Here is a 57,671-nt window from a genome sequence, read left to right as displayed (position 1 = left end):
GATGTGGTGGTTCCCCGCCAATCGCGACGTGGCCACCTACAACTTCCCCACGGACGTCGACCGGGTGCGCGCCGAGTTCGCCGACGTGCGTGGTGGCACCCTCTTCCAAATCGCCGACCGGAACGCGATCAGCGGTGAGGACGTCGAATCCGGACGCGCATGGCGGCGGCTGCTGTTCGGCCACATGCACGCCGTCGCGGAGGTACCAAGCCTGGTCTCCTACACCGGTATCGGCTACGAGCCACTGCACCGTCGGTTGTGCTTGAGCTACTACGGTTCCGCGTGCGCGGAGGCGTACCGACGGCTGTGGAAAGCCGACGAGACCGGTGCGGTGCTGGCCGACCAGCTCAGGCTCGACCGGGTGGTCGTGCAGCGCAAGCTGATCGACGATCCGGAACCTCCCCCGGGATGGCAGGTTTCCGAGCGGGCACCAGACGTGGTCGTCCTGCGGAGGCAAGGATCGCTGCCGTGGCGCGAGGGCAGATTGAGCGTCGCACACGGCGTCACCGTGAGCGGGAGCGTTCAGGATGGTCAGCGCGCTGAGACGGTCAGATTCCGCGCCGCACGCAGCAGTGGCGCTGAGCTGGTTTTCGCGCGCCTCGCCTGGCCCGGCTATTCCGCCACTGTGGACGGTGTGCCTACCGCTGTGCGCTCGACGTCCGCGGGGCTGCTGAAAGTCGTGCTACCGCGGGGAGCCGAGGCGGGAACGCTGCGAGTCACCTGGCAGCCGCCATGGTTCGGACTCCAGGCCGTGCTCGCCGCGCTCGGCGCAGCGCTGGCAGTCGTGCTGTCCACGCGGACGCGAAGGGCGGAGCCGTGCTGACCGCGCGGGCAGCGCTCGTTCTTTGCTTGGTGGTGGTAGCGATGTTCGGCTTGCCCGCGGGAGCGCGCGCCGTGCCACCGGTGCGAAGTCACGTGCAGGTCGTCGCCCATCCCGACGACGACATCCTGTTCATGAACCCCGACCTGCGCGCGGCGATCCGTTCGGGCGCCTCGGTCACCACCATCTACCTCACGGCGGGTGAGAGCGATGTGGTCCCGGCCGAGCCCTACGCCGCACGGCGGCAGGCAGGCACGCGGGCGGCGTACGCCTCGATGGCGGGCGTGCCCGACGAATGGAACCGCACCGAGCTCGCGCTGTCGCCGCAGCGGTCGGTCGAGGTGCACTCCCCGAGAGCGCTGCCGTCGGTTCGACTGGTGTGGGTCAACCTGCCGGACGACAACGACCCACGCGCGCAGGGTGGCAAGCACGCGCTGAGTCGGCTGTGGCAGGACGAGCGTGCCGTTGTCCACACGCTGGTGCCGACGGGGTCACCGGTGCGGGGGCCATCGACCTACGACCGCGGTGCACTCATAGCCGTGCTCGCGCAGCTGTACGCGCGGTTCAGACCCACCGTGCTTCGCACCCAGGACCCGCAGCCGGACGCCAGGTACCAGTCGCAGTGGCCGGGCCACAACCATCCGGACCACATCGCCACGGCGCATTTCGCCGGAGCGGCGCTGCGGCGCCACGACCCGGGCGGCATGGCGGTCCACGTCCTGAACTACCGCGACTACAACATCGCGGACGCACCGGCGAACCTTCCGGCGCGCGTCGTGGCCGAGAAGCGCCGGGACTTCGCCGCCTACGCGGCGCACGATCCGGTGGTCAGCATGGGCGATCCCTACGCGACGTGGTTGCGCAGCATGCGTCCGCGCTGGGGCCGGTCGGGCTCGTGGACCGCCATCGACCGTGCGGGGCGACCGGTGTGGGCGCACGTGCGAGGTGGTCGGTTGTTCCTCGGCGAGCGAGAGCTGAGCACTCGAGGATTCGTCCCGGCAGCGGGCTCGCCCGCAATGGCCACCGACGGCTCTGGCCGGCTCGTGCTGGTCGTGCAGGCGGAGACGTCCGGGCGGGTGCTGCTGAGGCGGGAGGACGATTCCGAGCGATGGCAGGACGGATGGGTCGACCTCGGAGCGCCATCGGTGTTCCAGGGAGTGACCCATGTCGGTCCGCCCGCGGTGGTCGTGGCACCGGACGGCGCGATCGTCGTCGCTGTGAAGAACGGCCGGGGTCGGGTGAGCGTCCGTAGCGACCGGTCGATCACGTGGAGCGACATCGGCGGCGCTGAAGTGGCCGACGAAGTCTCGGTGGTCGTGGACAGTTCCGGGATCACCCACGTCTTCGCGTTGGAAGGCACGCGGTTGCTGCACTGGCGCGGCACTCCCGGAGGCCGGTTCGAGGCCGTGGCGACGACACCGCACGGTCAGCGCCCGGCGGGGCGGATTGCCGTCGCACGCGGGTATGTCGCGTTCCGCGAGGCCGATACGGGACGCGTTGTGGTGCTTGCCGAGCACGCGGGCTGGGGTGCCGTGGCTTCGCTGGAGGCGGCCGCGGTGTCCGAACCTTCGTTGGCCACCATCGGAGATCACTTGGTCGTCGCGGTGCGCGGTTCTTCCGGTGGCACAACGGTGTTCACCATCGAGAGCGGGCGGGTGCGCAGCGATGTCCTCGCGGGGCACACCATTGACGGCCCCGCGTTCACGCCGGACGGCAGGTACCTGGTGACCGTGACGGACGAGCCCTGGACGGCGATCCGCCCGCGCCCCTGGGGGAAGAGGCGCGGGCGGAAGGTTCGAGGTTCAGCGGGTGGCCGTGGCACTGACCTCCTGCAGGCTCTTGCCCTCCCTGATCGCCACTTCGGCGTCCTTGGGGATCTTGAGCTGGGTGGTCAGCAGCGCGGCGACCACGTAGAGCCCGGCGAAGATCAGCGTCACCCCGGCGGCCCCGGCCACCGGGAAGAACAGGCTCGCGATGGCCGGCCCGACGAACGTCGCGCCACCGGCACCGAGGTTCAGCAGCGCCATCGCGCCACCCTTGTTGGTCGGTGCCATCGACGGTATGAGCGCCGAGATCGGGACGAAGCCCGCCAGCGTCGCGCCGTACAGCATACCGACCAGAACCGCTGCCCAGTAGTAGTCCGGGCCCAGCCACACCGGGATGAAGTACAAGAGCGCCACGCTGATCGCACATCCGACGCCACCGAAGCTCGCGATCGTCCGGCGCCAGCCGATCTTGTCACCGACCACACCGAAGATCAGGTTGCACACGATGTTGGTGCCGTAGATGATCGCCAGCAGTTGCAGCCACTTGCTCTCGCCGAAGCCCAGGCCGTCGGAGAAGATGCGTGGCAGGAACACCAGCATCCCGAACTCGGGTGCGGTGTTGATGATCCGCACGATGCATCCGACGAACACCCGCGGGTGGGTCCAGATCACCGAGACGCTGCTGCCGAGGCTCTCGCTCAGCGTGACTTCCTGCGGGATCAGCCGGCCGTAGCCGGTGCGCTCCTTGACCCCGAAGAACGCGAACACGCCGCCGAGGCCGATCAGCACCAGCGCCGACCACAGGGTGCCGAGCTGACCGAGGTAGGGCGTGGTCATGCTCGCCCACAGCGAACCCAGCGTCGGCAGACCGCCGGTGAAGGCGAAGTAGAACCAGCCGACGGCCGCGCCCAGGCGCGCGCTCGGAGCGGTGGAGGTGATCCACACCAGGAAACCGAAGGCGAACAGCGGATAGCCGAAGCCGCGGATGCCGTAGAACACCAGCATGAGCACGTAGTTCTGCGTGCCGAGTGCGAAAACCAGGTACAGGACGTCGAAGACGACCCAGATCACGAAACCGACGATCATCACCCGGCGCGGGCCCCACACGTCGGAGAGCGCACCGGAGAACCACGACGCGATCATCACCGCGACGCCGTAGACGGTGATCACGTAGCCCGCGTGCACGTCGCTGCCCGCGCCGTGGTCGGCCATGTACGGCGAGATGAAGCCGGACTCGACGCCGTCGCCGATCATGAACAGGAGCACGCCGATGTAGCCGTAGACCAGTGCTTTCGGCAGGCCCCATCTGTCGAGCAGGGACCCGGATCCCGCAGGAGTGGCTGTGGTCACGCCAAACCTCCACGTTGAGGTGCTGATGCGAGTCACGCGCGCCCGCCACCAGGCCGCCGCCGGAACCGGGGTAGAGGTGGCCACCGGTAACCGGGGAGCCGTCGTCGGGGGACGCCGACCTCGCTAACGTCGCGCACCATACTCATACGGCGAGCTAGATTTATCAATAGAAGTGTTAAACCCCGTCGTCCCGACTGTGGATGTAGGACACCGCGACGTGGAAACGGCCGCTTCAGGCGTAGGCCCCGCGGGGGGGACACCTGGGCCGGGAAGGGCGCGGGGTTTCCGACTGGCGCTGCGGAGCTGATCCAGTCGCGGTGCTTGCCGGGCGTCGGACGCGCGTTGCTCAGTGGACGCCGGTTCTGCGGTGCTCGGTAAGTGTCGGACGTGCGGTGCCGACTGGACGTCGGGAGTGCCGTGCTTGCGGGAACCGGGCGTCCGGCACACAGCGGGTGTGCGGTGTGCACCGGGCGTGCGGCCCGCGCCGGGCGTCGGACAACCCGTTCCTGAGGGACCGCGGGCGCGTCGCTTGTGCAGTGTTCGGGGCATCGGGCTCGCGGCGCTCACTGGGCGTCGGGGGCGGAGCTGTCGCGAGACGCCGCCGGTGGAGAGAGTCAGCCCCGCAGTGCTGCCCCGGTGCTAAGCCCGCGGTGCCGCCGCCTCCGGAGTCGCGGCTCCCGGCTCCCGGCGAGGGCCAGCATCGCGGTACGCGGTCCGGGGCGGGAGCCAACTCGGCTGCGGGGCTGGCGAGCCGGGCTGCCAGCAGTGGTCAGGTCAGGGCGGCCTGGCGTACGTCGGTGTGCTCGCGCATGGCTTCCACCAGCTCCGGGTCGAACTCGCCGGCGAGCAGGACGTGGTCGAAGGCACTGACGGGGGCGAAGCGGTGCAGGGCCGCGCGGCCGACCTTGCTGGCGTCCATCATCAGCACCCGGGTGCTGGCGCTCTCCAGCATCGCGCGCTTGACCAGCACGATCTCTTGCTCCTGGTGGTAGGTCATCTGGGCGTTCATCGCCGAGGTCGACAGGAACACGATGTCCACCGAGAAGCTGCTGACCATCTCCTGGCAGGGCAGCCCGACGTAGGAATCGTGGGTGCGGGAGTACTCGCCGCCCAGGCCGATCAGCCTGATGTCGGGCACCTCGCGCAGCGCCTCCTGCACCTGGCGGTAGTTGCTGACCACGGTCAGCGGGCCGACGTCGGGCAGCAGCCGGGCCAGAGCGAGCGCGGTGGTCGAGTCGTCGATCATGACCGACATCCCCGGCGCCACCATGCGTAGCCCCTCGGCCGCGAGCGCCTCCTTCTCCCGGGTGTGGGTGTGCAGTCTGAAGTCCGAGCTGCTCTCGAACACCGTCGACGGCTGGGCCGAGACCCCGCCGTGGAACTTGCGCAGCAGGCCGCGCGTGACCAGGTCGTCGAGGTCGCGGTGCACCGTCATCAGGCTGACCCCGGTCAGGTTCGACAGCTCCGCGGCGCTGGCGAAACCGTTGGAGACCACGTGGTCGACGATCTTCTGCTGCCGCAGGAGTCGGGGGGACTGCTTCTTCGGTGCGGACGACATGGGGCCATCTTGCCTGTTCCAGCGGTGCGTGGTAATCCTCGGGCCGCAATCCGGGCGAACTATCACATGGGTAGTGACACTTAACTCGTCAAATGTTAATTTGGCGGCACCAGTGGATTGCGGGAGGTTGAGGCATGACGCAGCCCGAGGCGGGCGCGCGCAGCGCGGTCGTGTTCGACATGGACGGCGTTCTCGTCGAGAGCGAACATCTGTGGGAGCGGATGTGGACCGCGTTCGCGGCGGACCGGGGCAAGACCTGGACCGCCGAGCAGACCCGGCAGGTGCAGGGCATGAGCGCTCCGGAGTGGTCGGCCTTCCTGGCCGCCTTCAGCGAGGCCGAGGAGACGGCGGCCCAGACCGAGAAGGCCGTGGTCGACGGCATGATCGCCGCGCTCGACCGCGGCGAGATCGAACTGCTTCCCGGATCGCTGCGGATGGTCACCGAGACCGCCGCCCGGGCGCCGATCGCGCTGGCCTCCTCCGCGCCGCGCAGGCTGATCGACGCCGTCCTCGACCGCCACGGGCTGACCGAGCACTTCAGCGCCACGGTCTCCAGCGCGGAGGTGCCTCGTGGCAAGCCCAGCCCGGACGTCTACCTCGCCGCGGCCGAGAAGCTCGGCCACCCGGCCGAGCAGTGCCTCGCGGTCGAGGACTCCAGCAACGGGTTGCGGGCGGCGGCCGCTGCTGGGATGACGGTGGTGGCCATCCCCAACTCCGACTACCCGCCCGCCGAGGACGCGCTGGCCGCGGCCGGCTACGTGGCCGCCGACCTCGACGACGTGCGCGAGCGGCTGCTCGCCTCGCTGCCCACGCCGGTCCGCGGCTGAAGTCGTCCGCACGCAAAGACGCTGCCGCGTCCACCTGACAAAGGAGTCCCCATGACCAGCGTTCTCGCCGCGGGCGACCACTTCGTCGCTCCCGAGGTGTTCGTCGAGGCCCTGCGCGACCGCGCGGGCGAACACGAGCTGGAGTTCAGCACGCTGAAGCTGCCGTGGCCGGTGGAGCCGTTCGGGCCCGTCGGCAACGTCAAGGAAGCCAGCGGCACCGAGGAGCAGCTGCTGGAGTCGCTGTCCGGCGTGCAGATCGCCGCCACCCAGATGGCGCCGTTCACCGCCGACGTGCTGGCCAAGAGCCCCGACCTGCGGTTCGTCGGCGTCTGCCGGGGCGGCCCGGTCAATGTGGACCTGCAGGCCGCCACCGAGGCAGGCGTGGTGGTCAGCTACGCGCCCGGGCGCAACGCCGCCGCGGCGGCGGAGTTCGCGGTCGGCCTCGTCCTGGCCGCGCTGCGCCGCATCCCCGCCTCCGACGCCGAGCTCAAGTCGGGCAACTGGCGCGGGGACTACTACGCCTACGAGAACGCGGGCATCGAGCTGGAAGGCTCCACGGTCGGTCTGGTCGGCTACGGCGCGATCGGTCGGATCGTGGCCCGGGTGCTGGCGGCGTTCGGCGCGCACGTCCTGGTCGCCGACCCGTTCGTCAAGCCCGAGGACGCCACCGCTGACGGTGTCGAACTGGTCGAGCTGGAGGAGCTGCTGCGGCGCAGTTCGGTCGTCAGCCTCCACGCCCGGCTCACCCCCGAGACCCACCACCTGCTCAACGCCGACAACCTCGCGCTGCTGCCCGAAGGTGCGGTGCTGGTCAACTCCGCCCGCGGTGGCCTGCTCGACTACGCGCCGCTGCCCGGGCTGCTCAAGTCCGGCAGGCTCGGCGCGCTGGCGGTCGACGTCTACGACATCGAACCGCCGCCGCGCGACTGGCCGCTGTTCGACGCGCCCAACGTGATCACCACTCCGCACCTGGCAGGCGCCACCCGGCAGACCGCGCACCGCGCCGCCGACATCGTCGCCGGCGAGGTCGCCCGGTTCCTGGCCGGCGAGCGGCCCCGCTTCGTGGCCAACCCGGAGGTGCTGGACCGGATCGAAGGCCTGCGGCCATGATTCTCGGAGTCGATGTCGGCACGTCGGTGACGAAGGCGTCGCTGCTGGGCCGGGACGGCACGGCGACGGTCACCCACGGTGTGCGCAGCACGCTGCGCAGGCTGCCCGGCGGTCGGGTCGAGCAGGACCTCGACGAGGTCCTGGAGACGGTGCTCAGCGTCGTGCGCTCGGTGGCGGCCGAGGCCGACGAGCCGATCGAGGCCCTGGCCATCACCGGACAGGGTGACGGGCTGTGGTTGCGGGACCGGGAGGGCCACCAGGTCGGCCCGGCCATTTCATGGCTGGACGCGCGCGCGTCCAGCGTGCTGGACCGCTGGCACGAGACCGGCGTGCTGCGGCGTGTGCACGAACTGACCGGAGCGGGCATGTTCCCCGGCTCGGCGGGGCCGCTGCTGGCGCACCTGGCCGAGCACGACCCCGAGCGGCTGGAGCGCGCCGAGGTCGCCGGCTACTGCGTGGACGCGATCATCCAGCGGCTCACCGGCGAGATCACCGTGGACGCCTCCGACGCGTCGCTGCCGTTCCTCGACGTGCCCACCCGCACGTACTCGGCGGAGGCGCTGGCGGCCTGCGGGCTGGAGTCGCACCGCAGGTTGCTGGCCGAGCCCGCTCCGCCAGGCAAGCTGTTCGGGCTCGACGGCAGCATGGCCCGGCAGCTCGGACTGCCTTCCGGTCTGCCGGTCTCGGCCGGTCCGTTCGACCTGCCGGCCTGCGCGCTGGGCGCCGGGATCGACGAGGTCGGTGACGGCACCCTGGTGATCGGCACGACGCTGGGCTGCCAGGTGCTGCGCGACGAGGTCGGCCTCGTCCCCGGTGCCGAGATCGCGGGCATGTGGCTGGCCACGCCCCGCGCTGACCGGTTCCTGCGGGTGATGCCCGCGATGGTCGGTACCGCCAACCTGGACTGGGTGCTGGCCATGGTCGGTGCCGACGTCGGTGAGTTGGAGACGTTGCTGGGCAACAGCGAACCCGGTGCCGGTGGGGTGTCGGCCCTGTCGTTCCTGTCCAGCTCCGGCGAGCGCGCGCCGTTCGTCGAGCCGCGGGCACGGGGCCAGTTCACCGGGCTGTCGCTGGAAACCCGGCCGGCCGACCTGGTGCGGGCGATGTGCGAGGCGGTCGCCTACGCCGCCCGGCACAACCTTGAAGCTGCGGGGCTGACCGGCACGGTCTCAGCGTGCGGTGGCGGCGCGCAGTCGGCCGCGTGGAGCCAGATCTTCGCCGATGTGCTTGGCAGGCCGCTGCACGTGCCGCACGAGCAGTGCGTCGGGGGCCGCGGTGCGGCCATGACCGCGTGGGACTCGCTGGGCGAACCCGTGGACCGCGTCCAGTGGGCCGCGGACCGGCACGTCGTGCAGCCGCACCCCCGCGCGGTCGAGTTCTACGAGCGCGGCTACCGCGACTACCTGGCCGCCATCGACCGGGCCCGGCCGGGCTGGCAGGCGACCGCGAAGGGCCGGCAGGCAACCCCGAAGGAGGCTGGCGAATGACTCGCCTGTACGACGATCCCGCGTCGTTCACCGAAGACATGGTGGCCGGTTTCGTGGCCGCCCACCCTCGTTACGTCCGGCCGGTGCCCGGTGGCGTGGTGCGCTCGCGGCGCGGTCGCCAGGGCAAGGTCGCCGTGGTCACCGGCGGCGGCTCGGGGCACTACCCGGCGTTCTGCGGCGTGGTCGGCCCCGGTTTCGCCGATGGTGCGGTCATCGGCAACATCTTCACCTCCCCGTCGTCGGAGGACGCCTACTCGGTGGGCCGCGCCGCCGACAGCGGTGGCGGCGTCGTGTTCTCGTTCGGCAACTACGCCGGGGACAACATGCACTTCGGCTTGGCCGTGGAGCGGTTGGAGCGGGCGGGGATCCGGGCGCACAACGTCGTCGTCACCGACGATGTCGCCAGCGCCCCCGTGGAGGAGCGCTCGAAGCGGCGCGGTGTGGTCGGCGACTTCGTGGTCTTCAAGGTCGCCTCCGCGGCGGCCGAGGAAGGCTACGACTTCGACGAGGTCGTGCGCGTCGCCGAGCACGCCAACGACCGCACCCGCAGCCTCGGCGTGGCCTTCGACGGCTGCACCCTGCCGGGCCAGGACGAGGCGCTGTTCCACGTCCCGGACGGCAAGATGGGGCTCGGGCTGGGCATCCACGGCGAACCGGGTGTGTCCGAACGGGACATGCCCTCGGCCTCGGAGCTGGCGAAGATCCTCGTCGACGGCGTGCTCGCGGAAGCGCCGGAAGGCGCCACTCCGCGGGTCACCGCGATCCTCAACGGGCTCGGCGCGACCAAGTACGAGGAGCTGTTCGTCGTGTGGGGCACCGTGTCGCGGCTGCTCGCGGAGGCCGGAGTCGAGGTCGTCGAACCCGAGGTCGGTGAGCTGGTGACCAGCCTGGACATGGCCGGCTGCTCGCTGACGCTGACCTGGCTGGACCCGGAGCTCGAGCGGCTCTGGAGCGCACCGGCCGACACACCCGCCTACCGCAAGGGCAACGCGGTCACGGTGTCGGAGCCCGAGAGCACCGAGGTCGTCGAGTCCGCGCCGATCGACGAGCCGATCGTGGTCGTCGCCCCGGCGGAGGGCCAAGCGACCGCCGCGACCGTGGTCCGCGCGCTGCACTCGGTGGCCGACGCGCTGCGCGACGCCGAGGACGAGCTCGGGCGGCTCGACGCGATCGCGGGGGACGGCGATCACGGCCGCGGTATGACCAAGGGCAGCGCCGCCGCGGTGGAGGCCGCCGACGCGGTCCTCGCCCAGGGCGTCGGCCCCGCAGCGGTGCTGGTGGCCGCGGGCGACGCGTGGGCGGCCAAGGCCGGCGGCACCTCCGGTGCGCTGTGGGGTGCGGCGTTGCGGTCCTTCGGCGACCTGCTGCCGGACGACCGTCCCGCGACCGCCGAGGACCTGGCGGCCGGAGCCGCCGCCGCGCTCGGTGCGGTGCAGCGGCTCGGCCGCGCCGAGGTGGGGGACAAGACGCTGGTGGACGCGCTGATCCCGTTCGTTGACGCGCTCAAGGACGCGGTCGCCGACGGCTCGCGCGGTCGCGACGCGTGGCAGCAGGCGGCCCAGGAAGCGACCCGGGCCGCCGAACGGACCGCGGAGCTCACCCCGCGCACGGGCCGGGCCAGGCCACTGGCCGAGCGCAGCGTCGGGACCCCCGACCCCGGCGCCACTTCGCTGGCACTCGCCCTCAGTGAGATCGCCGGTGTGCTCACCGGTGAAGGCGTGCACTGACGTGACAGGTGCGGCGGGATTTCGAAACCGCCGCACCGGCGCCGGATCGGACGGCTCCGGCGCGCTGTCGCGTCGAGAAGGGCGACCGCACCGTGCCGGCGGGTCGGTGGCGGGTTGGCGCGGCTGAGCGGGCTCGTCACGTCGAGCCGATCGGACGGGACCTTCACACGTGACGTGCGGCTGGGCTGCTTTCCGTTGACCGGCAGCGGAACCAGGACACAGGACAAGACGTGATACGAGGACTGCGAGCATGACTGATCAGACTCCCTGGAGGATCGTCGTCGGTTCCGACGACGCCGGACTGGCGTACAAGGACGCGCTGAAGAAGGACTTGGAGAACGACGAGCGGGTCGCCGAGGTGGTCGACGTCGGGGTCGGTTCCGATGAGCACACCGCGTACCCGCACGTCGCCGTGAACGCCGCGCGGATGGTCGCCGAGGGCAAGGCCGATCGGGCGCTGCTGGTGTGCGGGACCGGGCTCGGAGTGGCCATCAGCGCGAACAAGGTTCCCGGCATTCGCGCCGTGACCGCGCACGACAGCTACTCGGTGCAACGCTCGGTGCTGAGCAACAACGCCCAGGTATTGTGCTTCGGTGAGCGGGTGATCGGTCTCGAACTCGCCCGGACGCTGGCCTCGCAGTGGTTGGACCACCGCTTCGACGAGACCTCGGCCTCGGCGGAGAAGGTCGCCGCGATCGGTTCGTACGAGTCCACATCGGACTCATCAGGAGTGGCGTGTTGAACGAGTTCGACGCCCAGCGCCGGGAAGTCATCGACATCGCCCGGAGGATGACCGCCGACGGCCTCGTCGTCGGCACGTCGGGCAACGTGTCGGTCCGCTGCGGTGACCTCGTCGCGGTGACGCCATCGGGCGTCGACTACGACGACCTCGTCGTGGACGGCATCCCGCTGGTGGACCTCGACGGCACCGTGGTGTCGGGCTCGCTGAGCCCGACCTCGGAGCTGCCGATGCACCTCACCGCCTACCGGGAGCACGACGCCCAGGCCGTGGTGCACACCCATTCCCTGTACGCGACGGCGCTCTCCCTGCTGCGCGACGACGTGCCCGCGGTGCACTACCAGCTCGCCGACTTCGGCGGCAGCGTCGTGGTGGCGGACTACGCGACGTTCGGCAGCGACCGGTTGGCCGAGACGATGTCGGAGGCGCTCGAGGGCCGTGCCGGCTGCATCCTGCGCAACCACGGCACGGTCACGATCGGCAAGACCCTGGCGCAGGCCTACAACCGGGCGCGGCAACTGGAGTGGCTGTGCCAGCTCTGGTTGACCGCGGCGCAGGTGGGCACGCCGAGGTTGCTGGACGACGCCGAACTCGCCAGCGCGGCCAAGCGGTTCTCGACCTACGGGCAGTCCTCCCGCTGACGGTGGCGTGCCGCGCGGTGCGGCATCCCGATGTCGATCGGGATGCCGGTTTTCGAAGGTGCCTGGCGGAAACCGGAGGTTGTTGTCCGCCAGGCATCGTTGCATTCCTACTAGGGATGTGAGTTCTTCCGTGCTCGGGTAGTGACCTGCGGAGCGCGTCGGGGAAGTGTTTCGTCGTGGTAGGAGCGTTGTCTCGGGCATGGCGAAACTCCAGTTAGGACGTTGGGGTGGGAATTCCCTGCTGTGGAAGCGAAATGTGGCGAACTGATGAGTCGTGGAGGTGGTCATGAATCCACGATGCCGCGTCGAACGCCTGTTTGTCATCGCTTGATCAGGTGAAGCACGGCGCCAGCCGAGCCGGCGTCGGGACGGCCGCGGCGAACGGTCGCGCGAACGTGTGAAGCGGCGCACTTTACAGCCACGTCATCGCAGGCCAACCCGCCGAAATACGCGGTCCCCATGATGGGGCGCATGACTCCCACCGAGAACTCGCACGGAACCGACCCCGGCTCGGCCAGGCGTGGCAGGGGGGACTGGACGCGCGAACTGGTCGAGCTCGCGGCGCTTTTCCTTGCGGCAGGCACGGCGCACCTGTTCGTCGCCGGCATGCAAAGCCACTCCAGCGGCTCCTACGCGCTGATCGCTTTGAGCGGTCTGATCGTCCTCGCGGTCGTGGGGCGCCGGTTGTGGAAGCACCGACGGCGTTCCGTCGAAGCACCACCGGCACCCGCCGACGGGGCCGACTTCGACGACGTCCAAGACCGCTCGCGCAGGCTGTGGCGGCTGCGCGCGTCGGTCACCGACAGCCCGGGACGGCTGGCGCGACTGGCCGCCGGGCTGGCCGCGCTCGGCGGCAACATCCGCACGGTGCACGTACATCCCACGGTCGACGGCGCGGTCGACGAGGTCCTGTTGCACGTCCCTGCCAGGGTCACCGAGGCCGAGCTGATCGCGGCGGTCGCCGGGGCCGGCGGGCGGGACGCGACGGCGACGCAGGCTGACGTCCGCGAGCTCGACGACGTGCCCACACGCACGCTGAACCTGGCCAAGGACCTGGTCAACGGCAGGTCCGAGCTGGTCAGGGTGCTTCGCGGTGTGCTCGGTGACATCGGAGTCCAGTGGCAGGAGGACGCCCTCGCGCCCGGTGCGGAGGGACTGGGCGGGACGACGATCCGGCTGGCCGCACCCGGCGGGGGAACGCTCGTGCTGGAGCGCTCCGGCAGCTCCTTCACGCCCGCCGAGTACGCGCGGGCGCGGGCGATGGCCGAGCTGGCGGAGGACTGCCGCGGGCGGATGCGTCGCGACACCCAGCAGGTCGGCGTCAACGGCGCCGAGCTGACGTTGCGGGTGGCCGACCAGGACGATCTGCCGATGGTGTCGGAGTTCCACGAGCGGTGCTCCGCCGCCGCCCGGTACCGCCGCTACTTCAGCCCGGGGCCGTCCGGGGAGAAGGGGTTGCAGCGGCTGCTCACCCCGGCGCTTGGCCGGGCGGTGCTGGCGCTGGCGCCCACGGGGGAAGTCGTCGCGATGGGCAACCTGATGTACGACGGCGACATCGGGGAGATCGCGCTGCTGGTGCGCGACGACTGGCAGCGCAGGGGCGTCGGGTCGGTGCTCGCGGCCCGGCTCGTCGAGGAGGCGCAGGCGCTTGGTATCGCCACGCTCAGCGCGCACACGCACGTGGACAACACCGCCATCGCCAGGACGCTGCGCAAGGCCGGGCTCAAGCTCGTCGGCGCGCCCGAGCCGGGCGAATGGTGCTGGATGAAGGCGACCGCCCCGGCCGTCGCCTAGGACGTGTTTCGGAGGTGGCTTGCGTAGTGGGTCGCTTGGCGGAACCTCAGTCGCTTTCTCGCTCCGGGATCTTCGACTGACGTATGTCCAACGCGGCGTCGAAGTCGTCCTCGCGAGGAGACGGGCGGGTGGTCGGGCTGAGTCCCACACCGCAAGCGGCGCCGCCGTTTGTAAAACAGAGCCAAGCCGACGGCCTGCGGGCTGTGCCGGGGCCGACCTCCTGGCCCGGCGCTGCTCAGGACGCCGCGGCGACCTGCTTCTTCTTGGGTGAGACGCGCATCGTGATGTCGGCCGAGACCACGAGGGTGCCGGAGGTGTCGAGGATCCGCACCGGCACGACCCAGTCGCGGGCGGTGTCGCCGGCGTCCGGCAGCGGGTCGAGCTCGGCAACGGCGCGCAGGTCGGTGGCCGCCTTGGCGATGTAGCTGACGCTCATGCCGGTCGGGATCCAGCGGTGCGTGGTGGGGATGCTGGCGTCGGTCATGACGCCCGCCGCGACCTCGGCCATGTTGCACGCCGCGATGGCGTGGAAGGTGCCGATGTGGTTGTGCACGCGCCTGCGGTTGGCGGCGCGGACTTCGCAGAAGCCGGGGCGCAGCTCGGTGATGTGCGGCCGGATCGTGCGGAAGTAGGGGGCCCGCAGGCACACGCCCCAGGAGAAGATCCGGGTGCCCAGCGGCAGCTTGGTCGTCTTCTGCCACAGCGCCAGTGTCTTTCCAGTGGAGGCCATCGCCGGATTCCTCGTCTCGCGGGGCGGCGTCGGCCGCCCAGGGTGTTACCGGTGGGTAACTTACGCTCGCGGGCGCATGCGGGTCAACCGCGGGAGCCCTCCGGCGCCGCTGCCGGGCGTGGTGGCGGCGAGGGATGGGCTCTGGCAGCGCGCGGGACGGGGTGCCACGATGTCCGGATGGATGAGGACGTCATCCCGATCCTGCGGGTTGAAGAGGTCGACGTGGCCCTGAAGTGGTACGAGCTGCTGGGGTTCACCGCCCAGTGGGAGCACCGGTTCGAGCCCGGCCTGCCGGCCTTCGTCGAGATCGCGCGCGGGGACGTGCGGATCTTCCTCTCCGAGCACGAGGGCGACGCGCAACCCGACACGCTGGTCTACCTGCGGGTACGCGACGTCGACGCGATCGCCGCCGAGTTCGGCATGACGCCGGAGGACGCGCCGTGGGCGCGGGAGATCGAGCTGCGCGATCCCGACGGCAACCGGCTGCGGATCGGGACGCCGGTGGGCTGAGCCCGGGCGGCGACCGCTCGGGACTCCCGCGGCCGGTGGTCCGGTGAGGCGTAGGCGCCCACACGGCTGGAAGCGGTTCAGCGCCCCGCGACCGGCGGCAGAAGGGAAGCGACCCCGCGACCAGAGCAGAGGGGAAGCGACTCACCGCCGAGCGGCCAGCGGTCCGGTGCCGGGAGGCCCGCGCGCCCAGCGGTCCGGACCCGGGCGGTCGCGACTGAGGGCAGCGGCGCCGGCAGGTCACCGCGCGCGGTCGGTCGTGGCGCGGATCAGGCTCGCCAGCACGGCGCGCACGTCGTCGCCGACCGGCATCGCGCCCAGCGCCGCCGCCGCGGCGTCCACCCGCCTGTCTATGAGCCGCTCGCACTCGGCGAGCGCGCCGGTTTCCACGACCAGGTCCTGCAAGCGCGTCGTCTGGGCGTCGTCGAGGTCGGCGCCGGTGAACAGCCGGTCGATCTCGGCCTCCTGCGCGGCGCTCGCGCGCTCCCGCGCGGTCGCCAGCAGCACGGTCGCCTTGCGGGTGCGCAGGTCGTCGGCGACCGGCTTGCCGGTCACCGCGGGGTCGCCGAAGGCGCCCAGCACGTCGTCGCGGAGCTGGAACGCCTCGCCGAGCGGCATCGCGTAGGCGGTGTAGGAGCCGAGCAGCGCCGGTGACGCCCCGGCGAGCACGCCGCCCAGGTGCAGCGGGCGTTCGATGGTGTACTTGGCCGTCTTGTAGTGGATCACCGTGTAGGAGCGGCTGACCGAGTGCCGCGAGCACGCCTGCTCGGCGACGTCGAGGTACTGGCCGAGGACCAGCTCGGTGAGGCTGTGCGCCACCAGTGGGCGCGCCTCGCGGATCCGCTCGGCGGGCAGGCCGCTGGTGGCGAGCATGTCGTGGAACCAGGCCAGGCACAGGTCGCCGAGCAGCAGCGCGATGGAGGTGCCGAACAGCTCGGAGGACCCGCGCCCGCCGGACCGCCGGTGCAGCTCGGCGTGCTGGCGGTGCAGCGACGGCGCGCCCCGGCGGGTGTCGCTGGCGTCGATGATGTCGTCGTGCACCAGCGCGAAGGAGTGCAGCAGCTCCAGCGCGGCGGCCGCACCGATGACGCCCTCGTCGTCGGCGCCGCCGCCCGCGCCGCGCCAGCCCCAGTAGCAGAACGCGGGCCGGATCCGCTTGCCCCCGGCCAGGAATCCGCGCAGCGACTGCGTCGCGGCCCGCCACTGGGACCGGCTCTGCGGGTCGCTGATGAGGTCGTCGAACCGCTCCTCCTGCTCGTCGAGGAAGTTCCCGAGCGCGGCGTCGACGCGGTCGCGCAGGCCGTCGGCGTCGATCGGGTTCGCGGGCGGTGAGCAGGTGGCGGTCATGGCGGCTCCTCGGACTCGTTCGTACACCTGCCAACGTAGGTGCGCCGAACGGTTCCGGGATCGGCCGAAGCGGCCCGCACCGGTCCGCCGATAGGTCATCGGCGGACCGGGTGGTCTCGTACTTTCGGCCGAGGCCGAATGCTGCGAACGTCCCCGGGGCCGCTAGCCGGCGGCGATCACCGCGGCGTCCGGGAGGTCCGCGGGGTCTGCGGCCGGCCACTCGGCCGGGTTGGCGCCCAGTTCGACGAGCTCGGCGACCTGCTGACGGCACCAGGGCGAGATGTCGGTCGTGCCGGCCAGGACCTCGGCGCTGAAGCCGCTCCAGTCCGCCCACGCGGTGCCGGCGACCTCCTCGCGGTTGGGCGCCGGCTCGTCGTCGGTGAACGCGGCGAAGACCGGGCAGATCTCGTTCTCCACGACGCCGTTGCCCATCACGGCGCGGTAGCGGAACCGGGGCAGCACCAGGGTCAGGTCGCGCACGGTCAGGCCGAGTTCCTCGCCGAGCCGCCGGGTGATGGCCTCGGGCATCGCCTCCTGCGGGGCGGGGTGCCCGCAGCAGGTGTTCGTCCAGACACCCGGCCAGGTGCGCTTCTCGTGCGCGCGCTGGGTGAGCAGCAACTGGCCGCGCCCGTTGAAGACGTAGCACGAGAAGGCCAGGTGCAGCGGGGTGTCGAGGTGGTGCACGGTCGCCTTGTCCGTCACCCCTATCGCCTGGCCGGAATCGTTGAGCAGAACCACCTGTTCCAAGGAATTCGCCTTCCTGCCGTCGCCTGGTCGGCCGGTGCGGACGAGCGGGCCGAATCGGCGTTGGATGTCCGATGGGGCCCCACTCTATTGGCAGGCAGCCGTCGAGTGGATCGACCGATGGGCTGGGCGGGTCAGCTACCGCTAGTGCGTTCGGTCATTTCCGAATAATACTCAGCAAAAATGAGAACCGGTCATGGTTCGAGCACGACCTTGCCGTAGGACCGACGATTTTCCAGGGCGGTGTGGGCGGCCGCGGCCTCGGCGAGCGGGAAGGGGGCGTGCACCAAAGGGGTGAGCCCGCCCCCGGCCAGCGCCGTCATCGACTCCTCTTCGAGCGCCCGCAGCCCGCCGGGGGTCTTGAGCAGGTTGGGCCCGAGTCCGACGGTCGCACTGAGTGCGCGGTCGAACAGGTCCTCGGAGGTGAAGCGGTGCTCGGGCCCGAACGGGCGGCCGTACATGACGATGCGGCCGCCGCTGCCGAGGAGGTCGAACGCCTCCCTGCCGTACCGGCCGCCAGCGCCGTCGAGCACCAGGGTGGCCTCCCGGCCGCCGAGCTGGTCGCGGACGGCCGTCGTCCAGTCCGGTGTGGTGTAGTCGACCGCGACGGCGGCCCCGAGGGCGCGGACCTTCTCGACCTTCGCCGCGCTGCCCGCCGCGCCGACGACGGTCGCCCCGACGGTTCGGCCTCGCTGCACCAGCAGGTTGCCGATGCCGCCCGCGGCGGAGGTCACCACCACGACGTCGTCGTCGGGTGTCATGCCCGCGATGCGCAGGATCGCCATCGTGGTGCGCCCGGTGCCGATCATCGCGACGGCGGCCTCGAAACCGACGTCTTCCGGCAGCACGTGCAGCGACTCGACCTCCCGGACGGCGAGCTCGGCGTAGCCGCCGCCGGCCATGCCGAGGTGGGTGACGACCCGGCGTCCCAGCCAGACCGGGTCGACATCGGCGCCGATCTCGTCGACCACGCCCGCCACCTCGCGGCCCGGGGTCATCGGCAGCTCGGGCCGCGGGAACGGTCCACCCTGGACGCCCTGGCGGATCATCGTGTCGACCAGGTGGACGCCAGCGGCCGCGACCGCGATCCGCACCTGACCGGGTCCGGGGTGCGGATCGGCGACCTCCTCGTAGCGGAGGTTCTCGGCGGGCCCGAAGGCGTGCTGGCGGATGGCGTGCATGTCGGCTCCAGGTTTCTCGTGCGATCGGAACCGAACCTAGGAGTTGGAGTTAGGTGGAGGTCAACGACCGGCGGGCCGTGGCGCTGATCACGGAGCACCGAGCCGGAAGAGGCCTACGGGGCCCCGGCGCTCACCTGCTGGTCGACGGTCTCCTCGAAGCGCGGGACGTCGGTGCGGTCGCGCGAGTCCGGGACGTCGCCGGGCAGCCGCAGCGTCCTGGGCAGGGGGCCGGGCGACCACCTGCCCCAGTGGGTCTCGGTTCGCACGTCCATCGCGGTCTGGGCGGGCAGCGCCTCCGGCGTGTACGGGTCGACCGCGTACAGCGAACCCCAGTCGCGCCGGATGTCGTTGCGCAGGTAGGTGGGCAGCTCGCGCACGCTGGCCGCGACGTTGAGCCAGCCGAAGGGGCCGCCCGCGTCCGGGGACGACCAGCCCTGGCCGACGCCGCGCAGCTCGCCACCGGCCGAAACCCGGAACCGCGGCAGTTCGGCGATCCCGTCGCGCACCCGCGCGGTGCGCAGGCACGGGTGCAGCAGCGCGGCGGGCCACTCGACGAAGGCCGGCGCGTCGCCCACGACGTCGGTCATGCGGATCAGCTGCGGTGCGCGCGGCGCGCTGACCGCGAGCCACCCGTCGGGACCGAGTGCCTGGTCCCGGGCGACCACGCGCATCTTGGTCGCCCCCCGCGACGGCCCGCCGACGGTGACCCGGTGGTCGCGCCAGCGCGGAGCGGGCGGCTGCGCGACGGGGTAGCGCTGCATCAGCTCGAAGCCGCTGCCGGTTTCGCGGCCGAACTCGATGTGCACCGAGTTCGCGCCGAGCTCCCGTCCCCCGAGCGCCAGCACGATCGGGACCTCACCGCCCGCCGCCCTGTCCGGGACGTCGTACCACTGGGTGCGCAATTCGCCGGTGCCGGTGCCCGTCGGCTCGTAGCTGCCCCAGACCGGTGCCCGGTCGTCGCCGAAGGCCGCCGGTGGCCGCCAGTCCGGTTCGCCGGGTTCGGTGCCGTCGCCGGAGGGCAGGCCGTCGCGGCCGAAGCCGTGCATCGCGGCCCGGAGGTAGTGGTCGGGGGTTTCGCGATCGGGGTCGTGGCCCGGCACCCGGGTTCCCGGCGTGGCGACGGTGGGCTGGTCAGCGGAGACCGTCAGCAGGCCGGCGCGCGGGTTTGTCTCGACGTAGACGTAGTCCGAGAGCCCGCAGCTGGATCCGGTGAGCTGCCGGATGTTGTCCATGCCGAGGCTGTAACCGCCGCCCTGCTCCTGGATGACCTTGCCGAAGGTGGCGATCTCGCCGACCATCAGCAGCGCGCAGATCACCGACAGCGGCGCGGTGCCCAGCCGCAGGGCGCGGCTGCGCTTCTCCAGCACCACCTCCGGCCGGTGCTGGTCGATGCGCATGTGCTCGGCGAACGCCACGACCAGCGCGATCCCGGCGGCCACGAGCAGGAGCGTGCTCAGCCGGTAGCCGCCGACCGACGGCGGCTTGTCGTACCACGGCACGCCCCAGCCGGAAACGTAGAACCAGGCGTTCGGTCCGGTCGCGGCGAAGGCCAGGATCAGCATCAGACCGGCGAAGAAAACCGCGCGGTTGCGGCGGGAGCGCAGCACGGTGGTGCTGGTGGCCAGCGCGGTCAGCGCCGCCAGCGCTCCGCCCACGGCGGCGAAGACCCCGAAGTGGTGGGTGTGCTTGGTCGGGGTGAGTGCGAGCGCGACGAACGACAGCGCCGCCACCGCCAGCAGCCTGCGGCTCGGCCCCAGCGCCGCGCCGCGGATGCGGCCGCGGCGCAGCAGCACCACCAGGCAGGTCGCCAGGCACAGCAGCACCAGCAGCACCGGGAAGCGGCGGGTCAGCGAGCCGTCGACGGTCGGGCTGAACAGCAGGTCGTAGCGGGCGAGCTCCTGGAACCACTTCAGGCTCGGACCCAGGTCGCCGCGCACCTTCGTCGCGTCGGCCGCCGAGCCCAGCGTCTGGTCGCCGAACATCAGCGTCAGCACGACGAGCCCGCAGGCCACGACCGGCGACAGCACCGGGGCCCACCCGAAGGTGGCCGCCCGCCGCGCCAGCAGGTTCGTCAGAGGCTTGAAGGCGGCCACGAACGGCAGCACGGCCACGACGCCGTGCGGGTTGACCCCCACCGACAGGGCCGCGCACGTCAGTCCCAGCGCGGCGGGCAGCAGGCGTCCGGTGGCCACCGCGCGTTCGACGAGGCAGAGCACCAGCAGCGAGAAAAGCACGACGACCGGCTCCGGGCGCAGGCCGCCGTTGTAGGGCATCCAGAAGGCCAGGAAAACCGCCGCCGCCGCCCACCCGGCCGCGCTGCTCGTGCGGACCTGCCTGCCGAGCCGGGGCAGCACCTGCCTGCTGATGAGCAGCCAGCTCGCCACGCCCATCACCAGCGCGGGCAGCCGCACCCACGGCGTTGAGGTCGAGACGTGCACCCATGGCGAGTAGACGTCGATGAACCAGCCCATCGGTGCCACGGCGACCACGAACCAGCGGTAGAAGTCGCTGACGTAGCCGAGGTCCTCGCGGGCCCGGGCCATGGTGAGGAAGTAGCCGTCGTCGGCGGTCATCGCGCCGATCAGCCACCACACCACCAGTGCTCCCGCCACCGCGGCGTCGCGTGCGGTGGGCCGCCACCAGGCCGCGGCGGTGAGCCTGCGGGGCCGCCGCGCCGCTCGGGCGTCGATCCCGCGCAGGGCCAGCAGCGAGCCCAGGAACGCCAGCACGGCCAGCGCGATGGCGGCGGTCTTGAGCGGGGTCGCATGGCTCTGGTAGCGGTTGTCGACCTCGGCGCGGAAGGACACCTCGCGCACGTCGTCGGCGCGGGCGTCGAGGTCGGAGTACACGCCGGTGAGCTGCGGGCGCGCGTCGCCGTCGGCCTGGGCGAACGGCTTGCCGCCGGCCTCGGCGGTGGTGGCGCGGCCGTCGGAGCGGACCGCGATCGAGCAGTCGCCGGCGATCGGGGTGCTGCCGAGCTGGCGGCCGCGCGAGAGCAGGCTCAACTGTCCTTCGTGGACTTGCAGAGTCATCCCGGTGAGGGCGCCGTAGTGCGACGACGGCGAGTTCGTCGCGACCAGCGTGGCGGGACCCGGGTGGCGGGCGTCGAGTGCGAGCGCCGTGCGGCACGGCACGTCGAAGTCGAGCCGGATCGGGGAGTACCCGCTCAGCGGCGCCGAAATCGGCTTGGTGCCGTGGGCGGTCGGCCACTTCAGGGTGGTGATGTCGTGGTGCACCGGCAGGAACGGCACCGCCAGCGAGAGCGCGGCGGCGAGCACGCCGGAGACCACCGCGAGGAGTTTCAGCCGGCCGGGCGCGAGGCGTCCGAGCCAGTGCCTCGAAACTCCCTGGCCGTGAGCGGTTCGTTCGCCGGGTACTAGCTCGTCCCCATCACGCACGGTGGCGAGCATATGCGCGGGCTTCCCATCGGTGGTGGACCCTGCAATCGCCCCGACGGGGGACTTCGGCGAGTGCGCCGAGGCCCGCGGACAGGCCCCGGCGCGCGCCGGTCAGGCGACGAGGATGCCCGCGATGGTCGCGCTGAGCAGGTTGGCCAGCGTGCCCGCCGCGATCGCGCGCAGGCCGTAGCGGGCGATCAGCGGCCTGCGGGCGGGGACCATGCCGCCCAGCCCGCCCAGCAGGATGGCCAGCGAACCGAGGTTGGCGAAACCGCACAGCGCGAAGGTGATGATGGTGGCGCTCTTCTCGCTGAACGCCCCGGTCTGCGGCCCGAAGTCGGCGAAGGCCACGAACTCGTTGATGACCAGCTTCTGGCCGAGGAACCCGCCCGCGGCGACGGCCTCGTGCCACGGCACGCCGGTGATGTACATGACGGGCGCGAAGACGTAGCCGAGGATCTGCTCCAGCGTCAGGTCCGGCAGCCCGAACCAGCCGCCCACCAGTCCGACGAACAGGTTGATCAGGGCCACCAGCGAGACGAACGCGAACAGCATCGCGCCGACGTTGAGCGCGAGCTTGAGGCCGTCGCTCGCGCCGCTGGCCGCGGCGTCGATGACGTTGCGCGGCTTGTAGTCCCCGCCCCGCGCCTCGTCAGGTTCCTCGGTCCGGGCGGCCTCACTCGCCTTCTCGGAGTCGTCACCGTCGGCCTCGCCGTCCTCGGTGGACTCCGTCGCCGTGGTGCCCGCGGCCTGGGCGACCGCGGTGGCGCGGTCGCTGGAGGTGGGTTCGGTCTCCGGCCTCATGATCTTGGCCATGAGCAGGGCGGCCGGTGCGGCCATGAAGCTCGCTGCGATCAGGTTCTGCAGGTCGGCGCCGAGCGCGGCGTAGCCGACCATGACGGTTCCCGCCACGGTGGCCAGCCCGCCGACCATCACCGCGAAGAACTCCGACTCCGACATCCGCGCCAGGTACGGGCGGATGACCAGGGGCGACTCGGTCTGGCCGAGGAAGATGTTGGCGGTGGCGTTGAGCGACTCCGCCTTGCTGGTGCCAAGCACCTTCTGCAGTCCGCCGCCGATGATGCGCACCACCCACTGAAGGATGTTGAGGTGGTAGAGCACCGCGGTCAGCGACGCGACGAACACGATCAGCGGCAGCACCTGGAAGGCCACGACGGTGCCCGTCGCGGGCAGGATCGGCCCGAACAGGAAGTCGATGCCCTCCTTGGAGGAGTCGATGACCCGCTGCACGCCGCCGGCGGTGGCCGCCAGCGTCTGCCTGCCCGTCTCCCAGCGCAGCACCGCGAAGGCGAAGACGATCTGGATGGCCAGCGCGCCGAGCACGGTGCGCGGCTTGATCGCCCGGCGGTTCGTGGACATCGCGAACGCGATCAGCAGCAGCACGAGCATGCCGCCGATTCCCCACAGGACCTGCACGCCGCCCCTTCCTTCCTCGTCGAGCACACCGGTTGCGGTGCGGAGTCGACCCCGTCTCGACGCAATAGTTCGTCCGGGTGATGCTCGCATTCCGACTGGTCACCGCCGCAACCGGGCTTCTTTCACGGAAAGCGCTGTGACCTGCATCTCTCGAAAACCGTGAAAGGCGAATTCCCGTCAAAAACGCCGGAGTTTGATCGCGCGCCGTTACGTTCCGTCCGCCACGAAAGAGTGAACCGAGACGGAGATGGGCGGAGCATGCGGAATCGACCTCTCGCAATGACGGTGACCGCCGCGGCCGCGGTGGCGGGGCTGGCCCTGCCCGCGTCGTCGCCGGCGCTCGGCGCGTCGCCGCAGGCGGCCACCGGCGCGGCCGCGGTGCAGGAGCACCTCCAAGAGCTGCAGAAGATCGCCGAGGCCAACGGCGGCCACCGCGCCTCCGGCAGCCCGGGCTACCAGGCCTCTATCGACTACGTGAAGGCCAAGCTCGACGCGGCGGGCTTCGCCACCACCCTCCAGGAGTTCGACTCCATGGGGGGCAAGACCTACAACCTGCTCGCCGAGACCCCCGGCGGCGACGCGAACAACGTCGTGATGGTCGGCGCGCACCTCGACAGCGTCAGCGAGGGCCCCGGCATCAACGACAACGGCACCGGCAGCGCGGCGATCCTGCAGGCCGCGCTGGACTTCGCGGGCAGCGGCGCGCAGCCGAAGAACAAGCTGCGCTTCGCGTTCTGGGGCGCCGAGGAGGAGGGCCTGGTCGGCTCCTCGCACTACGTCCGGACGCTGCCCGAACAGGACCGCGGCAAGATCGCGATGTACCTGAACTTCGACATGGTGGGCTCGCCCAACGCCGGCTACTTCACCTACGACGGCGACGACTCCGACAACGAGGGCGCCGGCCCCGGCCCGGAGGGGTCGGCCCAGATCGAGAAGGCGCTCAACGACTCCTTCGGCGGGGCGGGCGTGGCCACCGAGGGCACCGACTTCGACGGCCGTTCCGACTACGGGCCGTTCATCGAGGTCGGCATCCCCGCGGGCGGCACGTTCACCGGGGCCGAGGGCACCAAGACCCAGGAGCAGGCCGACAAGTGGGGCGGCCAGGCGGGCCAGGCCTACGACCCCTGCTACCACTCGTCGTGCGACACCGTCGACAACGTCAACCAGGAGGCGCTGGACCGCAACCTGCAGGTGATCTCGGCGGCGGTGAAGACCTTCGCGGAGCAGACCCCGACCCGCTGACCCCGGATCGAGGCCCGCGCGCCACAGGTCGGCGCGCGGGCCTCGCGCTGCCCGCGACGTGTCCCGCCGGTTGCCGTGCCGTGACCCGCCCGGATCTGTCGTGAATCGTTTTACATCCGATAGGTTATTGTTCTGCCGCAAGATGTGCGGGCAAGAGGGCGGTGCGATGCGAGCAGGGAGCAACAACCATCCCGGCGGGATGGTGAGCATCAAGGACGTCGCCGAACGGGCCGGGGTCTCGGTCGCCACGGTCTCCAACTCCATCAACCGGCCCGACCGGGTGTCGGCGCCGACCAGGGACCGCGTGCTGTCGGTCATCGACGAGCTCGGCTACGTCCGCAGCGAGTCGGCCCGCCAGCTGCGCACCGGGCACAGCCGGATGGTCGCCCTGCTCGTGCTGGACATGGCCAACCCGTTCTTCGTCGACGTCGCCCGCGGCGTCGAGGACGCCACCCGCGCCCAGGACCTCGGCCTGATGATGTGCAACAGCGGCCAGGACGAGGACGCCGAGGCGCTGTACCTGTCGCTGTTCGCCGAGCAGCGAGTGCGCGGCGTGCTGGTGACGCCCTCCGACGTGGCCGGGCACAACCTGGACTCCTTCCGCAGGCACGGCATCCCGCACGTGCTGGTCGACCGCACGCTCGACGTCGAGGACGGTTGCTCGGTGTCGGTCGACGACGTCACCGGCGGCGCACTGGCCGTCGGCCACCTGATCGAGACCGGGCACACCCGCATCGCCTACATCAGCGGGCCGTCGCGGCTGAACCAGTGCCGCGACCGGCACGCCGGCGCGCTCAACGCGGTTCGCGAGGCGGGGCTGGACGACTCGGCGCTGTCGGTGCTGGAAGTGCCGTCGCTGGACGTGGTCTCCGGGCGCGACGCCGGTTCCCGGCTGCTGGGCCTCCGTTCCCGTCCGACCGCGGTGTTCTGCGCCAACGACCTGCTCGCGCTGGGCGTCCTGCAGGCCATGTTCGCCGCCGGGGTGCGGGTGCCCGAGCAGATGGCGCTGGTCGGATACGACGACATCGAGTTCGCGGCGGCCGCGGCGGTCCCTCTGACCTCGGTGCGCCAGCCGGCGTTCCGCATCGGCCGCACCGCGGCCGAGTTGCTGCTCGACGAGACCTCCGGCGACTTCCACACCCACCAGCGCGTGGTGTTCGACCCCGAGCTCGTCGTCCGGCGCTCGACCCTCGCGCGCCAGGGCTGACGCGGCGCCACGTTCCCCCGCTCCGGGCCTTGTCCTGCGGCAACGCGGCTCGTAACGTCGTCTCGACGTGCCTGTAACGTTTCATCCAGTCGTTCACGAACGGAGCGCGGGATGGTCGCTGCGGCGGACGGATCCGAGGACGGCAGACCTTCCCGGCGCCAGTGGCGGTGGGCGGCGCTGGCGGCCATGGCCTCCTACATCGACGCGGGCTCGATCGTGGCCGCCGCGGCCGGACTGCCGCTGTGGGAGTCCTACCTCGGTCTGGGGTCCACGACGGTGGGTTTGCTGACGGCGTTCAGCAGCAACGCGATCTCGGCCGCGGTCGGCGCGTTGGTCGGCGGCAGGCTCGGCGACCTGTTCGGGCGCAAGCGCATCTACGCATGGGACCTGCTGGTCTTCGCCTTCGGCATCGCGTGGATCGTCTTCGCCGTCAACCTGCCGATGCTGTTCGCCGGATACGTGATCGTGGGACTGGCGGTCGGGGCCGACCTGCCGACGTCGCTGGCGCTGGTCGCCGAGTTCTCCCCGGCGCGATCGCGCGGCAGGTTGCTGGGGCTGAGCCAGATCGCCTGGTGCGTCGGGCCGCTGGTGACGCTGCTGCTGGCGTTCGCGCTCGCCCCGCTCGGGGTGCTGGGCGTCCGCATCGTCTTCGCGCACCTGTTCGTGGTCGCGATCGTCACCTGGCTGCTGCGGCGCTCCATCGTGGAGTCCGCGCGCTGGCAGCGCGCGAGCGGCCCGAACCCGATGGCGGCGAGCAGGCTCCGCGACCTCGCCACGCCCGCCAACCGCAGGGCCTTGCTGTTCACCGGATCGGTGTACCTGCTGTGGAACATCGCGGCCGGGACCAACGGCGCCTTCCTGCCCTACATCCTGCAACGGCAGGGTGGTGCCGACCAGGCCACCAGCGTCGCGGTCCAGAGCCTGAGCTTCGTGCTGACCACGTTCGCGGTGCTGCTGCTGTTCATGCCGCTCAGCGACACCCGCTACCGGCGCCCGGTGTTCGCCGTGGGCGCGCTGATGCAGGTCGCGGCGCTGGCGGCGTTCGTGGTGCTGCCGGTCGGCATCGGCGCGGCGCTGGTCAACGTGGTCCTGTTCGGCATCGGTGCGGCCTGCGCGGGGGAGTCGTTCTACAAGCTCTGGTCGCAGGAGATGTTCCCGACGGTGCTGCGCGGCACCGCCCAGGGCATCACCTTCGCGGTCTCGCGCGTCGTGCTCGGGGTGTGGAGCTTCCTGGTGCCGGTGATGCTCTCGTCGGCCTTCGGGCTGCGGGGCATGTCGGCGATCATGATGGGAATGCTGGTCCTGTTCGGCGTGATCGGCGTGGTGTTCATGCCGGACTCTGCGGGCAGGTCGCTGGGCGAGCTCGACACCGCGCACCGGCCCTCCGGCAGTCCACAGCGGACCTGACGCCTGGAGCCCCCGTTCGGCCGAATCCGGCTCGCATGAACGGGCGCACCGGAATGCCTTGGCGCTACGACGTTTCCTGCGCGGAAACCAGCGTTACTGGCGGGTATACGCCAAGTTCTCCTGCGTGATCGAAAAGTCTCGTTCAATCGATGCGGTCCGCCTGCTTTGTCCGAGCTCTTCGATTCCGGAGGCAGCTGCATGCACTACTTACGGCAGGCCGCGTGCGTCACCGCGGCGACCGCCATGACCCTCGCGACCACCGTCATCGCGGCGCCGGCGTTCGCGGCCGACGCGGCAACCAACTACGTCGCACTCGGCGACTCCTACTCCTCCGGGGTGGGCAGCCGGGAATACTTCGAGGACAGCGGGGACTGCCTGCGCAGCCCCAAGTCCTACGCCCAGCTGTGGGCCGACGCCCACGGCGTGGACAGCTTCACCTTCAACGCCTGCTCCGGCGCGACCACCGACGACGTCAACTCCGGCCAGCTCGACGGGCTCGGCGCCGACACCACCCTGGTGACCATCTCGGTCGGCGGCAACGATGTCGGGTTCTCCAGCGTCGTGCAGGACTGCCTGCTCGGCAACGACGAGGGCTGCGACAACGCGGTCAGCGCAGCCGAGGAGAAGGGCCGCAGCGAGCTGCCCGGCAAGCTCGACACCACCTACGCCAACATCAAGCAGGCCGCGCCCAACGCCGAGGTCGTCGTGCTCGGCTACCCCCGGCTGAACCAGCCGACCGGCGGTTGCGGCATTCCCGGCTTCTCCGAGGCCAAGCGGCAGCGGATCAACGCCGGGGCCGACGTGCTCGCCGAGGTCATCAGCGAGCGCGCCTCGGCGGCGGGCTTCACCTACGCCGACACGCGCGACGCCTTCGAGGGCCACGGCGTGTGCAGCAGCTCGGAATGGATCAACGGGCCGAGCAACCCGCTGCAGGAGTCGTTCCACCCGAACACCTCCGGCTACGCGGAGGGCTACCTGCCGGTGCTGAACTCGGTCACCGGCTGACGGCACGACGTCGTGGGCCCGCCGGTGCGCCGCCGGGCCCACGACATGTCAGGGGCTGAGTCTGTGCACTCGCCTTGGTAGCGGTTTCGGCGGCTGCGCCGCTCCGAACCCAGATTCCTCAGGCGGTGTCCCGCGCGGGAGTCCGTTGCCCGGAGCCGGTTTCGTCCCGCTCCCGCGGGGAGAACTGGACGGGCTCGTCCAGCCAGCGCCCGAGCCGGTACACGCCCAGGTACCCGGCGATCGCGGCGGCGAGCAGCCCCGCCACCGGTACGAGTCGTCGCATCACTTCGCCCATGCCTCCCGGATTCGGCAGCGGGTGTGCGTTCGCGAGCACGGTATCGCGCTACAGTGAAATTCCCGCTGGTGAAAGCGTTTCGTCACCGCTTCGGGTGATCTCCGGGGCGCCGACCGTCCACGTTGGGGGGAAGCGCCACCACCGTACGGGGACCAGGCCCCCGAAGGAGCTGCACCCCGCACCCCTCCGGCCTAGTTTGAGCTCGATGTGGTGATCGAGAGTGCGGGAGGCAGTTGTGAGGTCGCTGGTTCGGATCGCTTCGGCGGTGGTGCTGACGACGGTGGCCGCGGTGGTCGCGCCCCAGCCGGCGATGGCGCAGGCGGGCGATCCGATCGTTTTCGTGCACGGCTACCGGGGCCAGGCCGCGACGTGGGACGACATGAAGTCCAAGTTCGCCGCGAGCGGCTACGCCCAGGACCGGCTGCACGCCTTCGAGTACCCCGCCGGCATCTCCAACGCCCAAGCCGCCGAACGCCTGGACGCCTACGTCGGCGACGTGCTGGCCAAGACGCGCGCGAGCAAGGTCGACGTCGTCAGTCACTCGATGGGGGCCTTGAACTCCCGGCACTGGATGAAATTCCTCGGCGGTGCCGACGTGGTCGACGACTGGGTCGGCCTCGGCGCGCCCAACCACGGCACCGACACGGCGCGGCTGTGCGCGGACGTGGCCTGCCAGGAGATGCGCCCCGGCTCGGAGTTCCTCAACGCGCTCAACGCCGACGACGAGACGCACGGTGCGGCCAACTACGGCAACTTCTGGTCCGACTGCGACGGAGTGGTCCAGCCCGCGCGGTCGGCGGTGCTGGAGGGCGCGACCAACGTCCGGGTCGGCTGCGTGCACCACGTGGACCTGGTTCGCAACCGCGAGGTCTACGACCAGGTCGCCGCTTTCGTCAGCTGAACCCGTCGGGGTGCACCGACCGCGCGGCGCGGATGATCCCGTCGATGCGCCGCGAGTGCGCCCCGCGCCAATAGACGCGCCCGCAGTCGCGGCAGCGCGCGTAGTCGTCGTAGTAGCGCCGCGTGCCCGGCTGGATCTCCGGCAGCACCTCCTGCTTGGGCACGGCGGCCAGCTCGCCGTTGCAGGAGGTGCAGCGCGTCCACGGCGCCAGCGGGGGAGCGAAGCGGTCGAGCACGTCGGTGAGCTGCCCGGCCGGATCGGTCCCGCGCACGTAGGCGCCGGCGCGCAGCGCACGGCGGCGGAGCAGCCCGCGGTCCTGGGTGAGCAGCACCCGGTGCTCGCGGGCCGCGCGTTCGATCAGCTCGTCGTCATCGGCGTCGTTGCGGTAGGCCGTGTCGACCCCCAGCAGCCGCAGGCGCCGTGCCAGCTTGCCGAGGTGGACGTCGAGCAGGAAGCGCGGCGGGGCGGGCTGCGGTCGCCGCACCGGCCGGACCTCCACCGTCGTCCCCGCCTCCGCCCGGCGACCGGACTCCCGCGCGGTGCCGTCCACGAGCAGTTCGCCGACCTCGGTCAGCGGCACCCCGAGCGACTCGGTGACGTGGCCGAGGGTCGCCGTCCCGTCGTGGGGCACCGCGACCTGCCCGACCCGGTGCCGCGGTGCCACGAACAGCCACAGGTCAGGGTCGATCCGGACTCGCAGCGTCGCTCGCTCGTCCGTCATCGGCCAATTCTGGCCCCGCCGCGGCCGTGTCGTTGAGCCGGGAGTGCTTCACGCTGTAGGTGAAGTACCAGACCAGCGCCACCGCGATCCACACCGCGAACATCAGGTAGGTCTCCAGCGGCAACTCGTAGATCAGGTACAGGCACGCCGCGATGCTCAGCACCGGGATGACCGGCCCGCCCGGCACCCGGAAGCCGCGCTCGAGGTCCGGGCGGGTGCGGCGCAGCACCAGCACGCCCGCCGACACGACGGCGAACGCCACCAGGGTGCCCATGCTGGTGAGGTTGGACAGCGTGCTCAGCGGCACCACCGCGGCCAGCAGCCCGACGAAGGCCGACACGATGACGGTGTTGCGCACGGGCGTGCGGCTGCGCGGGTTCACCTTGTGGAAGCTCTCCGGCAGCATGCCGTCGCGGCCCATCGAGAACAGCACGCGGGTCTGGCCGTAGATCGTGGTCAGGGTGACGCCGAAGATCGAGATGACGCCGCCGAGCGCGAGCACGACCGCCGCCCAGCCCGAGCCGGTGAGGTTGCTCAGGATCGCCGCCAGACCGGCGTCCTGGCCCTCGAACGCCCGCCACGACTGGGCGCCGACGCCGGCCACGGCCACCAGGATGTAGATGGTGGTGACGATGACGATCGACCAGAACAGCGCCAGCGGCAGCGTGCGCCGCGGGTTGCGGACCTCCTCGCCCGCCGTGGACACGGTGTCCATGCCGATGTAGGAGAAGAAGACCATGGAGGCGGCCGTGCCGACGCCTGCGAAACCGAAGGGCGCGAAGGGCTGGGCGTTGGCGTCGTTGAAGGCCATCATCGCCACCACCACGAACAGCAGCAGCACCCCGAGCTTGATGAACACCGTGATCGCGTTGATCGTCGCCGACTCCTTGGCGCCGCGCACCAGCAGGAAGCAGCACAGCATCACCAGCACCGCCGACGGCACGTTGAGCACGCCGCCCTCGCCCGGAGGGGCGCTGAGCGCTTCCGGGATCTGCCAGCCGACGGTGTCGCCCAGCAGGCGGTTGAGGTACTCGCCCCACCCGACCGCGACCGCCGACGCGGCCACCCCGTACTCCAGGATCAGGCACGCCCCGACGACGTAGGCGATGAGCTCGCCCAGCGTCGCGTAGGCGTAGGTGTAGGACGCCCCCGAGACCGGGATCGCCGAGGCCAGCTCGGCGTAGCACAGCGCGGTCAGGGCCGCGGTGATGCCGGCGATGATGAACGAGAGCACCACGGCCGGTCCCGCCTTCGGCACCGCCTCGTTGAGGACGAAGAAGATGCCGGTGCCCACGGTGGAGCCGACGCCGATCATGGTCAGCCGGACCACGCCCAGCGAACGGCGGAGCTCGCCGCCGCCGGTCTCGGTTCCGGTCTCGGCGTGCAGGGTGCTGATCGGCTTGCGGCGCAGCAGCCTGCTTGCGTCGAGTGCCTGCCTTGGCATGCGGTGCTCCTCGCGGGTGCGCCCGTGGCTCGGGCGAGCGGTTTTCGCGGCGGGACAGATGGTGAACGAGGGGTTGCGGTGGTCTGACACCGGGTCGCCGGTCCAGCCCGGTGCGGTGGGTCACGCCGGGTGGGCAGACCCTATGGAGTCCAAGATTCTGACGTCAACAGGGACGTGAACGGGAAGTAACGCCGAATTCGGGTCGTCTGTCGGGAATTTCTTCTTCTCAGCGCCAGTGATGGTGAGGTGCGCGTCCGGCTTGCCGAAGCCCGCGGAAGTAGCCCGGGTGCTCCGAGCGGCGCTGGTGCGAGAGGGCGTTCGGGGGTGCCGAGGCTTATCGCCGCGGCGATAACGTGATCTTCCCGGCCGGAGCGGAGGGAGCCTCCGAACCGCTCCCAGGGACGCCCGTCACGAGTGGCCGACGGCGTCCGCTTCAGGTACGGGAGACATCATGACCCGATCTCCGAACGGGCCCGCCGCGGTCTCGCGGCGCGCTGTGCTGGGCGCGGTCGCGGCCACCGGGCCGGCCGCGTGCACGCCGGTCTCGACCAGCCAGTCCACTGTGGAAGAACCGGACGCTGTCGCAGCCAGGGGTGGTCCGCTGCTGCTGCGCGGGGTGCGGCTGGCCGGCGGGCGGCGGACCGACGTCCTGCTGGAGCAGGGGAGGATCGCCGCGGTCGACGCCGTCGCGAACGGGGCACCCGAACTGGACCTCACCGGCTACCTTCCGCAGCCCTCCGCCGTGGAGACCCACGCCCACCTCGACAAGGCGCTGCTCGGCGACCGCGTGCCGAACCCGACCGGTGAGCTGGACGGGGCGAAGGACGCGATCACGGCCGCTGCGGCGGGAATCCCGGACGAGGACATCCGCGTGCGTGCCTCGGCGGCCCTGGAGATGGCGGTGCGGCACGGCTACACCGCCGTGCGCAGCCACGCCGACACCGGCAGGGGCAACGGGCTGCGGATGGGCGCCGACGCGGTCGGCGGCGTGCCCTACGTGGACCCCGACCCGGCGCAGGCGATGCGGGAGTACCTGGTCGCGGCGCGGGAGCACGGCAGGCTGGTCGACCTGCACACCGACGAGACCACCGACCCGGCCGTGCTGTCGCTGCGCGAGCTGGCGGCCGAGACGGCGCGGACGGGGATGGGCGGCAGGGTCACCGCCTCGCACTGCGTCAGCCTCGGCCAGCAGGACCCCGCCACCGCGCGGCGGGTCTCCGCCGAGGTGGCCGCCGCGGTGGTCGCGCTGCCGCACACCAACCTCTACCTCCAGGGGCGTCAGGCCGGCACGCGCGTGCCGCGGGCGCTGACCGCGGTCGAGGCGCTGCGCGAGGCCGGCGCGGTGCTGGCCGGCGGGGGCGGCAACTGGCGCGACCCGTTCAACGCGGTCGGCCGCGCCGACCCCTTCGAGGTCGCCTCGCTGCTGGTCAGCGCCGGTCACTTCACCCCGGCCGAGGCCTACGAGGCGGTGACGGACAAGGCGCGGCAGGTGCTCGGCCACCCGCCGGTGCGGATCCGGCCGGGCGATCCCGCGGAGCTGATGGCCGTGAAGGCGGGTGATCTCGGCACGGCGGTCGCGCAGGCCGGCGAGGACCGCGCGGTGTTCCACCGCGGCCGCTCGTCGCGCGGACCAGGGTCGCAGGCGGGTTGCACCGAGCGAAGTGACCACGGACTGCCGACCCGGCGGACGAACCTGTCCGCCCCGGTGCGGCGCGCCCGCCGCTCACACCGCCGGTTCGGGGCGGAAGCGCCGGACCGGCGGTGGGCTGACCCACCAGGTGAGCAGCGGTCCCGCGATCGCCAGCACCAGCACGTAGGCGGTGGCCAGCGGCCCCAGCGGGCTTCCCGGCAGGGCGACCAGGCCGACGATGATGATCGAGAACTCACCGCGCACGGACAGCACGGTTCCCGCGCGCAGCCTGCCCCGCGGCCCGGCGCCGTGGCGCCCCGCCGCGTACCACCCGGTGAGGATCTTGGTGCCGGTGGAGACCACGGCCAGCGCGAGTGCGACCGGTAGCAGCGGCACCAGCGTGGCAGGCGGCATCGAGAGCCCGATCGCCAGGAAGAACGCCGCCGCGAACAGGTCGCGCAGCGGTGCGATGACAACGCGCAGCCGGCTGGCCAGCGGCCCGGTGACCGCCAGCCCGACCAGGAACGCCCCGACCGCGGCCGAGGTCCCGGCGAGCTCGGCGGCCGCCGCCACGATCAGGGACAGGCCGATGATCCGCAGGAGCAACTGCTCGGTGTCGCGGTCGTCGACGAGGCGTCCGACGCGGTGGCCCCAGCGGTGCGAGACCGCCAGCGCGACCGCGAGCACGCCGACCGCCACCGCGACGCTGGCCATACCGTGCAGCAGGCCGCCGCCTGCCGCCAGCACCGCCAGGATCGGCAGGTAGACCGCCATCGCGAAGTCCTCCAGCAGCAGGATCGACAGCACGACCGGCGTCTCCCGGTAGGCCAGCCGGTGCAGGTCGTCCAGCAGCCGCGACACGATCGTCGACGACGACACCCAGGTGACCCCGGCCAGCGCGACGATCCCGGTGGCGTCCAGCCCCAGCAGCCACCCGGTCAGCGCACCGGGTGCGGCGTTGGCGACCATGTCGACCAGCCCGGAGGGCACGTGCCTGCGCAGGGTGACGGTGAACTCCTCCACGGAGAACTCCAGCCCCAGGCTCAGCAGCAGGAGCACGACCCCGATCGAGGCCCCGACCTCGATGAACTCACCGGCGGCGGGCAGCGGCGCGACGCCGCCCTCGCCCATCAGCAGCCCCACCAGCAGGTACAGCGGGACCGGCGACACCCCGAACCGGCGGGTGATCGTGCCCGCCGCGCCGAGGACGGCGAGCACGATCCCGAGTTCCAGCAGGAGCGCGACCGAGGTGTGCACGGCACTCAGCTCGCGAGGATGTGTTCCACACCGGTGATGCCCTGCTGCGTACCGATCACCACGAGGATGTCGCCCGCCCGCAACTGCTGTTCGGGGCCCGGCGAGGCGATCACGTCCTCGCCGCGCACGATCGCCACGATCGAGGCCCCGGTGCGGGTCCGGGCGCGGGTCTCGCCGAGCGTGCGGCCCGCGAACCGGGAACTCGCCGTGACCTCCACCTGACCGGAGTTGAGGCCCGGGACCTCGCGGGTCAGGTCCGCGAAGCGCTCGGCGATGCGCGGCGCGCCGAGGATCTCGGTGACCGCGTCGGCCTCCTCGGGCCCGAGCCGGAACAGCAGCCGCACCTCGTCGGGGTCGTCGCCGGGGTAGGAGACGAACTCGAAGTCGCCGGTGCGACGGGCGACCACGCCGATGCGCTGGCCCTCCTCGGTGCTGAACTCGTAGCGGAGCCCGACCCCGGGCAGCAGGACCTCTGTAACGTCCATGACCTCATCATCGCCCGGACGCCGGGCCTCGGCCCGCGCAGACGCTGCCGGAGCAGGTAAGGGTCAGGCGTACAGGCCGGGCCGCTCGACGAGCTGGACCGGCGTGCGCGCGCCGCTGGTCTGGGCGGCGACGCCGGCCTCGCACGCCGCCGCCGCGGCGCAGCCGTCCCACGCGCTCGCGCCGTCGATGCCGCCCGCGCGGGCGGCATCGGCCCAGCGCTGGAGCTCCTCGTCGAACGCCTGCTGGAAGCGGGGCCGGAAGTCCGGGGCGACGGAACCGCCCCACGCGCCGCGGACGTGGGTGGTCATGCCGCTGTCGCCGCCGACCTGCGCGGTGCCGCCCTCGCAGACCGCCTCGCAACGCACCTGGTAGCCGAAGCCGCAGTTGACGAAGATCTCGACGGTGACCAGGACTCCGCTCGCGGTCTCGATCGTGACCAGCTGCGGGTCGGTCATCCCGGACGGGGCGTTGGCGGTCGAACGCGGATGGCGCACCGAGACCGCGGTGATCTCCTCGCCGAGCAGCCACCTGGTCGTGTCGAACTCGTGCACCACCGAGTCGAAGATCATCATCTGGCTGGTGAACCCCGGCGGGGCCGAGGCGTTGCGGTGCGCGCAGTGCATCAGCAGCGGCCGGCCGAGCGCACCGGCGTGCAGCGTGCGCTTCAGCTCGGCGTACTCGGGGTCGAAGCGCCGCATGAACCCGACCTGGACGAGCCGGCGACCCGCGGCGACCTCGGCCTCCACCACGCGCAGCGACGACTTCGAGTCCGGGGTCAGCGGCTTCTCGCACAGCACCGGGATGCCGCGCTCGATCGCGGCCAGCAGCAGCGGTTCGTGGGTGCGGCCCGGCGTGGCCAGCACGACGGCGTCCACATCGGACGCCTCGATCACCTTCAGCGGATCGGTCTCGACCTGGCAGCCCTCGATGCCTGCGGCGGCACGCTCGGCTCGCTCCAGGTCGGGGTCGCCGACGGCGACCAGCGAGGCTCCGCTGATGCGCCGGTGGATCCGGGTGGCGTGGTCCGAGCCCATCAGCCCGGCGCCGACCAGTCCGACGCGGAGTTCTCGGTTGCTCATCTGGCGCTCCTGTGGTCAGCGGCGGGAGCCGCAGCGGGTCAGGTACTGGTGGGTGCGCGTGGCGATCGGCAGCGGGGCTTGCGGGGCGCACGGGTACATGTCCTGCTCGACGATGGCGAACATGTCGGCGTCGAGGTCGTGGGCGGCCTCGACGATCGGTGCGAGGTCGGGGACTCCGCCGGGCGGCTCGCACATCACGCCGCGCCGGACCGCGGGCCCGAACGGCAGGTCCTCGGCCGCGACCTCCTCGAGCACCCGCGGGTCGACCTGCTTGAGGTGCAGGTAGCCGATGCGGCTCGGGTACTTGCGGATCAGCTCCAGGTTGTCGCCGCCGCAGTAGGAGATGTGCCCGGTGTCCAGGCACAGCGTCACCAGGTCGGGGTCGGTGATCTCCAGGAAGCGTTCGACGTGGGGCTGGGTGTCGACGTGGCTGTCGGCGTGCGGGTGGAACTGCATCCGGACCCCGTACTCCTCGAACAGCGCCCTGGCGAGCCGGTCGACGCCGGCGCCCAGCGCGGTCCACGACCGGTCGCCGAGCAGCCGGTCCTCGAGCTGTTCGCCGGTGGCCGGGTCGCGCCACATCTCCGGGATCACCACCAGGTGCTCGGCACCCAGCGCGGTGGTCAGCTCCGCCACCTGGCTGACGTGCTCCCAGGTCTGCTGCCAGACGTCGCCGCGGTGGAAGGCGGTGAAGCAGGTCCCGGCCGACAGCGCCAGGTTCCGCCGGGCCAGCTCGTCGAGCAGCCGGCCCGGGTCGGTGGGCAGGTAGCCGTAGGGGCCGAGCTCGATCCAGCGGTAGCCGGCTTCGGCGACCTCGTCGAGGAAGCGCTGCCACGGTGTCTGGTGCTCGTCCTCGGGGAACCACACGCCCCACGAGTCCGGGGCGGAGCCGATGCGCAGGCGCTCGGCCGCCGGGTCGGCGGTGGACATGGCAGTCCTCTCTGTCGGGCGTGGCGAGGGGGATCGGCCGCTGCCGGCGTGCAGCGAGGGGTCCGTCAAGTGTGCTCGGGGCGTGGACGCCCGTCAGCGCTCATCGGGTGACCGCAGTTTTGCCGGGGCGCAACACACTTGTCAATACTTGGTCCTGACATACTTACGTACAGAGTTTCTTTGGGGCCGAAAAAGGCCGCCGGTCAACGGGTGCTGATCCGGCGGCCGGAGTTTCTCGGCGCGGGCGCCTCAGGATTCGCCGCGGAGCGAGAGGTCGAAGCTGTAGCGGGAGGCCCGGTACACGTGCGAGGCGTACTCGACGACCTTGCCCTCCTGGTCGTAGGTCGTGCGCTCCATGGTCAGCAGCGGGGCGCCCACGGGCTCGTCGAGCAGCTCGGAGTCCTCCTCCGTGGCCACGCGGGCCCCGATGGTCTGGTGCGCGGCGTGCAGCCGGACGCCGGCCGACCGCAGCAGCTGGTAGAGCCCGCGCTCCTCCAGGGTCTCGCTGGAGGGCTGGATCAGCGCCGCGGGCAGCTCGTTGCGCATCCGCGCGATCGGCTCGCCGCGCGCCGCGCGCACCCGCTCCAGGCGCAGCACGTCGTCGCCCTCGCCGATGCCCAGCCGCTGGGCCACCTCCGCCGAGGCCTGAACCACCTCGTTGACCAGCACGCGCGTGGTCGGCTTCTGGTCGATGCGGGCGAGGTCGTCGTAGAGGCTGGTCAGCTCCAGCGGCCGCTTGACCCGGTTGAACACGACCTGGGTTCCGGCGCCGCGCTTGCGGACCACCAGCCCCTTGTCCACCAGCGAGCCGATGGCCTGCCGGACGGTGGGCCGGGACAGGCCCAGGCGGGCGGCCAGGTCGATCTCGTTGTCCAGCCGGGTGCCGACCGGCAGCGAGCCGGTGTCGATGGCCTTCTCGATCTGGCTGGCGACCTGGAAGTACAGCGGGACCGGGCTGGTGTGGTCCACGGTGATCTCCGTGGCGGGGTCCCACGCCGTGCTTCGGCCGGAGCTGCGCTGTATGGACGTCACGCTCCCACGTTAGCAGGAATGATTGACGTCAATAAGTAAGCATGTCCGGACAAACTATTGACTCGTGGTGCGTCGCGGAGTAGACAGGGAACCCGACGCCGCAGTGACCAGAACCTGGAGGTTCCTCGATGACAAGCCCGTTCGACGTGATCACGATGGGCCGGATCGGGGTGGACATCTACCCGTTGCAGACCGGCGTCGGACTGGCCAAGGTGGAGTCCTTCGGCAAGTACCTCGGCGGCACGGCGACCAACGTCGCGGTCGCCGCCGCCCGGCTCGGCCGCGGCAGCGCGGTGATCACCCGCACCGGGGCCGACCCCTTCGGCGAGTTCCTGCACGAGGCGCTGCGCGACTTCGGCGTCGACGACCGCTGGGTCACCCCGGTCGAGCAGTACCCGACGCCGGTGACCTTCTGCGAGCTGTTCCCGCCCGACGACTTCCCGCTGTACTTCTACCGGCAGCCCAAGGCGCCCGACCTGGAGATCCACGCCGACGAGCTCGACTACGACGCGATCGCCGACGCCCGCGTCTTCTGGATGACCGGCACCGGGCTGGCCGAGGAGCCCAGCCGCTCGGCGACGCTGGCCGCGCTGCGCCACCGCGCCCGGCGCGGCACCACGGTCTTCGACCTCGACTGGCGGCCGATGTTCTGGCCCGACCACGACGAGGCCACCCACTGGTACCAGCAGGCGCTGCCGCACGTGACCGTCGCCGTGGGCAACCTCGACGAGTGCGAGCGCGCCGTGGGCACCCGCGACCCCGAGGGCGCCGCCGAGGCGCTGCTGGCGGCGGGCGTCGAGCTCGCGGTCGTCAAGCAGGGCCCCAACGGCGTACTGGCCCGCACCCGCGACGAGAGCACGACCGCGCCCCCGGTGCCGGTCGACGTTGTCAACGGCCTGGGCGCGGGCGACGCGTTCGGCGGCGCCCTGTGCCACGGCCTGCTCGCAGGCTGGGACCTCGAACGCACGATGCGCTTCGCCAACGCCGCCGGCGCGCTGGTCGCCTCCCGGCTGGCGTGCTCCTCGGCGATGCCCTACGAGCACGAGATCGACGACCTGCTCTCCAGCCGCCCGCTCGGCGCGGCCTGAGCCCCCGACCCGAAAGCGAGAACCGTGTCCAACCTGACCATCACCGAACTCACGCGAGTGCGGGCGAGCAGGCCGGAGGCCATCGCGGAGGCGGCCGCCCGGCGGGCCCGGCGCCCGCTGCTGGGCTCCAGCGGCCGCCTGATGATCGTGGCCGCGGACCACCCGGCGCGGGGCGCGCTGGGTGCCGGGTCCGAGCCGCTGGCGATGGCCAACCGCTTCGACCTGCTCGAACGGCTGTGCGTGGCCCTGGAGCGGCCCGGGGTGGACGGGGTGCTGGGCACTCCCGACGTCCTGGAGGACCTGCTGCTGCTCGGCGCGCTGGAGGGCAAGGTCGTCGTCGGCTCGATGAACCGAGGTGGCCTGGCGGGCGCCTCGTTCGAGCTCGACGACCGGTTCACCGGGCACCGGGCCGCCGACATCGAGCGGCTGCGCTTCGACGCGGGCAAGCTGCTGCTGCGCATCGACATGGAGGACCCCGGTTCGCTGAACACCATGTGCGGCACGGCCAACGCCATCAACGAGATGGCCGAGCGCGGGCTGATGACGATGGTCGAGCCGTTCATCTCCCGCCGCGTCGGCGGCAAGGTGCGCAACGACCTCTCGCCGGAGGCGGTCACCCGGTCGATCGCCATCGCCTCCGGGCTCGGCGGCACCTCCGCCTACACCTGGCTGAAGATCCCGGTGCCCGGCGGCGATGTCGACCGCATCCCGCAGGTGCTGGAGGCGACCACGCTGCCGACCGTGCTGCTGGGCGGCGAGGTCTCCAGCGACCCGGAGGCCACCTACGAGCGGTGGCACAAGGCGCTGCAGTCGCCGAACGCGCGCGGGCTGGTCGTCGGGCGGACGCTGCTCTACCCGGGCGACGGTGACGTGGAGGGCGCGGTGGACGCGGCCGTCAAGCTGCTGTGAAAGCCGGATCAGTTCAACGAGGAGCGATGGTGACCGACAACGCTTTCTACCGCCCCGCCGGTACCACGGCTCGGGACGGCTACACCACCTACGTGGACCCGGAGTCCGCCGGCTGGGGGTACTCCTCGCTGCGGGTGCTGGAGCTGGCGGCGGGTGAGCGGCACGAACTGTCCACAGGGGACAGCGAGTGGATCGTGCTGCCGCTGGCGGGCGGCTGCGAGGTCTCCTGCGACGGCGAGACGTTCCGGCTCGACGGCCGGGAGAGCGTCTTCAAGGGCGTGACCGACTTCGCCTACGTGCCGCGCGACGCCGACGTCGCCATCACCTCCGCCGAGGGCGGCCGGTTCGCCCTGACCGGCGCGAAGTGCGAGAACAGGCTGCCCGCGCGCTACGGTCCCGCCTCCGGCGTGCCCGTCGAGCTGCGCGGCGCGGGGCAGGCCAGCAGGCAGGTCAACAACTTCGGCGCCGCGCACGTGTTCGAGGCCGACCGGCTGATCGCCGTGGAGGTGCTGACCCCGTCCGGCAACTGGTCCTCCTTCCCGCCGCACAAGCACGACACCGAGCGGGAAGGGGAGTCGCAGCTGGAGGAGATCTACTACTTCGAGATCGCGGGCGCCGAGGGCGTCGGCTACCAGCGCGTCTACCCCTCGGGACCCGACCACACCACCGACGTGCTCGCCGAGGTGCGCGGCGGCGACGTGGTGCTGATCCCCGACGGCTGGCACGGCCCGTCGATGGCGGTGCCCGGCTACGACATGTACTACCTGAACGTGATGGCAGGTCCTTCTCCCGACCGGGCGTGGCTGATCTGCGACGACCCCGCGCACGCGTGGGTCAGGGGCACCTGGGGCGACCAGCCCGTCGACTCCCGGCTGCCCCTCTACACCGCCCCGGAGGGCGACCAGTGACGACGAGCGGGCTCTCTTGCGGCCGAACGGGATCGAGCGACCCGCTGTGCGGGGTGGAGGAACGATGAGCGGTACTCGACGGCTGACCGTCGCCCAGGCGCTGGTGCGCTTCCTGGCCAACCAGTACACCGAGCGCGACGGGACGCGGCAGCGGCTGATCGCCGGCTGCTGGGGGATCTTCGGCCACGGCAACGTCGCGGGCGTCGGGCAGGCCCTGCTGGAGGCGGGCCCGGACATGCCCTACCTGCAGGGGCGCAACGAGCAGTCGATGGTGCACGCCGCGGTCGGCTACGCCCGCCAGAGCGGCCGGATGTCGACCTACGCGTGCACGACCTCGATCGGCCCGGGCGCGACGAACCTGGTGACCGGCGCCGCGCTGGCCACCATCAACCACCTGCCCGTGCTGCTGCTGCCCGGTGACGTCTTCGCCACCCGGCCCGCCGACCCGGTGTTGCAGCAGCTGGAGCTGCCGCACGCCCGCGACGTCAGCGTCAACGACTGCCTGCGCCCGGTTTCGCGCTACTTCGACCGCATCTGGCGGCCGGAGGCGCTGGTGGCATCCGCGCTGGATGCCATGCGGGTGCTCACCGACCCGGTGGAGACCGGCGCGGTGACGCTGGCGCTGCCGCAGGACGTGCAGGCCGAGGCCCACGACTGGCCGGAGGAGTTCTTCGCCGAGCGGGTGTGGCGCGTGCACCGGCCGCTCGCCGACCCGCGGTCGGTGACCGACGCCGCGCAGCGCATCCGCGAGGCCCGCAGGCCGCTGGTCATCGCGGGCGGGGGAGTGCACCACAGCGCCGCCGAGGACGCGCTGCGCGAGTTCGCCGAGGCGACCGGGATCCCGGTTTCGGAGACCCAGGCCGGGCGCGGTTCGCTGCGCCACGACCACCCCGCCGAGCTCGGCTCGATCGGCCACACCGGCACCGCGGTCTCCGACGACATCGCCAGGCAGGCCGACCTGGTCATCGGCGTCGGCACCCGCTACTCGGACTTCACCACCGCCTCGCGGACCCTGTTCGCCAACCCGGACGTGCGGTTCGTCAACGTCAACATCACCGGCCACGACGCCGTCAAGCAGGCGGCCACCCCGGTCGTCGGCGACGCCAGGGAGAGCCTGCGGGCCCTGACCCGCGAGCTCGACGGGCACCGCGTGTCCGACGACTACGTGCGCGAGTACAGCGAGGGTCAGCGGCGGTGGGCGGAGGTCGTCGAGCGCACCACCAAGGCCGCCGACGGCGGTGAGCGCCCCGGTCAGGCCGAGGTGCTCGGGGTCATGGACGAGGTGCTGGCCGACACCGACGTGGTGATCAACGCCGCCGGGTCGATGCCCGAGGACCTGAACAAGCTGTGGCGGGCCAAGGACCCGCGGCAGTACCACGTGGAGTACGGCTACTCGTGCATGGGCTACGAGATCCCCGCCGCGCTGGGCGCCCGGCTGGCCGACCAGGAGCGCGAGGTGTTCGCGCTGGTCGGTGACGGTACGTACCTGATGATGCCGACCGAGCTGGTCACCGCCGTGCAGGAGGGCATCAAGATCAACCTGGTGGTCGTGCAGAACCACGGCTACGCCTCGATCGGCGGGCTCTCGGAGAAGGTCGGGGGCGAGCGGTTCGGCACCGCCTACCGCTACCGCGACGAGCACGGGGCGTTCTCCGGCGAGCCGCTGCCGGTCGACCTGGCCGCCAACGCCGCGAGCCTGGGCATGGACGTCCTGCGGGCCACGACCGTGGACGAGCTCCGCGACGCGCTGCGCACGGCCCGCGCCTCGGCCCGGCCGACCGCCGTGTACGTCGAGACCGACCCGGCCAAGGCGCAGCTGCCCCCGGAGGCGTGGTGGGACGTGCCCGTCGCCGAGGTGTCGACCCGGCAGAGCACCCAGCTGGCGCGCAAGCGCTACGAGGAGAACCTCCGGGAACGCCGCAACCACCTGTAACCGCCACGACGGACGTGAAGGAACTGCTTTGAAGACCATTCAGCATTGGATCGATGGTGCGGCGGTCGAGGGGACCTCGGGTCGTTTCGGCGTCGTGACCAACCCCGCCACCGGTGAGCAGACCGGTCAGGTCGCCCTGGCCGGCACGGCCGAGGTGGACAACGCCGTGGCCGCCGCGGCCAAGGCCTTCACCGACTGGGGCCAGGTGTCGCTGTCCAAGCGCACCCAGATCCTGTTCGACTACCGCGAGCTCGTGCACCAGCACCGGGACGAGATCGCCTCGCTGATCACCGCCGAGCACGGCAAGGTCCACTCCGACGCCCTCGGCGAGGTCGCCCGCGGTCTGGAGATCGTCGAGCTGGCCTGCTCGATCCCGCAGCTGCTCAAGGGAGAGCTGTCGACCCAGGTCTCCAGCAGGGTGGACGTGGAGTCGATCCGCCAGCCCCTCGGCGTGGTCGCCGGGATCACCCCGTTCAACTTCCCCGCCATGGTGCCGATGTGGATGTTCCCCGTCGCGATCGCCTGCGGCAACACCATGGTGCTCAAGCCCAGCGAGAAGGACCCCTCGGCAACCGCGCGGCTGGTCGAGCTGGCCACCCAGGCCGGCGTGCCCGACGGGGTGCTCAACCTGGTCAACGGCGACAAGGAGGCCGTGGACCGGCTGCTGACCCACCCCGAGGTCAAGGCCGTGTCGTTCGTGGGCTCGACCCCGATCGCCCGCTACGTCCACGACACCGCCGGCGCCCACGGCAAGCGGGTGCAGGCCCTGGGCGGGGCCAAGAACCACATGCTGGTGCTGCCCGACGCCGACCTGGACCACGCCGCCGACGCCGCGGTCTCGGCCGCCTACGGCTCGGCCGGGGAGCGCTGCATGGCCATCTCCGTGGTCGTCGCGGTCGACCCGATCGGCGACGAGCTGGTGGACAAGATCGCCGCACGCGCCCGCACCCTGCGCATCGGCCCCGGCACCGACCCCACCTCCGAGATGGGCCCGCTGGTCACCGCCGCCCACCGCGACAAGGTCGCCTCCTACGTGCCCCAGGCCCGCGAGCAGGGCGCCGAGGTCGTCGTCGACGGCACCGACCTCAAGGTCGAGGGTCACGAGAACGGGTTCTTCGTCGGGGTCAGCCTGCTGGACAAGGTCACCCCGGAGATGACCGCCTACACCGACGAGATCTTCGGCCCGGTGCTGGCGGTGATGCGCGCCGAGAGCTACGAACAGGCCCTGGAACTGATCAACTCATCGAAGTGGGGCAACGGCACCGCCCTGTTCACCCGCGACGGCGGCGCCGCCCGCCGCTTCAAGCTCGAGGTGGAGGCGGGCATGGTCGGCATCAACGTCCCCATCCCCGTCCCGGTGGGCTACCACTCCTTCGGCGGCTGGAAGGACTCCCTGTTCGGCGACCACCACATCTACGGCAACGACGGCATCCACTTCTACACCCGCGGCAAGGTCGTCACCACCCGCTGGCCCGACCCCAGCGACGGCGGCATCGACCTCGGCTTCCCCGCCAACAGCTGAGGCGGGACCGGCGTCCTGCCGGTCGCGCCACGCCCGGGCGTACGTCGCACTCGGCGAAACCGGCGACAACGGATAGAATCCGGGTGCCCTTCCGGCGTGCTACGGCGCACCCGGGGGGCGGCAGAGACTAGCCGCGGGCGGTACCGGCGCCAATCTGGTCCGCGAGCGGCTTTCGGGGCGGCCAAAAGGGAGGAACGGCCACCGGCCGTTTCGGCCGTCCGCGTGGGAGACCCGCTGACCTGCACCAGGTCAGCGGGTTTTTCGCATTCCGGGCCCGGCTCACCCGCCGGTGCCGCGCCGCCACTGGTCGAGGTCGATCGCGTACTCGACCTCCCCGTGCTCGGACCCGGCGATCGGCTCCTCGAAGTCGCCGTCGAAGGTCCGGACGTAGCGCAGCCCGGCCTTCTCCATCACCCGCCGGGAGCCCTTGTTCACCGTCATCGTCTGCGCGTACACCCGCCGCACGCCCAGCTCGGCGAAGCCCTTGCGGATCAGCGCGAGCGAGCCCTCGGTGGCGTAGCCCCGGCCCCACGCCGCCTTGTGCAGCCGGTAACCGAGCTCGACGGTGCCCGGCTCGTCGTCCTCCCGCGGCCGCAACAGGAACCAGCCCAGGAAGTCACCGGTGGCCTTCTCGATGGCGGGCCAGTAGCCGAACGGCCCGCGCTCGTACCAGCCGAGCATGCGCTGGAGGCTGCCGTCGACGTCCTCGGCCGGCACCGGCCTGCCGCCGTTGAGGTAGCGCATCACCTCGGGGTCGTTGTGCAGCGCGAACAGCTCGTCGCGGTCGTCCTGGGTGATCCTGCGCAGGACCATCCGCTCGGTTTCCAGGAACGCCTCCATCACCAGACCGCCTCCGCGCTCGACGCCGCACCGACGGCATTCTGCCGCAGCCCGCCCGCGCGGTCGCCCGGTTTTCCGCAGTGAGTCCACATCGGACCGCGGTCGTGTCCGCTGTGCGCGCGCAAGCGCCGGTGACCTGCGACGCTGGGCGGGTGCGGAAACGGTGGGTGCGGTTCGCCGCCGCGCTGGCGGTGCTGGCCGCGCTGGCCCTGCTGGTGTGGGCCAACCGCAAGGACATCCCGGAGGCGGCGCGGGCGCTGCGCACGGCCGACGGCCACCGGCTGTCGCTGGCCGTGCTCCTGCTGCTGGTCTGGTGGCTGAACTGGACGTTGCTGCACGCCGCCGCCCGGCGGGTGGTCGGCGTGGGCGGCTATGCCGAACTCGGCCGCCTGGTGCCGGTCACGCTGTCCTCGATCGCGCTGAACCTGGCGGTGAAGTCCGGCAACGTCGCGGGCCTGGCCTCCTTCGCCTACGACGCCCGCCAGCGCGGGCTGCCGCGGGGAAGGGTCACCGCGGCGTACCTGGCCGCCGCCCAGCTCGCCGAGGTCGCCTTCGTCGTCACGCTGGGCGCGGGAATCCTGGTCGTGTGCGTCGACGGGCGGCTCACCCGTGCCGAGTTGCTCGCCCTGGTGATCTTCGCGGCCGGGCTGGTGGTCCGCGTCGCTGCGATCGTCGCGGCGGTGCGCAGCAGGGACGTGGTCCGCAGGCTGTGGACGCTGCCCGCGCGGCTGGCCGACCGGGTGCTGCGGCGCCCCGCGCGCGAGCACGACACCCAGGGCGCCGACGAGCTCTACGACGCGGTGGCCGCGATGCGCGACTCGCCCCGCGCCACGGTGCCCGCGCTGTGCTTCGCGGTGGCGGTCGACCTGCTCGGCGCGGCCCTGCTGTGGGCGTCGATGGCCGCGGTCGGCGCCGGTGACCGCCCGCTGGTCGCGCTGGTGGCCTACGCGGTCTCCACGCTGTTCGGCATCGTCGGGGTGCTGCCGGGCGGGGTCGGCTTCGCCGAGGTCGGCGCCGCGGCCGTCCTGGTCTCCTACGACACGCCGGTGGGCATCGCCGCGGCGGCAGTGGTCGTGTTCCGCATCCTGGTGATGTGGATCCCGCTGGTCGTGGGCGGGCTGATCGGCTACCGCGTCCGGCTCCGGCCCGCGTGAGCCGCCCGCGGCCGGGTGTCACGCCGGCGGGCGCTGCGGTGGCGATCCCACCGGTGCCGGGGCACCGTACGAGGCATGTCAACCGTGAAAGCAACCAGCGAAGGCGTGTTCTACCGCAGGCCGGCGCCGGACGCCGACCCGTACGTGGCCGAGGGCGGGCACGTCGACGCGGGCCAGACCGTCGGCGTGATCGAGACCATGAAGACCTACAGCCAGGTCAGGACCGAGAGCAGCGGCACCGCCGCGCGCTTCCTGCTGGACGACGGCGAGGAGGTGCGGACCGGGCAGAACCTGCTGGAGGTCGACGACGAATAATCACTCGCCCATCTGATTGATCTTGATCTTCCAAGGCCCAATATCATGTGCGCGCCGGTACTGGGAGGTGGGCGAGTTCGTGCGCGGCGTCGACTATTACGAGCTCTTGGGTGTGGACCGCGAAGCCACGGCAGCGGAGATCAAATCGGCGTATCGGACCCTTGCCCGGACCATGCATCCGGACGTGGGCGGGACGGCGGGCACGTTCCGGCTCCTGCGGGAGGCTTTCGAGACGCTCAACGACCCGGTGCGCCGGGCGGACTACGACGGCGTCGGCGTCATCGCCGAGATGCCGGTGCCGGTGCGCAGGCCGAGGACCCGCCGCGCCGCCGCCCCGCGGCGGGAGTTCGGCGACGACCCGGACTTTGTGCCCGGGCTGCCCAGGCTCAGCCCCGACGACATCCCGTGGTGGGACCTCGTCGACCCGGACGAGCGCATCCGGTACGTGCCGGTGACCGGTCCGGAGAGCGGGCCGGTGATGGGGCTGCTCGGAGGCTGGACGCTGTTGCTGCTGGCCGGTCTGGCGGTCGAGCTCGACGTGGTGCTGATGGCGGTGTGGCTGTCGCTGCTGGTGGCCGCCGGGGTCGTGGTGCTGTTGCTGCTGCGCCGCTTCGTGGAGGCCCGCAGGACCGACCGGCTGTTCGCCGCCGAGTTCCGCGGCCGCAAGGTGTTCGGCAAACCCGACGACCAGCACGACGCGCCGCCCAAGCAGCTCACCGCCGAGCTGCTGGCCACCTACCTGACCCGGCTGCCGGGCGTGCGGATCTTCCACGGGCTGGCCTGGCCGGAGTCGGTGTTCGCCGACGTCGACCACGCCGTGCTGTGCGGGCGCAGGCTGGTGCTGATCGAGTCGAAGCGGTGGCTGCCGGGGCACTACAACGCCGACGAGGACGGCGTCCTGTGGCGCAACGGGCACCCGTTCCGCGGCGGCGGCACCCGGCTGCCGGAAGGCGTCGCGGCCTTCGCCGACCTGCTGCCCGACATCGAGGTGCGCGGTGCGCTGGTGATCTACCCGAGCCGGGCAGGCGAGGTGACCACGGGCGAGCAGCCCGACTCCGCGGCCGCGCCGCTGACCCCGGAGCAGTTCGTGCGCGAGATCGGCGAGTGGCTGGCGGCCGAGCCGGCGGTCGTCGACCGCGACATCTTCGGCGCGGTCCTCCAGCAGGTCGTCTCGGACTGACGGTGGGGCGGCCCGTCGTCAGTAGTCGCTCGGGCGGTTCGGATTCCAGCCGACCGGCGGCTCGGCGACCAGCGCGCCGTTGTCGACGCGGATGGTGTGCACCGACGGCTGCCCGCTCGGGCAGCACCCGGGGTCGTCGGGCCCGTACTGGGGGAACTCCAGCCGGACCTGCGTGCCGTCCTGCTCGAGGATGCGCACCAGCCCGGCCTCGACCTTCTGCACGAACGCCTGCCCGTCGAAGAAGAACACCGCCCGGCACCGGCCGTTGGCGCTACCGGTGCACGTCGAGCTGATCGCCCGGATCGGCCCCCGCAGCGCGGTCTCGGGCACGTCCGGGGTGAAGCCCTGCTGCTCGATCAACGCCAGCGCGGCGTCGAGGTCGAACGGCGCGGGTGCGGGCGACGGCGCGGGCGGCGGAGCCGGTGCCTGCGAGTGCACCGCCGGCTCGCCGGGCGGGACGGGTTCGGCCATGCCGCACCCCACGAGCGGCAGGACGACCAGCAACAGCCCGGCAACACGACGGCGACGCATCGGCGATCTCCTCTTCACCGCGGGCACCCTCCCGGTCCCGCGTTGCCTCCGACGCCGGGACCCGGCGATCGGTTCCACCCGGACGCGCGAGCGTCGTCCGCGTGCTGGGACCGCGTTGACACGGTGTTCGCGCCGATGTTGCGATGAACTCGTGATGAGCGCGCTGCTTACCAAACGTCGTCACGTGGACTTCCTCCGCGTCACGACGCAGGCGTGTCGCCGGTGATCTGAACCGGGTGCCCGCGACCGGGTACCCGTCCGTCCACTGCGGACAGTCAGCACGCCGATGTCCGCGGCCAAGCACCGGCACAACACAGGAGGACCGCGTGTCCAGCCCGCTCACCTTCCACTGGTTCCTGCCCACCTACGGCGACAGCCGCCACCTCGTGGGTGGTGGCCACGGGGTGTCCGTCCACAGCGCGTCCAGCGCCCGGCCCGCCACCCTGGCCTACCTCGGCCAGATCGCGCGCAGCGCCGAACAGCTCGGCTTCGTCGGCGCCCTGACGCCGACCGGCGCGTGGTGCGAGGACGCGTGGCTGTCGACCGCGATGCTCACCGAGGTCACCGAGCGGCTGAAGTTCCTGGTGGCCTTCCGCCCCGGTCTGCTGTCGCCGACGCTCGGCGCGCAGATGGCGGCCACCTTCCAGCGCCACTCCGGCGGCAGGCTGCTGCTCAACGTGGTCACCGGCGGCGAGAGCCAGGAGCAGCGCGCCTACGGCGACTTCCTCGACAAGAACGCCCGCTACGCCAGGACCGACGAGTTCCTGCACGTGGTGCGCGAGCTGTGGCGCGGGCAGCGGGTCGACTTCACCGGCGAGCACGTGCGGGTGGAGGGGGCGCAACTCCAGCGGACGCCGGACCCGGTGCCGCAGGTGTACTTCGGCGGTTCCTCACCCGCCGCGGGCGACGTCGCGGCCAAGCACGCCGACGTCTACCTGACGTGGGGCGAGCCGCCCGCGCAGGTCGCCGAGAAGATCGCGTGGGTCCGCAAGCTCGCCGCCGAGCAGGGCCGCAGCCCGCGCTTCGGCATCCGCCTGCACGTCATCAGCCGTGACACCTCCGAGCAAGCCTGGGCCGAGGCCCAGCGGCTGCTCGACGCGCTGGACCCGGAGACCATCGAGCGCGTGCAGAGCGGCCTCGGGCGCAGCGAGTCCGAGGGCCAGAAGCGGATGCTGGCGCTGCACGGCGGTTCCACCTCGAACCTGCAGATCTACCCGAACCTGTGGGCCGGCGTCGGGCTGGTGCGCGGCGGCGCGGGGACCGCGCTGGTGGGCAGCCACGCCGAGATCGCCGAGCGCATCGAGGAGTACCACGCCGTCGGCATCGACGAGTTCGTGCTCTCCGGCCACCCGCACCTGGAGGAGGCGTACTGGTTCGGTGAGGGCGTGCTGCCGATCCTGGCCCGCAAGGGCCTCTGGCAGCACCCGGCCGGAGTCGAGCAGGACGCGCCGAGCGTTCCCTTCGCGCCCGCCGCCAGCTCGTAGGACGCCGCACGGCTGGGTGGGCGCGTTAATCAGGTGCGTCCGGGCTCCGCGCCGCGCGAGCATGGCCGGATGCGGATCGGGATCGACGAACCCGCCCGGCTCGGACGCACCGAGCTGCGCGGTGGCCGGGTGCTGGGCTGGGCGGAGTGGGGTCCCGCGGACGGGACCGCGGTGCTGCTGTGCCCCGGAGCGGCCCAGAGCAGAACCCTCGGGTTCGGCACCGACCTCGTCGACGAACTCGGAGTCCGGCTGATCTCGGTCGACCGCCCCGGTCTCGGGGTCTCCGACCCGGCACCCGGCCGGACGCTGCTCGACTTCGCCGAAGACGTCCGGGACTTCGCCGAGCGGCGCGAGCTGCCGGCCATGGCGGTGGTGGGGTACTCGACCGGCGGGCCGTTCGCGCTCGCGTGCGCCGCGCGGGGCGTCGCGGTGGCGGCCGCAGTCGTGGCAGGCGGGGACGAGCTGCCGCGCTTCACCGGCCGGCTCGACCCGCAGGTCGCGGAGACCGTGGGGTCCGTGCTCGCCGATCCCCGCAGGGCCGAGGAGACCTTCGCGGGCTTCGGCGACGTGGACGCGATGTGGGACATGATCATCGCGGGCAGCTCCGAGATGGACCGCGCCGTCTACTGCCGGCCCGAATTCGAGGCGGCGCTGCGCCGAGCGATGGCCGGGGGATTCGCCCAGGGGCCCGCGGGCTACGCCCGTGACACGGTGCTGGTTCTGGGGCGCTGGCCGTTCGCCGTCGAGGAGATCGCCGTGCCGGTGCACCTCTGCTACGGCGAGCACGACACGAGCCCGGTGCACTCACCCGACCTCGGTGCGAGCCTGGCCGGACGCATCCCCGGCGCCACCCGACACCTCATGCCGGACGCCGGAGGCTCGGTGCTGTGGACCCACGCCGAGGCCATCCTGCGAGAACTCCTGGAGGCGGCGTCGCGCGGATAGCACTGCTTGGGCTGTGTCTGCGCTGGGCTAGGCGGTGGTGTCTGCGCTTGGTCCAGGTGATGGCTCAGGGCTTACGGGCGAGCCCCGCGCGCGTGGTGGTCTCCGGCCCCGCCGGTGCCGGTCCCTCCGGCCGCCACTGCCCGCACCGCACCACACCGGGCTCGACCAGCTCCAGGCCGGAGAAATACCCGGCGATCTGCTCGGGGCTGCGGTGGTTGTACGGGATCGCGCCCGACTCCGCGTAGCGCGAGGCCGCGTCGACCGCCGCCGCGTCGGTGTCGTCGACGTCGAACAGCGCGAGGTAGGAGCCCGAGGGCAGCGCGTCGACGAGAGTGTCCACAACGGACCGAGCGCGTTCGTACTCGGGAATGAGGCCCAGGATGCCGAACAGCATCAGCCCGACCGGGCGGGTGAGGTCGAGCATGTCGCCGGCCACGTCGACGATCGTGCCGGGCTCGCGGATGTCGGCGTGCACGTACCAGGTCGCGCCTTCGGGCGTGCTGGTCAGCAGCGCACGGGCGTGGGCCAGCACGAGGGGGTCGTTGTCCACGTAGACGATCCGGCACGACGGGTCGGCCCGCTGCGCGATGTCGTGGGTGTTCTCCGCGGTGGGAAGACCGGTGCCGACGTCGAGGAACTGCCGCACACCGCCCTCGGTCACCATGTGGCGCACCATCCGGCCCAGGCAGCCGCGACTGGCCTGCGCGGCGGCCTTCATCCCCGGGAACACGGAAAGGAACTCGTCACCGGCCTGCCGGTCGACGGTGTAGTAGTCCTTGCCGTCCAGCCAGTAGTTCCAGACCCTGGCCGCGTGCGGAACGGTCGTGTCCAGCTCGTCCGGCTGCCCGGACACCCGCACCCGGGGCGTCTCGGAATCGGTCATCTCGACGTCTCCTTCGCGGGATGGTGGGCAGCGGCTCCGCAATGTCGCCTGGATCATACCTATCGCATCGCCCGGATTCCCGCGATCCGACGATCTTGTACCGCGATGGCAGTGCGGGGTCGCGGCGCGCGGAAGCCCTTGCGCGGTTCATTCCCCGAACGGGATGGGACCGAGGGTCCGACCCTGTCGACTGCGGTCGGTGAGAAGGAGCGCCAGATCTCGGATCATGATCTTCAGCGACAGCGGGGTGCCGGGGTTGAGGTTCAGGAACACCGGTCCATTGGCCATCGCGTCGAACACCGTCCACCCCGGTACGAGGTGGTGGTGCGCCCAGCTGTCGGGAAGGTGGCGGGGGCCGGTGAACGCGGTCAACGCCGGCAGCCCCTCCGCGTCGCGGTCGACCTGGAGGCGTTGGTCCCCGTGGTGGGAGGCGTAGAGCGCCAGTTCCGCCCGGTAGAGCCGGTCGACCAGGAATCCCAGCGGGTTGTAGCCGTTCAAGATTCGCCACAGTACGAGGTCCACGGTGGTGTCCAGTGGCATTCCGGTGACCTGTTGGGGCGGCCGATAGAAGGCGTTGATCTGGTACTTGCCGGTTAGTTCGCCGGTGTCGGTGACACCGTAGGCGCCCTGGATCGCCGTTGTCGCCACCGGCTGACCGGGATCTGCCGGTACGTCGGGTCCTCGAAGGTCAGCCATCGGGCGGTGCCCGCCATCCTGCGGGCTCGTTCCCGCATGGCGTCGTCCACCGGCGGCAACGGGAACGGTCCGAGGATCGAGTTTCGGTCCAGTGTCAACGCGCTCCCTTTCGCAGCATTGCCCGATTGAAGTGGGGGTTGGGCTCCCCCAGGACCCTATGGGCCTACGCGCGCCGCCGATCGCCGCGCGGGGTGGGTGTACCGGCCGCCGCGCCGACCCGCTCCCTGTAGTCGCCGGACATCACAGCCGCGGTGGTGCTCAAGCCGACCTCGGTCGGCAGTGACCGATGACACGGGTCGAAATCGGCCCGACTGCTCGGCGCGCTGTCCCAGCGCGCAGCCTCCAGGCAGATGCTGTTGTTGCCTGGGCATGATCCGGACGGCGGCGCCACAGCCGTGCCAAAGCGCAGGTCAACGCGCTGATCGGCGCCCTTTCCCCACGCGAATCCCGGCCGCGTATTCCACCTTCCCTTCACCCGGCGGAAAAGTTGTCCACAGTGGATGGACGCGGATTTGCTTCTCGGGAGCACGCCAGGGAAAATGTTCTACCGGGTGTGTCGCAGTACACGTCGCGATGGTGTAACCGATCGTGACACCGCACCGAAGAACAAGGCGGAAGAACGACAACCGCGGTTACTCGCCGCCTGGACATCTGCCGAACCAGAAGAAGGAGGTCTCCCGTGGCTGCCGACCGACCGGAGAGTCGGGCGTGGTGGATCTGGGGCGCGGCGGTGATCGCCTATCTCGCCGCGGTGTTCCACAGGGGCAGCCTGGGGGTGGCAGGCCCGCTCGCGCTCGACCGCTTCGACGTCGGCCCCGCCGCGCTGAGCGCCTTCACCGTGCTGCAGATGAGCATCTACGCGGGCATGCAGATCCCCACCGGTCTGCTGGCCGACCGGTTCGGGCCGCGGCGGGTGGTCACGGCGGCGGTGCTGCTGCTCGGTGCCGGCCAGATCCTGTTCGCCGTCGCCGACTCCTACTCGATGGCGCTGCTGGCGCGCGGCGTGCTGGGTGTCGGCGACGCGCTGACCTGGGTGAGCATCCTGCGGCTGGTGGCCACCAGCTTCTCGGCCCGCCGCTACGCGCTGGTCGCCACGATCTCCAGCGCGCTGGGCGCGCTGGGCGGCGTGGCCGCCACCTTCCCCCTCACGCTGGCGCTGCAGGGCATGGGCTGGACGCCGACCTTCCTGCTGGTGGGGGCGCTGACCGCGGGCTACGCCGCGATCACCTTCGGTTTCGTGCGCGACCCCCGCACCTCGAGCACGGCCGGACGCCCGAGCGGTGCCGCGGCGACCCTGGCGCGGGTGCGCGCGGCATGGGCCGTCCCGGGCACGCGGCTGGCGTTCTGGGTGCACTTCGGCACGCTGTTCGCCGCGGGCGCGCTGACCCTGCTCTGGGGCTTCCCGTACCTCGTCGAGGGGCTCGGTGTCGCGCCCGCGACCGCGAGCGCGCTGCTGAGCGTGCTGATCATCGGCCAGGTCGTCGGCGGCCCCGTGGTCGGCGCGCTGATCGGGCGGCGCCCGGAGTGCCGGATGCCGATCGTGGTCGTCTACCTGGTGATCAGCGCGCTGACCTGGGCGCCACTGCTCGGCTGGCCCGGCGGGACCCCGCCGCTGACCGTCGTGATGGTCGCGTTCACGGTGTTCGCCCTGGGCGTCCCGGTGTCGTCGATCGCCTTCGCCCTGGTGCGCGACTACAACCCCATCCAGCAGGTCGGCACCGCGACCGGAGTCGCCAACGCCGGCGGGCACTCGGCCACCGCGCTCGGCGTGGCACTGGTCGGACTAGTCCTCGACGGGGTGCAGGGCATGCCCGCGGTCGACGGCTACCGGATCGCGATGCTCGCGCTGCCCGCGATGCTCGTGCTCGCGTCGTGGCGCACCTTCGTGTGGTGGCGCCGGGCCCGCGCGGTCGTGCTGGAGGCCCAGGCGCGCGGCGACGAGGTGCCGGTGTCGCTGCGGCGCCACCGCTGGGACCTGCCGCGGCTCACCACGGCCGCGTCGCGTTAGGAATGCTGGAGGAGCGCGGGCCGGGTCCCACGCCGCATGTCGAGAAGCCCCTACCGGATCGGTGTCAGCGCCGGCGGTGACTCGGCGCACGCCTCCAGGGCCAGCACGACCTCGCCGGGCGCGGGCATCGACTCGATCTCCGACCTGATCCGCAGGGCCCGGTCGCGGTACGACGGGTCGTCGAGCAGCTCCTCGAGCTCGGCGCCCAGCGTCCCTGCGTCGCGCTCGGCGCTGCCGACCTGGCGGGCCACGCCCGCCGCCACCAGCCGCTCGGCGTTCTCGAACTGCTCGCCCGCGTGCGGCAGCACCAGTTGCGGCAGCCCGCACAGCAGGGAGTTCATCGCGGTGCCGGAGCCGCCGTGGTGCACCACCGCGTCGCACGTCGGCAACAGCTGGTCGTGCGGCAGCCGACCGCCGGCGCGGACGCCGGGCAGATCGGCGGGGCAGTCCGAGCCGGTGAGAACGATCTCGGCATCCGCTCCGGCAAGCCCTCGCACCGTCTCGTGCACCACCTCGGCGGGCACACCGCCCATGGACACGCAGATCCGCGGCCGGTCGCGCGGCTCCCACAGCCACGGCGCCGGGATTCCCGCCCCGCCGTAGGGGATGTGGCGCATCGGCAGCCACCCCGTGCGGTCGACGCGGGCCAGGCTCGGCGGGCACAGGTCGACGACGAGCTCGGGCGCGGCCTCCTCGTCGGATAACCCGAACCGCGCGTGCAGCCTGCGCAACCGGATGGCGGCGGTACCGGAGAAGAGCCGGCGCACCGACTCGTCGGCGAGGTGCAGGCCCCAGTGGTGCGAGACCGCCGGGACCTCGTGCACGGCGGCCGCGACCGGACCGGCGAGCTCGGCGTAGCCGCAGACCACCAGGTCAGGACACCAGCGCGCGACCAGGTCGGTGGTCGCGTCGACCGCGTGTTCGGCTAGCACGGCCCATGGTTCGGCGGTGAACTCCCGGTACCGCCCGGCGTCCGGGGCGCCACCACCCACCGGGACGTGCTCCAGCCCCGCGGCGCGCACGGACTCGGCGATCTGGGGTGGCGCGGCGACGACGACCTGGTGACCCGCGCAACGCAGGGCCCAGGCGAGAGGAACCATCGGGAAGAAGTGACCGCGGCCGGGCGTGGTGGTGAACAGGACGCGCATGTCGGCAAACTGCCCATCGGGAGTCGGCGGACCGGAGGCGCCGCGCGCGGCGGCACTCCTTGGCAGAGCAGTCGACATCCCCGCCGGGACCCTTGACCCGCCTCACTCGATCGAGTGCCAGGTCAGAGCAGTGGCCGGAGCAGGGCAGTGACCGGGTCAGAGCAGTGACCCAGGGCCGTGGCCGGCGCTGGAGCGGTGGCCGGGTCAGAGCACCGTGGACAGGTGCCAGGGCACGAACTCCTCGTCGCCGTAGCCGAGCTCCTCGCTCTTGGTGGCCTCGCCGGAGGCGACCGCGAGGACGCGCTCGAAGATCACCCGGCCCATCTCCTCGACGTCGGAGTCCCCGTCGGCGATGGTCCCGCAGTTGACGTCCATGTCGTCGGTCATGCGTTCGTAGAGCGGGGTGTTGGTGGCGAGCTTGAGGCTCGGCGCGGGCTTGCAGCCGAAGGCCGAGCCGCGTCCGGTGGTGAAGCACATCAGCTGCGCCCCGCCCGCGATCAGGCCGGTCGCGTTGACCGGGTCGTAGCCGGGGGTGTCCATGAACACCAGGCCCTTGGCGGTGACCGGCTCGGCGTAGCGCACCACGTCGCACAGGTCGGTGGTGCCGCCCTTGGCCGCGGCACCCAGGGACTTCTCCAGGATCGTGGTCAGCCCGCCCGCCTTGTTGCCGGGGGAGGGGTTGTTGTTGATGGAGCTGCCGTCGCGCTTGACGTAGGACTCCCACCACGCGATGCGCTCCAGCAGCTTCTCGCCGACCTCGCGGCTGACCGCGCGCCGGGTGAGCAGGTGCTCGGCGCCGTAGATCTCGGTCGTCTCGCCGAAGACGGCGGTGCCGCCGTGCCGGACCAGCAGGTCGGCGGCGGCGCCCAGGGCGGGGTTGGCGGTGATGCCGGAGTAGGCATCGGAACCGCCGCACTCCATGGCCATCACCAGCTCGGACGCCGGCACGGTGCGCCGACGGCCGCGGTCGGCGATCGGCAGCATCTCGGTGATCCGCCGCACGCCCTCGGCGACGGTCTTCCTCGTGCCGCCGAGCTCCTGGATCGTCATGGCGTGCACGGGCATGCCCTCGGGCAGCTTGAGCATCTCGGTGAGGTCGCGGACCTGGTTGACCTCGCAGCCCAGCCCGATCACCAGCAGCCCGGCGAAGTTCGGGTGCCCGGCGTAGCCGACCAGCGCCCGGCGCAGGACCTCGAAGCCCTCGTTGCCCGGACCGCCGCTGCCGCACCCCAGCGTGTGGGTCAGCGCGCACACCCCGTCGACGTTGGGGAAGTCGTCGAGCATCCCGGACGCCTCGACCTGCCTGGCGATCATCTTGGCCGCGGTGGCCGAGCAGTTCACCGACGTGATCACACCCAGGTAGTTGCGGGTGCCGACCCTGCCGTCGGGCCGCACGTAGCCCTGGAAGGTCGCGCGCCGCTCGTCGGGCACGTACTCGGTCGGCCTGCTGTCCACGCCGAAGGCGTGGTCGCGCTGGAACTCCTGGTACTGCACGTTGTGGGTGTGCACGTGCTCCCCTGGCCGGATCGCGCGGGTCGCGAATCCGATGATCTGGCCGTACTTGCGGACCGGGTCGCCTGCCTCGATGGTGGCCGTGGCCAGCTTGTGGCCGCGCGGCACCTCGCCGGGCACCTCCACGGCGGTGCCGCCGCGGGAGTACGAGCCGGGCTCGACGTCGGCTTTGGCGATCACGACGTTGTCGTCGGCGTGGAGTCGGAATGCCAGCTCGTCCAGGTCCTGCAGCGCCACCGGATCACTCCTTCACGAACGTGAAGCGGCTTCCATCACGTGAACGCTGACTCTACGGGCGGTGCCCACGGCTGTCGATACGCCGATCCCAGGAGCGGGAATGATCGCCGCGGCCCCCAGGTTGTGCCGGGCATGAAGGCGACAGCGGCGCAGCGGTACGGCGATCCTGACGAACTGCGGTTCACCGACGTGCCCGATCCGAAGGTCGGCCCGGACGAGGTGCTGGTGCGGGTGAAGTCCGCGGGCGTGAACCCGGTCGACTGGAAGATCCTCAGCGGCGCGCTCGACCCGTTGCTCAACGTGCACTTCCCGCTCGTCCCCGGCTGGGACGTCGCCGGTGTGGTCGAGCAGGTCGGCCTGGCGGTCTGGGAGTACGAGCCAGGTGACGAGGTGATCGGGTACGTGCGCAAGGACGAGGTCCAGCACGGCACCTTCGCCGAGCTCGTCTCCGCCCCGGTGCGCACCATCGCCCGCAAGCCCGCGTCGCTGGACTGGCACCAGGCCGCGGGCCTGCCGCTGGCCGGGCTCACCGCGTACCAGTCGCTGGCGCGGGCGGAGGCCGCCGGAGGCGAGACGGTG

The 57,671-nt window shown here is 71.7% G+C and carries 48 protein-coding genes and 1 pseudogene (2 of these 49 cut by a window edge); 27 read left to right on the top strand and 22 right to left on the bottom strand.

The features are described 5' to 3' along the window. Together SACE_RS25195 and SACE_RS40295 are read left to right on the top strand one after the other, a co-directional pair. Positions 1-823: the final stretch of a GtrA family protein gene (locus SACE_RS25195; RefSeq protein WP_009942393.1), read on the top strand. The gene continues 1,748 nt to the left of window position 1, outside the view; the window shows 823 of its 2,571 coding nt (coding positions 1,749-2,571); its start codon lies beyond the left edge, outside the window; it ends in the stop codon at positions 821-823. Next, positions 733-1,488, top strand: a pseudogene (locus tag SACE_RS40295) (PIG-L family deacetylase); the annotation flags it as partial. The gene SACE_RS25195 and the pseudogene SACE_RS40295, both read left to right, overlap by 91 nt. 1,134 nt (positions 1,489-2,622) lie before the next feature. Here the strand turns inward: SACE_RS40295 and SACE_RS25190 are convergent. Then, positions 2,623-3,936 (bottom strand): MFS transporter, encoded by a 1,314-nt coding sequence (locus SACE_RS25190; protein ID WP_009942395.1) that lies wholly within the window; start codon positions 3,934-3,936, stop codon positions 2,623-2,625. A gap of 769 nt (positions 3,937-4,705) precedes the next feature. After that, a complete protein-coding gene (locus SACE_RS25185; protein ID WP_009942396.1) occupies positions 4,706-5,494 on the bottom strand; it encodes a DeoR/GlpR family DNA-binding transcription regulator in 789 nt (262 codons plus the stop codon). Between the two features lie 134 nt (positions 5,495-5,628). Here SACE_RS25185 and SACE_RS25180 point away from each other — a divergent pair, with 134 nt between their 5' ends. The 7 genes from SACE_RS25180 (at position 5,629) to SACE_RS25150 (ending at position 13,819) form a co-directional block, all read left to right on the top strand. Next, the gene (locus tag SACE_RS25180; protein ID WP_009942397.1) at positions 5,629-6,321 is read left to right on the top strand and encodes an HAD family hydrolase; all 693 of its coding nucleotides are present in this window, start codon (positions 5,629-5,631) and stop codon (positions 6,319-6,321) included. A gap of 51 nt (positions 6,322-6,372) precedes the next feature. After that, positions 6,373-7,431, top strand: coding sequence for a 2-hydroxyacid dehydrogenase (locus SACE_RS25175; RefSeq protein ID WP_009942398.1), 1,059 nt, complete (start codon positions 6,373-6,375; stop codon positions 7,429-7,431). Then, positions 7,428-8,918, top strand: a complete 1,491-nt coding sequence (locus SACE_RS25170) for an FGGY-family carbohydrate kinase (protein WP_009942399.1) — start codon at positions 7,428-7,430, stop codon at positions 8,916-8,918. The genes SACE_RS25175 and SACE_RS25170 overlap by 4 nt, the downstream gene beginning before the upstream one ends. After that, positions 8,915-10,645, top strand: coding sequence for a dihydroxyacetone kinase family protein (locus SACE_RS25165; RefSeq protein ID WP_009942400.1), 1,731 nt, complete (start codon positions 8,915-8,917; stop codon positions 10,643-10,645). Before SACE_RS25170 ends, SACE_RS25165 begins: the two co-directional genes overlap by 4 nt. 250 nt (positions 10,646-10,895) lie before the next feature. Then, on the top strand, positions 10,896-11,387 hold the full coding sequence (locus SACE_RS25160; protein WP_009942401.1) for a ribose-5-phosphate isomerase: 492 nt from the start codon (positions 10,896-10,898) through the stop codon (positions 11,385-11,387). Next, positions 11,384-12,025, top strand: a complete 642-nt coding sequence (locus tag SACE_RS25155; protein ID WP_009942402.1) for a class II aldolase/adducin family protein — start codon at positions 11,384-11,386, stop codon at positions 12,023-12,025. Before SACE_RS25160 ends, SACE_RS25155 begins: the two co-directional genes overlap by 4 nt. Before the next feature lie 471 nt (positions 12,026-12,496). Continuing rightward, the gene (locus tag SACE_RS25150) at positions 12,497-13,819 is read left to right on the top strand and encodes a GNAT family N-acetyltransferase (protein WP_009942403.1); all 1,323 of its coding nucleotides are present in this window, start codon (positions 12,497-12,499) and stop codon (positions 13,817-13,819) included. Between the two features lie 235 nt (positions 13,820-14,054). On the opposite strand, the gene SACE_RS25145 is transcribed toward SACE_RS25150, so the two are convergent. After that, on the bottom strand, positions 14,055-14,549 hold the full coding sequence (locus SACE_RS25145) for a hotdog fold domain-containing protein (RefSeq protein WP_009942404.1): 495 nt from the start codon (positions 14,547-14,549) through the stop codon (positions 14,055-14,057). A 177-nt stretch (positions 14,550-14,726) separates the two neighbouring features. On the opposite strand from SACE_RS25145, the gene SACE_RS25140 reads away from it, so the two are divergent. Then, positions 14,727-15,059 carry a glyoxalase superfamily protein gene (locus SACE_RS25140; RefSeq protein WP_009942405.1) on the top strand — a complete coding sequence of 111 codons (333 nt, stop codon included), beginning with the start codon at positions 14,727-14,729 and terminating at the stop codon, positions 15,057-15,059. 237 nt (positions 15,060-15,296) lie between these two features. Here SACE_RS25140 and SACE_RS25135 read toward each other — a convergent pair whose 3' ends face one another. From SACE_RS25135 to SACE_RS25115, 5 genes are all read right to left on the bottom strand, one after another. Beyond that, the gene (locus SACE_RS25135; protein WP_009942406.1) at positions 15,297-16,403 is read right to left on the bottom strand and encodes a polyprenyl synthetase family protein; all 1,107 of its coding nucleotides are present in this window, start codon (positions 16,401-16,403) and stop codon (positions 15,297-15,299) included. A gap of 162 nt (positions 16,404-16,565) precedes the next feature. Then, the gene (gene idi / locus SACE_RS25130; protein ID WP_009942407.1) at positions 16,566-17,150 is read right to left on the bottom strand and encodes an isopentenyl-diphosphate Delta-isomerase; all 585 of its coding nucleotides are present in this window, start codon (positions 17,148-17,150) and stop codon (positions 16,566-16,568) included. Between the two features lie 191 nt (positions 17,151-17,341). Then, positions 17,342-18,328, bottom strand: a complete 987-nt coding sequence (locus SACE_RS25125; protein WP_009942408.1) for a zinc-binding dehydrogenase — start codon at positions 18,326-18,328, stop codon at positions 17,342-17,344. 113 nt (positions 18,329-18,441) lie between these two features. Further along, entirely contained in the window at positions 18,442-21,738 is a 3,297-nt protein-coding gene (locus SACE_RS25120; protein ID WP_011874639.1) for an arabinosyltransferase domain-containing protein, read from the bottom strand. A 99-nt stretch (positions 21,739-21,837) separates the two neighbouring features. After that, positions 21,838-23,190 (bottom strand): NupC/NupG family nucleoside CNT transporter, encoded by a 1,353-nt coding sequence (locus tag SACE_RS25115; RefSeq protein WP_009942410.1) that lies wholly within the window; start codon positions 23,188-23,190, stop codon positions 21,838-21,840. 252 nt (positions 23,191-23,442) lie between these two features. On the opposite strand from SACE_RS25115, the gene SACE_RS25110 reads away from it, so the two are divergent. From SACE_RS25110 to SACE_RS25095, 4 genes are all read left to right on the top strand, one after another. Beyond that, positions 23,443-24,405, top strand: a complete 963-nt coding sequence (locus tag SACE_RS25110; RefSeq protein WP_009942411.1) for a M28 family metallopeptidase — start codon at positions 23,443-23,445, stop codon at positions 24,403-24,405. A 199-nt stretch (positions 24,406-24,604) separates the two neighbouring features. Further along, a complete protein-coding gene (locus tag SACE_RS25105) occupies positions 24,605-25,612 on the top strand; it encodes a LacI family DNA-binding transcriptional regulator (RefSeq protein ID WP_009942412.1) in 1,008 nt (335 codons plus the stop codon). A 111-nt stretch (positions 25,613-25,723) separates the two neighbouring features. Continuing rightward, the gene (locus SACE_RS25100; RefSeq protein WP_009942413.1) at positions 25,724-27,019 is read left to right on the top strand and encodes an MFS transporter; all 1,296 of its coding nucleotides are present in this window, start codon (positions 25,724-25,726) and stop codon (positions 27,017-27,019) included. Between the two features lie 198 nt (positions 27,020-27,217). Then, positions 27,218-28,024, top strand: a complete 807-nt coding sequence (locus SACE_RS25095) for an SGNH/GDSL hydrolase family protein (RefSeq protein ID WP_011874636.1) — start codon at positions 27,218-27,220, stop codon at positions 28,022-28,024. A 118-nt stretch (positions 28,025-28,142) separates the two neighbouring features. On the opposite strand, the gene SACE_RS37945 is transcribed toward SACE_RS25095, so the two are convergent. After that, positions 28,143-28,319, bottom strand: coding sequence for a hypothetical protein (locus SACE_RS37945; protein WP_021341341.1), 177 nt, complete (start codon positions 28,317-28,319; stop codon positions 28,143-28,145). A 235-nt stretch (positions 28,320-28,554) separates the two neighbouring features. On the opposite strand from SACE_RS37945, the gene SACE_RS25090 reads away from it, so the two are divergent. Then, positions 28,555-29,220, top strand: coding sequence for an esterase/lipase family protein (locus SACE_RS25090; RefSeq protein WP_009942416.1), 666 nt, complete (start codon positions 28,555-28,557; stop codon positions 29,218-29,220). On the opposite strand, the gene SACE_RS25085 is transcribed toward SACE_RS25090, so the two are convergent. The 7 genes from SACE_RS25085 to SACE_RS25050 form a co-directional block, all read right to left on the bottom strand. Next, positions 29,213-29,941 carry a Mut7-C RNAse domain-containing protein gene (locus SACE_RS25085; RefSeq protein WP_009942417.1) on the bottom strand — a complete coding sequence of 243 codons (729 nt, stop codon included), beginning with the start codon at positions 29,939-29,941 and terminating at the stop codon, positions 29,213-29,215. The genes SACE_RS25090 and SACE_RS25085 overlap by 8 nt on opposite strands. After that, positions 29,898-31,385: an amino acid permease gene (locus SACE_RS25080; protein ID WP_009942418.1), complete on the bottom strand. Its 1,488-nt coding sequence runs from the start codon at positions 31,383-31,385 to the stop codon at positions 29,898-29,900. Before SACE_RS25080 ends, SACE_RS25085 begins: the two co-directional genes overlap by 44 nt. Positions 31,386-33,108: 1,723 nt before the next feature. Beyond that, a complete protein-coding gene (locus SACE_RS25070; protein WP_009942421.1) occupies positions 33,109-34,272 on the bottom strand; it encodes a cation:proton antiporter in 1,164 nt (387 codons plus the stop codon). Positions 34,273-34,277: 5 nt separating this feature from the next. Then, positions 34,278-34,757 (bottom strand): cation:proton antiporter regulatory subunit, encoded by a 480-nt coding sequence (locus SACE_RS25065; protein WP_009942422.1) that lies wholly within the window; start codon positions 34,755-34,757, stop codon positions 34,278-34,280. Positions 34,758-34,820: 63 nt separating this feature from the next. Next, positions 34,821-35,837 carry a Gfo/Idh/MocA family protein gene (locus tag SACE_RS25060; protein WP_009942423.1) on the bottom strand — a complete coding sequence of 339 codons (1,017 nt, stop codon included), beginning with the start codon at positions 35,835-35,837 and terminating at the stop codon, positions 34,821-34,823. 15 nt (positions 35,838-35,852) lie between these two features. Then, positions 35,853-36,767 carry a sugar phosphate isomerase/epimerase family protein gene (locus SACE_RS25055; protein WP_009942424.1) on the bottom strand — a complete coding sequence of 305 codons (915 nt, stop codon included), beginning with the start codon at positions 36,765-36,767 and terminating at the stop codon, positions 35,853-35,855. 249 nt (positions 36,768-37,016) lie between these two features. Beyond that, positions 37,017-37,799, bottom strand: coding sequence for a GntR family transcriptional regulator (locus tag SACE_RS25050; RefSeq protein WP_009942425.1), 783 nt, complete (start codon positions 37,797-37,799; stop codon positions 37,017-37,019). A 128-nt stretch (positions 37,800-37,927) separates the two neighbouring features. Here SACE_RS25050 and iolC point away from each other — a divergent pair, with 128 nt between their 5' ends. The 5 genes from iolC to SACE_RS25025 all read left to right on the top strand — a co-directional run bounded on the left by iolC (position 37,928) and on the right by SACE_RS25025 (position 44,159). Next, on the top strand, positions 37,928-38,887 hold the full coding sequence (gene iolC / locus SACE_RS25045; protein ID WP_009942426.1) for a 5-dehydro-2-deoxygluconokinase: 960 nt from the start codon (positions 37,928-37,930) through the stop codon (positions 38,885-38,887). Positions 38,888-38,911: 24 nt separating this feature from the next. Beyond that, on the top strand, positions 38,912-39,796 hold the full coding sequence (locus SACE_RS25040) for a Cgl0159 family (beta/alpha)8-fold protein (RefSeq protein WP_009942427.1): 885 nt from the start codon (positions 38,912-38,914) through the stop codon (positions 39,794-39,796). Positions 39,797-39,822: 26 nt separating this feature from the next. Continuing rightward, a complete protein-coding gene (gene iolB, locus SACE_RS25035; RefSeq protein WP_009942428.1) occupies positions 39,823-40,704 on the top strand; it encodes a 5-deoxy-glucuronate isomerase in 882 nt (293 codons plus the stop codon). Between the two features lie 64 nt (positions 40,705-40,768). Then, positions 40,769-42,637, top strand: coding sequence for a 3D-(3,5/4)-trihydroxycyclohexane-1,2-dione acylhydrolase (decyclizing) (gene iolD / locus SACE_RS25030; RefSeq protein ID WP_009942429.1), 1,869 nt, complete (start codon positions 40,769-40,771; stop codon positions 42,635-42,637). Between the two features lie 28 nt (positions 42,638-42,665). Further along, positions 42,666-44,159, top strand: a complete 1,494-nt coding sequence (locus tag SACE_RS25025; protein WP_009942430.1) for a CoA-acylating methylmalonate-semialdehyde dehydrogenase — start codon at positions 42,666-42,668, stop codon at positions 44,157-44,159. Positions 44,160-44,438: 279 nt separating this feature from the next. On the opposite strand, the gene SACE_RS25020 is transcribed toward SACE_RS25025, so the two are convergent. Further along, on the bottom strand, positions 44,439-44,999 hold the full coding sequence (locus SACE_RS25020; protein ID WP_009942431.1) for a GNAT family N-acetyltransferase: 561 nt from the start codon (positions 44,997-44,999) through the stop codon (positions 44,439-44,441). Between the two features lie 152 nt (positions 45,000-45,151). Between SACE_RS25020 and SACE_RS25015 the strand changes: the two genes are divergently transcribed. The 3 genes from SACE_RS25015 to SACE_RS25005 all read left to right on the top strand — a co-directional run bounded on the left by SACE_RS25015 (position 45,152) and on the right by SACE_RS25005 (position 47,648). Beyond that, complete coding sequence (locus SACE_RS25015; RefSeq protein WP_009942432.1) at positions 45,152-46,153, top strand: lysylphosphatidylglycerol synthase transmembrane domain-containing protein; 1,002 nt, start codon at positions 45,152-45,154, stop codon at positions 46,151-46,153. A gap of 75 nt (positions 46,154-46,228) precedes the next feature. Continuing rightward, positions 46,229-46,468, top strand: coding sequence for an acetyl-CoA carboxylase (locus SACE_RS25010; RefSeq protein WP_029621364.1), 240 nt, complete (start codon positions 46,229-46,231; stop codon positions 46,466-46,468). Between the two features lie 67 nt (positions 46,469-46,535). Next, positions 46,536-47,648, top strand: coding sequence for a J domain-containing protein (locus SACE_RS25005; protein ID WP_009942434.1), 1,113 nt, complete (start codon positions 46,536-46,538; stop codon positions 47,646-47,648). An 18-nt stretch (positions 47,649-47,666) separates the two neighbouring features. On the opposite strand, the gene SACE_RS25000 is transcribed toward SACE_RS25005, so the two are convergent. Then, a complete protein-coding gene (locus SACE_RS25000) occupies positions 47,667-48,179 on the bottom strand; it encodes an LppP/LprE family lipoprotein (RefSeq protein WP_011874629.1) in 513 nt (170 codons plus the stop codon). Positions 48,180-48,505: 326 nt separating this feature from the next. Here SACE_RS25000 and SACE_RS24995 point away from each other — a divergent pair, with 326 nt between their 5' ends. Beyond that, positions 48,506-49,663 (top strand): LLM class flavin-dependent oxidoreductase, encoded by a 1,158-nt coding sequence (locus tag SACE_RS24995; RefSeq protein ID WP_009942436.1) that lies wholly within the window; start codon positions 48,506-48,508, stop codon positions 49,661-49,663. Positions 49,664-49,732: 69 nt separating this feature from the next. Next, on the top strand, positions 49,733-50,608 hold the full coding sequence (locus tag SACE_RS24990; RefSeq protein ID WP_009942437.1) for an alpha/beta fold hydrolase: 876 nt from the start codon (positions 49,733-49,735) through the stop codon (positions 50,606-50,608). Between the two features lie 64 nt (positions 50,609-50,672). On the opposite strand, the gene SACE_RS24985 is transcribed toward SACE_RS24990, so the two are convergent. Continuing rightward, entirely contained in the window at positions 50,673-51,491 is an 819-nt protein-coding gene (locus SACE_RS24985; protein WP_009942438.1) for an SAM-dependent methyltransferase, read from the bottom strand. Positions 51,492-51,638: 147 nt separating this feature from the next. Then, the gene (locus SACE_RS24980; protein WP_009942439.1) at positions 51,639-52,139 is read right to left on the bottom strand and encodes a hypothetical protein; all 501 of its coding nucleotides are present in this window, start codon (positions 52,137-52,139) and stop codon (positions 51,639-51,641) included. 727 nt (positions 52,140-52,866) lie between these two features. Here SACE_RS24980 and SACE_RS24975 point away from each other — a divergent pair. Continuing rightward, positions 52,867-54,195 (top strand): MFS transporter, encoded by a 1,329-nt coding sequence (locus SACE_RS24975; protein WP_009942440.1) that lies wholly within the window; start codon positions 52,867-52,869, stop codon positions 54,193-54,195. Positions 54,196-54,245: 50 nt separating this feature from the next. Here the strand turns inward: SACE_RS24975 and SACE_RS24970 are convergent, their stop codons facing one another. Next, positions 54,246-55,343, bottom strand: coding sequence for a nucleotide disphospho-sugar-binding domain-containing protein (locus SACE_RS24970; protein ID WP_009942441.1), 1,098 nt, complete (start codon positions 55,341-55,343; stop codon positions 54,246-54,248). Between the two features lie 204 nt (positions 55,344-55,547). Continuing rightward, positions 55,548-57,092, bottom strand: coding sequence for a UxaA family hydrolase (locus SACE_RS24965; protein ID WP_009942442.1), 1,545 nt, complete (start codon positions 57,090-57,092; stop codon positions 55,548-55,550). A 132-nt stretch (positions 57,093-57,224) separates the two neighbouring features. Here SACE_RS24965 and SACE_RS24960 point away from each other — a divergent pair, with 132 nt between their 5' ends. Beyond that, positions 57,225-57,671, top strand: the start of a protein-coding gene (locus tag SACE_RS24960) for an NADP-dependent oxidoreductase (protein ID WP_011874628.1). Its footprint extends 477 nt past the window's final position; the window shows 447 of its 924 coding nt (coding positions 1-447); its start codon is at positions 57,225-57,227; its stop codon lies beyond the right edge, outside the window.

Source organism: Saccharopolyspora erythraea NRRL 2338 (assembly GCF_000062885.1).
In the GTDB taxonomy this organism is placed as follows: Bacteria; Actinomycetota; Actinomycetes; order Mycobacteriales; family Pseudonocardiaceae; genus Saccharopolyspora_D; species Saccharopolyspora_D erythraea.
The sequence above is the reverse complement of the archived record's forward strand: the minus strand, read 5'-3'. Positions and strand labels throughout refer to the sequence as shown.

Excerpts from the sequence above, each read along its gene's own strand:
- SACE_RS25010 (WP_029621364.1), top strand. The coding sequence starts at position 46,229 with ATGTCAACCGTGAAAGCAACCAGCGAAGGCGTGTTCTACCGCAGGCCG.
- SACE_RS25085 (WP_009942417.1), bottom strand. The coding sequence starts at position 29,941 with ATGACGGACGAGCGAGCGACGCTGCGAGTCCGGATCGACCCTGACCTG.
- SACE_RS25120 (WP_011874639.1), bottom strand. The coding sequence starts at position 21,738 with ATGCTCGCCACCGTGCGTGATGGGGACGAGCTAGTACCCGGCGAACGA.
- SACE_RS25060 (WP_009942423.1), bottom strand. The coding sequence starts at position 35,837 with ATGAGCAACCGAGAACTCCGCGTCGGACTGGTCGGCGCCGGGCTGATG.
- SACE_RS25000 (WP_011874629.1), bottom strand. The coding sequence starts at position 48,179 with ATGCGTCGCCGTCGTGTTGCCGGGCTGTTGCTGGTCGTCCTGCCGCTC.
- SACE_RS25140 (WP_009942405.1), top strand. The coding sequence starts at position 14,727 with ATGGATGAGGACGTCATCCCGATCCTGCGGGTTGAAGAGGTCGACGTG.
- SACE_RS25105 (WP_009942412.1), top strand. The coding sequence starts at position 24,605 with ATGGTGAGCATCAAGGACGTCGCCGAACGGGCCGGGGTCTCGGTCGCC.
- SACE_RS25125 (WP_009942408.1), bottom strand. The coding sequence starts at position 18,328 with ATGCACGCCATCCGCCAGCACGCCTTCGGGCCCGCCGAGAACCTCCGC.
- iolD (WP_009942429.1), top strand. The coding sequence starts at position 40,769 with ATGAGCGGTACTCGACGGCTGACCGTCGCCCAGGCGCTGGTGCGCTTC.
- SACE_RS25100 (WP_009942413.1), top strand. The coding sequence starts at position 25,724 with ATGGTCGCTGCGGCGGACGGATCCGAGGACGGCAGACCTTCCCGGCGC.
- SACE_RS25170 (WP_009942399.1), top strand. The coding sequence starts at position 7,428 with ATGATTCTCGGAGTCGATGTCGGCACGTCGGTGACGAAGGCGTCGCTG.
- iolB (WP_009942428.1), top strand. The coding sequence starts at position 39,823 with ATGGTGACCGACAACGCTTTCTACCGCCCCGCCGGTACCACGGCTCGG.
- SACE_RS25095 (WP_011874636.1), top strand. The coding sequence starts at position 27,218 with ATGCACTACTTACGGCAGGCCGCGTGCGTCACCGCGGCGACCGCCATG.
- SACE_RS25135 (WP_009942406.1), bottom strand. The coding sequence starts at position 16,403 with ATGACCGCCACCTGCTCACCGCCCGCGAACCCGATCGACGCCGACGGC.
- SACE_RS25160 (WP_009942401.1), top strand. The coding sequence starts at position 10,896 with ATGACTGATCAGACTCCCTGGAGGATCGTCGTCGGTTCCGACGACGCC.
- SACE_RS25055 (WP_009942424.1), bottom strand. The coding sequence starts at position 36,767 with ATGTCCACCGCCGACCCGGCGGCCGAGCGCCTGCGCATCGGCTCCGCC.
- SACE_RS25150 (WP_009942403.1), top strand. The coding sequence starts at position 12,497 with ATGACTCCCACCGAGAACTCGCACGGAACCGACCCCGGCTCGGCCAGG.
- SACE_RS25110 (WP_009942411.1), top strand. The coding sequence starts at position 23,443 with ATGACGGTGACCGCCGCGGCCGCGGTGGCGGGGCTGGCCCTGCCCGCG.
- SACE_RS25020 (WP_009942431.1), bottom strand. The coding sequence starts at position 44,999 with ATGGAGGCGTTCCTGGAAACCGAGCGGATGGTCCTGCGCAGGATCACC.
- SACE_RS24970 (WP_009942441.1), bottom strand. The coding sequence starts at position 55,343 with ATGCGCGTCCTGTTCACCACCACGCCCGGCCGCGGTCACTTCTTCCCG.
- SACE_RS25185 (WP_009942396.1), bottom strand. The coding sequence starts at position 5,494 with ATGTCGTCCGCACCGAAGAAGCAGTCCCCCCGACTCCTGCGGCAGCAG.
- SACE_RS25175 (WP_009942398.1), top strand. The coding sequence starts at position 6,373 with ATGACCAGCGTTCTCGCCGCGGGCGACCACTTCGTCGCTCCCGAGGTG.
- SACE_RS25065 (WP_009942422.1), bottom strand. The coding sequence starts at position 34,757 with ATGGACGTTACAGAGGTCCTGCTGCCCGGGGTCGGGCTCCGCTACGAG.
- SACE_RS37945 (WP_021341341.1), bottom strand. The coding sequence starts at position 28,319 with ATGGGCGAAGTGATGCGACGACTCGTACCGGTGGCGGGGCTGCTCGCC.
- SACE_RS25165 (WP_009942400.1), top strand. The coding sequence starts at position 8,915 with ATGACTCGCCTGTACGACGATCCCGCGTCGTTCACCGAAGACATGGTG.
- iolC (WP_009942426.1), top strand. The coding sequence starts at position 37,928 with ATGACAAGCCCGTTCGACGTGATCACGATGGGCCGGATCGGGGTGGAC.
- SACE_RS25145 (WP_009942404.1), bottom strand. The coding sequence starts at position 14,549 with ATGGCCTCCACTGGAAAGACACTGGCGCTGTGGCAGAAGACGACCAAG.
- SACE_RS25080 (WP_009942418.1), bottom strand. The coding sequence starts at position 31,385 with ATGCCAAGGCAGGCACTCGACGCAAGCAGGCTGCTGCGCCGCAAGCCG.
- SACE_RS24985 (WP_009942438.1), bottom strand. The coding sequence starts at position 51,491 with ATGACCGATTCCGAGACGCCCCGGGTGCGGGTGTCCGGGCAGCCGGAC.
- SACE_RS24990 (WP_009942437.1), top strand. The coding sequence starts at position 49,733 with ATGCGGATCGGGATCGACGAACCCGCCCGGCTCGGACGCACCGAGCTG.
- SACE_RS25180 (WP_009942397.1), top strand. The coding sequence starts at position 5,629 with ATGACGCAGCCCGAGGCGGGCGCGCGCAGCGCGGTCGTGTTCGACATG.